Below are 57,217 nucleotides of genomic sequence, written 5' to 3'. Positions count from 1 at the left end.
GCGGTCGTCCACCGGCGCCCGGGCACCAACCCGACGCTGGCCGAGCTCGACACATTCGTACGGCGTGAGATCGCGGGATACAAAGTGCCGCGCAAGGTTTGGTGGGTCGACGAGATTCATCGCACGCCCGCCGGGAAGCCGGATTACCGCTGGGCCAAGGACACCACCGAGGAACGGCCCGCCGACGACGTGCACGCCAACCACGTGGGGTCCGGTGCATGATGCGCACCGAGCTGTGTGACCGCTTCGGCATCGAGTACCCGATCTTCGTCTTCACGCCGTCGGAGAAGGTCGCCGCGGCGGTCAGCAAGGCGGGCGGCCTGGGCATGCTGGGCTGCGTGCGGTTCAACTCGGCCGACGATCTCGAAGACGTCCTGTGCTGGATGGACGAGAACACCGACGGCAAGCCCTACGGCGTCGACGTGGTGATGCCCGCCAAGGTGCCCCAGGAGGGCACGGCGGTCGACATCGACAGGTTGATCCCGCAGAGCCATCGCGACTTCGTCGACAAGACCCTTGCCGATCTCGGCGTTCCACCGCTACCGGAGGACGAGGCGCGCAACGAGGGCGTGCTCGGGTGGCTGCACTCCGTGGCGCGCTCGCATGTCGAGGTCGCACTCAAGCATCCGATCAAGTTGATCGCCAACGCGCTCGGCTCACCACCGAAGGACGTCATCGACCAGGTGCACGCCGCCGGAGTTCCGGTCGCCGCCCTGGCCGGCAGCGCCAAACACGCTCAGCGCCACGTGGACAACGGCGTCGACATCGTGGTCGCGCAGGGACATGAGGCCGGTGGACACACCGGTGAGATCGGCTCGATGGTGCTCTGGCCGGAGATCGTCGACGCGCTGGACGGCAAGGCACCGGTGTTGGCGGCCGGCGGGATCGGCACGGGTCGGCAGGTGGCCGCGGCGTTAGCCCTTGGCGCGCAGGGTGTCTGGATGGGTTCGGCGTTTTTGACGGCCGCCGAGTACGACCTCGGCCACCGCAAACCCGGCGGCATCTCCACCATCCAGGAGGGGCTGCTGCGGGCGACGTCAGCCGACACCGTGCGCCGACGGATCTACACCGGTAAACCCGCCCGTCTGCTCAAGACGAAATGGACGGACGCCTGGGACGCCCCCGACGCACCCGAGCCGTTGCCGATGCCGCTGCAGAACATCCTCGTCAGCGAGGCGCATCAGCGCATGAACGAGTCGGACAACCCCGACACCGTGGCGATGCCGGTCGGCCAGATCGTGGGCCGGATGAACGAGATCCGCCCGGTCGCCGACATCATCGCGGAGCTGGTGGCCGGCTTTGACGAGGCCACGCGCCGGCTCGACGGCATCCGCGGCGATTGACTTCCCGGTCGAGCGTGGGCTCGACGCACGCGAATTCGCGGAATGCGTGACACGGCGCCGCGCTCGGCGCGAAGTATGCGTTATCGCGGCATCGGATACACCGGATCGGCGCACTCTGTGCCCTCGGCCGCCAACTGCCGCTTGATCACCTTGAACGTCTCCGTGCGGGGCAGCGCCGTGCTGATCCGCACATACGACGGCCACTGCTTGGGCCCGAGATCAGGCTGCGCAGTGAGAAATTCGCGGAAGGCCTCGACATCGAAGGTTGCCCCGTCGGCCAGCGTGAGTGCGGCCATCACCTGGTCGCCGACATCCGGCGCCGGTATCCCGTACACCGCCACTTCGACCACGTCCGGGTGCCGCAGCAGCACCCGCTCGATCGGCGCCGAACCGAGGTTCTCGCCATCCACGCGCATCCAGTCGCCGAGGCGGCCCGCGAAGTACGCGAAGCCGTTCTCGTCGCGGTAGGCCAGGTCGCCACTGTGGTACACGTCACCACGCATCCGCTCGGCGTCGGCCTCCGGGTCGTTGTAGTAACCCTCGAAACGCCCTGCGTCCGAGACGTTGACGAGCTCGCCGGTCACGCCGGGCGGACACGGTTCGCCGGTGTCCACATCGACGATCTCGGTGCCGGGCGGGAGCGGGCCCAACGCGCCGGGCGGAGTGTCGGGCGTGCCGGCGATCGCGATACCACCCTCCGTCGAGCCGAATCCATCCATCACCACCGCGCCGAACCGCTCTGCGAACCGCTCGACATCGGCGGGGGCACCCTCGTTGCCGTACACCGCCCGCAACGGATTGTCCGCGTCGTCGGGCCGCTCGGGTGTCGCGAGGATGTACGACAGCGGCTTGCCCACGTAGTTCGCGTACGTCGCCCCGAAGCGCCGGATGTCGGGCAGAAACTGCGACGCGGAGAACTTGCGGCGCAACGCCAACGACGCGCCCGACGCCAGCGCCACCGCCCAGCCCACCAACACCGCGTTGGAGTGGAACAGGGGCATCGACACGTAGCAGACGTCGCTGGGACCGAGGTCGAACCGCTGCCTCATCGTCACACCCGCCACCGCAACCTTGCCGTGGCTGCACTTGACGGCCTTCGGATCACCGCTCGTGCCCGATGTGTAGATCAGCATGAACAGGTCCGCGGGTTCGGCATCGCGCACCGTTACCGGCTCATCGGCGAAGGCCGCCACCTCGTCCGCCCATTCCGGTGAGTCGACGTCGATATGGTCGATGCCGTCGGTCACGTCTCGTGATCCCGAATCTGCAAGCACCAGTTGACAATCGGCATGCGCGATATCGCGCTGCAGCGCCGCACCCCGTCGGACCGGGTTGAGGCCGACCGGCACGATGCCGGTCAGCCCCGCGGCGGCCAGGACCGCGGAGAAGAACGGCGTGTTCTGCAGCAGCACTCCGACGTGAGGGGGCCGGTCGGGATCGAGACGCGCCCGCAACGCGGCGGCGACGGCCGTCGCGTACTGCAGATGGTCGCGCCAGGTGGTGAACGTGTCCTCGAAGAGCACTCCGCGGTCGTCGACGTCGATCAGCGGCGCCAAGAGTTCCGCGACCGTGGGCAGCCTGTTCACCTCACGCGGGCGTATCGGCCAACTCCCGACCGATGCGCAGCAGTTGACCCGTCGCGCCGCCGACCGCGAACTCGGTCTGCTTGGCCGCCAGAAAATACCGGTGCACGGGGTGGTCGATGTCGATCCCGACGCCGCCGTGCACGTGCACCGTCGTGTGCGCGACGCGGTGGCCGGCGTCGGCGGCCCAGAATGCGGCGGTGCTGACGTCGACATCAGCGGGAAGATCCTCGGAAAGCCGCCAGGCGGCCTGGGTCACGGTCAACCGGAGCGCCTTGACGTCGATGTAGCCGTCGGCCAGCCGCGACGACACCGCCTGGAAGCTGCCGATCGGCCGGTCGAACTGCTCGCGTTCGCGCGCGTACGCCGCGGTGAGCTCCAGCGCGCGTTCCAGCACACCTAGTTGAAAAGCACTGCACCCCAGCGCGGCTCGCGTGGTCAACCACGACACGACGTCACCCTCGCCGACGAGGCGGCCGTCGCCGACCGCGGTGCCCTGCAGCTCCAGATGTCCGACGCTGCCGTGACCGGTGGTGCTCAACGACTCGACCGTCACGCCGGGGTCCGCTGCCGCCACCAGAAAGACCCTGACGCCCGAATCCGTTTCGGCCGGGATCAGGAATGCGTCGGCAACCGGCCCGTAGGGCACCTGCGTGCGAGTGCCGGTGAGCCGGTAACCGTCGCCGCTCGATTGGGCCTGCACCGGACCCTGTCCCATTTCGCCGTCGAGTGCGACGGTGAGGATCTTGTCGCCCTTGACGGCGGGCACCGCCCACTGCTGCCGCAGCGCCTCGGGGGCGAACCCGGCCAGCGCTCCGGCGCCCAGCACGACCGACTCCAGATACGGCACCGCGGACAACTGCCTGCCGAGTGCGACCAGGATGGCCACCTGTTCGAGCACCCCGAATCCGCCGCCGCCCACCGACTCCGGAGCGGCGGCCGAGAGCACGTCGGCTTCGATCAGCTTGCCCCACAGCGCACGGTCGAACCTCTGCTCGAGGCCATCCAGTTCGCGCTGGCGTTCGGGCGTCACGACCGAATCGACGATGGTGCGGACCAGTCCGCCGAGGTCTTCGGACGCTTCCGTTGTCTTGAAGTCCATGTCGAGTCCTATCGATTCACTCGGGGCAGGCCGAGCGCGACCATGCCGATGATGTCGCGCTGAATCTCGTTGGTCCCGCCGCCGAACGTCAGGATCAGGCAGCTGCGGTGCATCCGTTCGATCCGTCCGCGCAGCAGGGCTCCCGGCGTGCCCGAACGCAGCGTGGCCGATGTGCCGAGTACCTCCATCAGCAGGCGGTAGGCCTCGGTCGCCAGTTCGGTGCCGAACACCTTGGCCGCCGAGGCGTCCGCCGGAGAGGGCGCGGCCTCGTCCGAGGACGCCAGTTCCCAGTTGATCAGCTTGAGCACCTCGGCCTTGGCGTGCACCCGGGCCAGGTTGAGCTGCACCCACTCGGAGTCGATCAGCCGGCGGCCGTGTACATCCTTGGTGTTCTGCGCCCACTCGCGAACGCCGTTGAGCGCCAGGAAGATCGGCTGTGCCGACACCAGGGCGACACGCTCGTGGTTGAGCTGGTTGGTCACCAGCTTCCAGCCGGCGTTCTCCTCGCCGACCAGATTGCTGACGGGCACCCGCACGTCGGAGTAATAGGTGGCGCTGGTGTCGACCCCCGCCATGGTGTGCACCGGTGTCCAGGAGAAACCTTCCGCGGTGGTGGGAACGATCAGCATCGAGATTCCGCGGTGCTTCTTGGCCTCGGGATTGGTGCGCGCGGCCAGCCACACGTAATCGGCGTAGGCGATCAGGCTCGTCCACATCTTCTGGCCGTTGATCACGTACTCGTCGCCGTCGCGAACGGCGGTGGTGCGCAACGACGCCAGGTCGGTGCCGGCGCCGGGCTCCGAGTAGCCGATCGAGAAGTGCAGGTCGCCGGCGGCGATCTTGGGCAGGAAGAACTTCTTCTGTTCCTCGCTGCCGAAGTGCATGATCGTCGGCGCCACGCTGTTGATCGTCAGGAACGGCACCGGGACGTTGGCGATTGCGGCCTCGTCGTTGAAGATCAACCCGTCGATGGGAGGCCGCTCCTGGCCGCCGAACTCCTTGGGCCACGACAACGTGAGCCAGCCGTCCTTGCCCATCTGCGCGACGGTTTCGCGGTAGACGTTGCCCCGGCCCATCTCGCCGTCGTTGGAGGCCAGCGCCTCGGCCCGCTCGGGCGTCATCAGCTTGGTGAAGTAGGCGCGCAGCTCGCGGCGCAGCTCTTCCTGCTCTGGGGTGTAGCCGATCCGCATCGCCTTGTCCTAACTTCTCTAGAGGCACGAAGTGGCATACCGGGAGCCAGCCCCGATTCACTCCCGGTTGTAACACGTTCTAGTCTTGGGGTCCAGGCCGGTGCCACACTGGGCTCGGAGCAGCTTTGACCGCGAGGAGGTTGTGATGAGGGTGGAAGTGGACCGGGACCGGTGCGAGGGCAACGCGGTTTGCGTGGGAATCGCGCCCGACCTGTTCGATCTCGACGACGACGATTACGCGGTGGTCAAGCTCGACCCGGTGCCCGCCGACCAGGAGGATCTGGCCGAGCAGTCCATCGCGGAGTGCCCGAGAGCGGCGTTGCTTCGCAGAGACTAGAGGTATTCATAAATTGTCGACCCACGCGGGCATCCGTGGGGGTACCACCCATCCGAGGAGTGGCATGAGTACAGACCCCAACGACCTGTCCGGCCGCGTGGCGGTGGTGACCGGCGCGGCGGCAGGGCTGGGACGCGCCGAGGCCATCGGCCTGGCCCGGGCCGGAGCGACCATCGTCGTGAACGACATCGCCGCCGCGCTCGACAAGTCCGACGTGCTGGACGAGATCTCCGCGGCAGGCGCCAAGGGCGTGGCGGTGGCGGGGGACATCAGCGAGCGCTCGACTGCCGACGAACTGGTGGAAACGGCCGACGGACTCGGCGGCCTGGGCATCGTCGTCAACAACGCCGGCATCACCCGCGACCGCATGCTGTTCAACATGTCCGACGAGGACTGGGATGCGGTGATCGCCGTGCACCTGCGCGGGCACTTCCTGCTGACCCGCAACGCCGCCACCTACTGGCGCGCGAAAGCGAAGGAGAACGCGGCAGATGGGGCTGGCCAGGTCTACGGCCGGGTCATCAACACCTCGTCCGAAGCCGGGCTGGTGGGACCGGTCGGGCAGGCCAACTACGGCGCCGCCAAGGCCGGGATCACGGCGTTGACGCTGTCGATGGCCCGGGCGCTGGAGCGCTACGGCGTGCGGGCCAACGCCATCGCGCCCCGGGCCCGCACCGCGATGACCGCCGACGTGTTCGGCGAAGCGCCGGAGTTGGCGGAAGGCCAGATCGACCCGTTGTCGCCCGAGCATGTCGTGAACCTGGTGCGTTTCCTGGCCTCCCCGGCGGCCGAAGGGGTCAACGGTCAGCTCTTCATCGTCTATGGTCCAACGGTGACACTGGTGGCAGCGCCGACGGTCGAGGCGCAATTCAGCGCCGAATCCGATGCCTGGGACCCTTCGAAGCTGTCCGAAACCCTTCAGGAGTACTTTGCTGGACGCGATCCGCAGAAGTGTTTCTCGGCCACCGGACTGATGAACCAGCAAGACTGACCGTCTCGGTCGTTACGGCTGAGCTGTACTAGAACACGTTCTAGAATGAGCTGGGTCACACCGGCTCTGACCAGCGCAAAAATCACAATATGACTCCATTTTTAGAGCTTTGACACTCCGAACGTGTTCTAGTTAGTATGATCCGGCTCACCGAGAGCAACGCTTAGCCGAGGGGTGGGAAGTCCGCGGTGACAATGTATTTCGCCTCTTCGCCACGAAGACTACGCGTCGGACATCCCGCCGCCCGAGAACGGAGCAAAGGTTGATCGAACAGCTCGCGGCACCGGCTCGGGCCGTGGGCGGGTTCGTCGAGATGTCCTTTGACACGTTCGCCAAGACCTTTCGCCGCCCATTCCAGTTTCGGGAATTCCTGGACCAGACCTGGATGATCGCGCGCGTGTCGCTGGTGCCGACCTTGTTGGTCGCCATTCCGTTCACGGTGCTGGTCGCGTTCACCCTCAACATCCTTCTTCGCGAAATCGGGGCCGCCGACCTGTCCGGCGCAGGCACCGCTTTCGGGACCATCACCCAACTCGGACCGGTGGTGACCGTGCTGGTGGTGGCGGGCGCCGGCGCGACCGCCATCTGCGCCGACCTGGGTGCGCGCACCATCCGCGAGGAGATCGACGCAATGCGCGTGCTAGGCATCGACCCGATCCAACGGCTCGTGGTTCCCCGGGTGCTGGCGTCGACGTTCGTCGCATTGCTGCTGAACGGTTTGGTCTGCCTGATCGGGTTGTCAGGTGGCTACGTGTTCTCGGTTTTCCTTCAAGGCGTCAACCCAGGCGCATTCATCAACGGGCTGACGGTGCTGACGGGTCTCGGTGAACTCGTCATGGCCGAGATCAAGGCTCTTCTTTTCGGAGTCGTGGCCGGCTTGGTCGGGTGCTACCGCGGCTTGACGGTTCAAGGTGGCCCCAAGGGTGTCGGTATTGCGGTCAACGAAACGGTCGTATATGCCTTCATCTGCTTGTTCGTGATCAACGTGATCATGACCGCCATCGGCGTGAGAGTGCTCGTCCGATGAGCTACGACGTCACTGTCCGGTTTCGCCGCTTCTTCAGCGGCTTCCCGAAAGCCGTCGACACTATCGGTGAACAAGCTCTGTTCTATGGCGAGACGATTCGCTATCTGCCCAACGCGGTCCGTCGGTACCGCACGGAGACGGTCCGCAACATCGCTGAGATGACCATGGGCACAGGCGCCCTGGTGATGATCGGTGGCACCGTCGGCGTGGCGGCGTTCCTGACCCTCGCGTCGGGCGGGGTCATCGCAGTGCAGGGTTACTCGTCGCTGGGCAATATCGGCATCGAGGCGCTGACCGGCTTCTTGTCGGCCTTCCTCAACGTCCGCATCGTCGCGCCGGTGATCGCGGGCATCGCGCTGGCGGCCACAATCGGCGCAGGCACCACCGCACAACTCGGGGCCATGCGGGTGGCCGAGGAGATCGACGCCGTCGAAGCGATGGCGGTGCACTCGGTGTCCTATCTGGTCTCGACCCGCCTGATGGCCGGCATGGTCGCGATCATCCCGCTGTATTCACTGTCGGTGTTGGCCGCTTTCTTCGCCGCGCGATTCACCACGGTGTTCATCAACAACCAATCGTCCGGGCTGTACGACCACTACTTCAGCACCTTCCTGGTCCCCACCGATCTGCTGTGGTCCTTCCTCCAGGCGATCGTCATGGCGATCGCGGTCATGCTGGTGCACACCTACTACGGGTACAACGCTTCCGGCGGACCGGTCGGCGTCGGCATCGCGGTCGGCCAAGCGGTGCGGACCTCCTTGATCGTCGTCGTCACCATCACCCTGTTCATCTCACTCGCCGTTTACGGTGCGTCCGGCAACTTCAACCTCTCTGGATAGGGGAGAAGATGGCAGACACCGAGGCGAACCGCAGCCACGTGAGGATCGCTGCTGCGATCCTCACGGCCCTGCTCGTGGCTGCCACCGTGTTCACCTACTTGGCGTACACGGCGGCGTTCACCCCGGTGGACTCGGTGACCGTGACCTCTCCGCGCGCCGGTCTGGTGATGGAGCGCGACGCGAAGGTCAAGTACCGGGGCGTGCAGATCGGCGAAGTGAAGTCCATCGAATATGCCGGTGACGAGGCGAAGTTGACGCTGGCCATCGACCGCGGCGAGATGCGCTTCATTCCGGCTAATGCGGTCGTACGCATTGCCAGCACAACGGTTTTCGGTGCCAAGGCGGTGGAGTTCCTTCCGCCCGATGAGCCGGTCGGGCAGCTGAAGCCAGGGGCCACGGTGGCTGCGAAGGACGTCCAACTCGAGGTCAACACGCTGTTCCAGACGTTGACCAACGTGCTGGAGAAGATCGATCCGATCAACCTGAACGCCACGCTGAGTGCAGTCGCCGAGGGCCTGCGCGGCAATGGCGAAGATGTCGGCGCGATGCTGTCCGGCCTCAACTACTACCTGCAGCAGTTGAACCCGAAGCTGCCGACACTGGAACAGGATCTGCAGAAGACCGCGGTTGTGGCCAACATCTACGGTGACGCCGGTCCGGACTTGGCGCGCATCCTCGACAACGCGCCCACCATCAGCGACACGATCGTCGATGAGCAGGGCAACCTCAACGCCACCCTGCTGGCCGCGACAGGCCTTGCCAACAACGGAACCGCGACCCTCGAACCGGCGGAGAACGACTACATTGCGGCCATTCAACGCCTGCGGGCGCCGCTGAAGGTGGCAGCTGATTACTCGCCGGAGTTCGGCTGCCTGTTCAAGGGCACTGCGCTGGCGATAGACCGGTTCGCCCCCGTCATCGGCGGCATCCGGCCGGGCCTGTTCGTCGCATCGAACTTCCTGCCCGGTTCGCCGGCGTACACATATCCGGAGAGCCTGCCGGTCGTCAACGCAACAGGCGGCCCGAATTGCCGTGGCCTACCGGACGTTCCGAGCAAGCAGTTCGGCGGATCCTGGTACCGCTCACCTTTCCTCGTGACCGATAACGCCTATGTGCCCTACCAGCCGAACACCGAGTTGCAGTTCGACGCTCCGTCGACGCTGCAGTGGTTGTTCAACGGGGCATTCGCGGAAAGGGACGACTTCTGATGACGAGCGCTTGCGCGAGGAGCCGAGGATAAATGCGCGGCGACAAGACGTTGCTCTACGTCAGCATCTTCACCGTGGTGATGGTGTTGGTCGCGGCCATGCTCGTCGTGGTCTTCGGCGAGTTCCGGTTCACGTCGGAGAAGGGTTACCACGCGACGTTCACCGATGCATCGCGGCTCAAGGCCGGTCAGGATGTCCGGATCGCGGGTGTTCCCGTCGGCACCGTGAAGGGTCTGAAGCTCAACCCCGACAACACCGTCGATGTCGCCTTCGATCTCGACCGGCGTTACCAGCTATACACGTCGACGCGCGCGGTGGTGCGCTACGAGAACCTGGTCGGCGACCGGTATCTCGAGATCACCTCGGGCCCCGGTGAATTGCGCAAGCTGCCGGCAGGCAGCACCATTCCCCTGCAGAACACGCAACCGGCTCTGGACCTCGACGCCCTGCTCGGTGGGCTGCGCCCGGTACTCAAAGGCCTCGACGGGCAGAAGGTCAACGAGGTCAGCAGTGCGGTGATCGAACTGTTGCAGGGTGAGGGCGGCGCCCTGTCGAATCTGCTCTCGACGACGAGCGCATTCACCCAGAACCTCGCGGCCCGTGACCAGTTGATCGGCGATGTCATCAATAACCTGAACACCGTGCTCGCCACCGTCGACGAAAAGGGCGAACAGTTCAACGCCAGCGTCGATCAACTCCAGAAGCTCATCACCGGCCTTGCGCAAGGCCGAGATCCGATCGCCGGAGCCATCCCTCCGTTGGCTTCGGCCGAGAACAATCTGACCGACATGCTCACTCAGTCACGGCGCCCGATTCAGGGCGTCATCGAGAACGTCCGTCCGCTGGCCCAGCGCCTCGACGAGCGTAAGGCCGACGTCAACAAGGTGATCGAGCCGCTGGCCGAGAATTATCTGCGGCTCAACGCGCTCGGCGCATACGGTTCGTTCTTCAACATCTTCTACTGCTCGACGCGCCTGAAGATCAACGGCCCCGCGGGCAGCGACATTCTGATTCCGCTGGGCGGACCCCCGGACCCGTCGAAGGGCAGGTGTGCACCCAATGTCGACTAGAGCTGACGACTCGAACCCCTTGCGCACCGGGATCTTCGGGATCTTCCTGATTGTCTGCCTCGTGCTGGTGTCGTTCGGATACTCCAGCTTGCCGTTCTTTCCGCAGGGCAAGCCGTACGAAGCGTTCTTCTCAGACGCGGGCGGGATCACGCCGGGCAACGAGGTCAACGTCTCGGGTATCAGTGTGGGGAACGTGACGGGCGTCGAGTTGGCCGGTGACACCGCCAAGGTGACCTTCACCGTCGATCGCGACATCAGGGTCGGTGACCAGACGATGGTGGCCATCAAGACCGACACGGTGCTTGGCGAGAAGTCCCTGGCGGTCACGCCTCAAGGCAGCGGCGAGGCGACGTCGATCCCGTTGAGTCGCACCACCACTCCGTACACGCTCAACACGGCGCTGCAGGATCTGGGACAGAATGTCAGCGAACTGGACAAGCCGCGGTTCGAGCAGGCACTGCAGACGCTCACCGAATCGCTGCGAGAAGCCACCCCTCATCTGCGCGGTGCGCTCGACGGCGTCGCCAACCTGTCACGCAGCCTGAACAAGAGGGACGAGGCGCTCGATCAGCTACTGGCACATGCCAAGCGGGTTTCCGACACCCTGGCACAGCGAGCGGGTCAGGTGAACCAACTGATCGTCGACGGCAACATGTTGTTCGCCGCGCTGGATGAGCGGAGGCAGGCGCTGAGCAACCTGATCGCGGGCATCGACGATGTGTCCGAACAGATCTCCGGATTCGTCGCGGACAACCGGCGCGAGTTCAGGCCCGCGCTCGAAAAGCTGAATCTGGTCCTGGACAACCTGCTCGAGCGCCGCGAGCACATCAACGAGGCGCTCAAGCGACTACCCCCGTATGCCACCGCGCTCGGCGAGGTGGTCGGGTCCGGGCCCGGTTTCCAGATCAACCTCTACGGCCTGCCGCCCGCGCCGCTGGCAGAGGTGTTGCTGGACTTCTACTTCCAGCCAGGCAAGTTGCCCGACAGCCTTGCCGACTATCTTCGCGGATACATCTCGGAGCGCCTGATCATTAGGCCGAAGTCCCCATGACGCAAGCGACCTCGTCTCTGACCCGCCGCCGATGGGTGCGGCCGACACTGGCGGCCCTGTTGGTGATCACGCTGGCGGTGGGGGTGTTCCTGGTGTGGCCTACGCGCGTCGGAAACAAGCTGACGGCGTATTTCAGCTCTGCGGTCGGGCTCTATCCTGGAGACGACGTCCGGATCGTCGGAGTGCCGGTCGGGACGATCGACTCGATCGAACCGCGAGCCACCGACGTAAAGGTCACCATGACGCTGGACCACGGCGTACAGGTGCCCGCCGATGCGAAGGCACTCGTGATCGCGCCTAACCTGGTGTCGGCCCGTTTCGTTCAGCTCACGCCCGCCTACACGGGCGGCACCACGATTGCTGACGGCGCCCAGATCGGCTTGGACCGTACCGCGGTGCCCGTCGAGTGGGACGAAGTGAAGGAGCAGTTGACGCAGCTGAGTGCGCAGCTCGGACCGAAACCCGGTTCCGCGCAGGGTCCGTTGAGTGCACTCGTGAACCAGGCCGCGGACACCTTCGACGGCAACGGAGACACGTTCCGCCAGGCTTTGCGGGAGCTGTCGCAGACCGCGGGCCGGCTCGGCGACTCGCGCACGGACCTGTTCGGGACGATTCGCAACCTGCAGGTTCTCGTCAATGCGCTCTCGAACAGCAACGAGCAGATCGTGCAGTTCTCGGACCATGTCGCCTCGGTCTCGCAAGTACTGGCGGAGAGCACAGTCGATCTCGACAACACGCTCGGCACACTCAATCAGGCGCTCTCCGACGTACGCGGCTTCCTCAACGAGAGCAACAGTGCGCTGATCGAACAAGTCAACAAGCTAACCGACTTCACCAGCATCCTGACCGAACGCAGCGAGGACATCGAACAGGTTCTGCATATAACTCCCAACGGGTTGTCGAACTTCTACAACATCTACAACCCGGCTCAGGGAACCGTGGGCGGCCTCCTGACGTTGCCCAACTTCGCCAACCCCGTGCAGTTCATCTGCGGCGGCGCCTTCGAAGCCGCGCCGACACCCGACAACTACAAGCGCACCGAAATCTGCCGCCAACGGATGGGTCCGGTGTTCAAGCGGATCGCGATGAACTTCCCACCGCTGCTGTTTCATCCGATCAACAGCATCACCGCGTACAAGGGTCAAATCATCTACGACACTCCTGCCACGGAGGCCAAGGCCGAAACTCCGGTTCCGTATCTGCAGTGGCAGAACGCACCGGGTGTGACACCACCGCAGGTGTCGGCTGATATGGACCTCAGCTCCCTGTTCGCGCCGCCCACTGCGGAATCCACGCTCCCCACTTCACAGGGGGGCCCAGGCCAGCCGACGCCTCCGGTCTCGCATGCCGGTGGGCCATCCGGCGATGCGCCGGAACCGGGGCCGGCCGCGGAACCGAACGAACCCGTGGCGCCAGTGCCCATGCCGGCACCGCTGCCTTCGGGAGGTGCACCGTGATACGGAGGACGCTGGCGCTGTCGTCGTTGGCCGCACTGCTGGCCGGATGCTCGTTCGGCGGGCTGAACTCGCTCAACATGCCGGGCACCGCGGGGCACGGCGCAGGGTCTTACAAGATCACCGTCGAATTGCCCGATGTCGCAACGTTGCCGCAGAACTCCCCGGTCATGGTCGACGACGTCACGGTCGGCAGCGTGTCCGGTATCGATGCGGTACAGCGTTCCGACGGCACGTTCTATGCCGCCGTCGAGCTGGCGTTGGACGGCAACGTCGATCTTCCCGAGAACGCAACCGCGAAGGTAGCCCAAACCTCGCTACTGGGTTCGCAACACATCGAGTTGGCCGAACCGCAAGATGTACGCGGCGTCGGCAAGTTGAAGGACGGCTCCCACATTCCGCTGGATCGCACCGGCCGGTATCCGACCACAGAAGAAGTGTTGTCCTCGCTCGGCGTCGTGGTGAACAAGGGAAATCTCGGTGCACTGCAGGACATCACCGAGGAGACCTACAACGCGGTCGTCGGGCGGCAGGGCACCTTCGCGGACCTCATCCCCAGGCTGAGCGAGCTGACGGGTGCGCTCGACCGCCAAACGGGCGAGATCATCGCTGCGGCAGAGGGAATCAACCGGTTCTCGAGCATCCTTGCGAGCAGCAGGGACTCGCTGGGGCGCACGCTCGACAGCCTCCCTGGGGCGTTGAAGGTCCTGAACGACAACCGAGCCAACATCGTCGACGCGTTCGGCGCGCTGCAGCGGTTCGCCACTGTGGCTTCACGCATCCTCGAACAGACCAAGGATGACTTCGCCGCGGACTTCAGAGATCTGTATCCGGTGGTCAAGGCTTTCAATGACAACGCCGACTACATCATCAAGGACCTCGAACTCCTGCCGACGTTCCCGTTCCACTACAAGTATCTGAAGAATGCGGTTCGCGGCGACTACCTCAACGTGTACACGACGTTCGACGTGACACTGCGCCGTACCGGTGAGTCCGTCTTCACGACGTCGTGGGGCCTGGATCCCAACATGAAGCGGATGCACGAGATCATCACCCCGCCTGACTTCATGACCGGCTCCTTGGCCAATCTGTCAGGTCAGGCCGCGGATCCCTTCGAGATCCCGCCGGGGACGGCTACACAGCACGGGGAGGGCCCATAGATGCTGAGTCGCCTGACCCGGATCCAATTGTCGATATTCGCCGTCGTCACCGTGCTCACCGTCGGCGCGATCTCGATCTTCTATCTGAAGGTGCCCGCCGCGCTGGGCATCGGCGCCTACCGAGTGACCGCCAATTTCGTTGCGGCGGGCGGACTCTACGAGAACGCGAACGTCACTTATCGCGGTGTGACAATCGGCCGGGTCGAGTCGGTCGGGCTCACCGACGACAGCGTCGTCGCGAAGATGCGCCTCAACAGCGGCACACCGGTGCCCGACAACGTATCGGCCACGGTCAAGAGCGTTTCGGCCGTCGGCGAGCAATACATCGACCTGGTGCCGCCCGAAAATGCATCCAGCGCCACACTCCGGGACGGATCCAACATCGGGCTGGACCGCACCGCGATCGGCCAGGACATCGCAGGACTGCTGCAAGAGGCCGAAGACCTCGTGAACAGCGTTGGGGACAGCAGAATCCAGGATCTACTGCGCGAGACGTTCAAGGCGTTCAACGGATCGGGACCCGAACTCGCGCGTCTGATCCAGTCGTCCCGGCTGTTGATTGATGAGGCGAACGCGAACTACGGGCAGACGTTACAGCTGATCGACCAGGTGGGTCCATTCCTCGACGCGCAGATCCGCAGTGGCGATGACATCCGCTCTCTCGCGGACGGACTCGCCCGCCTCACCACCGAAGTCGCCAACGCCGATCCACAGCTGCGGACGACATTGCAGACCGTGCCGGGTGCGACCGCCGAAGCCAACGAGTTGTTCGCCGGAATCCGACCGTCCTTCCCCGTGTTGGCGGCCAACCTGGCCAACTTCGGGCGGATAGGCGTCATTTATCGCAAGTCGCTGGAACATTCGCTGGTGGTGTTCCCGGCGCTGATGGCTGCCCTGCTGACGGTCGGCGGCGGGCTGCCAGCCGACGAAGGCGGCAAGCTCGACTTCAAGATTCACCTGCAGGATCCACCGCCGTGCTTGACCGGCTTCGTGCCCGCGACCGAAATGAGATCTCCCGCCGACGAGTCTCTGCGGGAACTGCCCAAGGATCTGTACTGCAAGACACCGCAGAACGATCCCGCCGTGGTACGCGGTGCTCGGAACTACCCGTGCCAGGAGTTTCCGGGCAAGCGGGCACCGACGATCCAGTTGTGCCGTGACCCGCGCGGTTATGTCCCGATCGGCAACAATCCCTGGCGTGGTCCGCCAGTTCCGCTCGGCACGCCCATGGATGTGATGGAGGACGATACGCCCGAAGATGGGCGAAATATCCTTCCGCCGAACAAGTTTCCCTACATTCCACCGCAGGTGGACCCCGACCCCGGCGCACCTGCGGTGCACCTGCCGCCGGGGGTTCCGCCGGGCGCTGGACCCGCACCGCACGCGCCGTTCCCGCTGCCCACGCCACCCAACGAGGTTCAACCGACCCTGCCGCCGGCGTGGCCGTTCTTCACCCCACCCGACCAAGTGGTGCCGCCGTACGGCAGGACGCCACCGCCACCACCGGGTGCGCCCGCACCGCCGCCTGCTGGTGTGGCCCCTGCGCCGCCTGCGCCGGGACCGCCACTGCCGGCCGAAGCGCCGCCGATGGCGTCGGGGCCGGGGACGGGCCCGCGCATCGCCACTTACGACCAGAACGGTACGTTCGTCGACCCCGAGGGTGGAAGTGGCGTACTCGCGGCCGGTACTGACAAACTGGCGCCTGCAGAAAACTGGGTTGATCTGATGTTGGCTCCAAGGCAGGCGTGATGACGGAAGACACGGCTTCGACGGCAACCGCACCGAGGCCGGCGGCACGTCGCCGGGCATCGCGCCCGGCCGGCCCGGCCGGCGGTGAGCGCGCGGCAACTGTGAGCGTCGAGCCGCCAAAGACGGTGCGCGTCCGCCTGGCCAGGCCTGCCGGACCACCGCCGCGTAGGCAGCCGAACCGCAAGCTGGTGGCGACACTTTTCCTGTCGGTGGCCGCGGTGGCCGTCGCCATCTTGGCCGCGGTCAGCGCGGTGATGGTCGTCCAGCAACGCGACGCGCAGGCTGTCCAGGAACGCCAACAGCACTTCGTCGACACCGCATCTCAACTCGTGGTCAACATGTTCAGCTATGACCAGGACAGCATCGACGCCAGCGTGGACCGCTTCGTCAACAGCACGAGCGGTCCGCTACGGGCGATGATGACCGAAGGCAACAACACCGAGAACCTCAAGCTGCTCTTCCAGAGTACAAACGCCAGCGCCGAAGCGGTGATCAACGGTGCGGCGCTCGAGAAGATCGACGAAGTGGCCAACAACGCCGCCGTCCTGGTATCGGCACGGGTCACCGTGACCGATCTGGACGGCAACAACCAACCGTCCCAGCCGTATCGATTGCGAGTCATCGTGCACGAGGACGACAACGGGCACATGACCGCCTACGACCTCAAGTATCCCGACGGAGGCAACTGATGGCGCGTCGTCTCGTCGGCGCACTGTCGGTTCTTTTGGCAACCGGATTCATCGCGCTGGCGGGTGTCGGTGGTTGGCTCTACTGGAACCGCGTCGAGCAGCGCGGCGAGCAGGCCGCTCGTAGTGAACTGGCCCCGTTGGCGGAGCGGCAGATCCCCAAGGTCTTCGGCTACGACTATCAGACCGTCGAGCGCACGCTCAACGAGGTCTACCCGATGCTCACCCCGAGTTACCGCCAGGAGTTCCGCGACCGCGCGGACAGGGACATCATCCCGCAGGCGCGAGAACGCCAGTTGGTCAGCCAAGCCCACGTCGTTGGGGTCGGCGTGCTCGACGCGCACCGCGAATCAGCTTCCGTGATGGTGTATTTGAACCGCACCGTCACCGACAAGTCCAAGAAACCCGTCTACGACGGCAGCCGGTTGCGGGTCGACTACCAGAAGGTCGACGGCAAGTGGCTGATCCAGTACATCACTCCGATCTAGACGGAGCGGGTTCCCGGTCGGCCGACCGCGTCGAAGCCAGCGCATCGAGGAACGCCCGCGCCCAGCGGTCGACGTCGTGTGCGAGCACCTGCCTGCGCAGCGCCCGCATGCGGCGCCTACCCTCTTCGGGTGCTTGGTTCAGCGCGGCCTCGATGGCCTCCTTGACGCCCTCGAGGTGATGCGGATTGGCGAGGTAGGCCTGGCGTAATTCCGCTGCCGCACCGGTGAACTCGCTGAGAACCAACGCGCCGCCCAGATCGCTTCGACACGCGACGTACTCCTTGGCGACGAGGTTCATGCCGTCGCGCAGCGGGGTGACCAGCATGACATCGGCCGCCACGAAATAGGCGATCAACTCCTCGCGTGGCACCGGGCGGTGCAGGTAGTGCACGATCGGATGACCGACCTCACCGTATTCGCCGTTGATGTGGCCGACCTGACGTTCGATGTCCTGCCGCATCTGGATGTAGCTCTCCACCCGCTCCCGACTGGGTGTCGCAAGCTGGACGAGCACGGTGTCTTCGCGGTCGGCCCGGCCCTCGGCGAGCAGTTCAGACAACGCCCTGAGCCGGACGTCGATGCCCTTCGTGTAGTCCAGTCGGTCCACGCCCAGAAGGATCTTGCGGGGGTGGCCCAACTCCTTGCGAATGTCCTTGGCGCGCTGGCGGATCGACCGGGATCGCGCCTGCTGGTCGAGCGCCGCCGAGTCGATCGAGATCGGGAAGGCGCCGACCTTCACGGTGCGGGAGCCGAAATTGACCTCACCGAATCGCGACCGGACGCCGATGGTCGCTCGGGATGTGTTGGCGCCGAGCAACCTTCGGGCCAGGATGAGGAAGTTCTGCGCACCGCCGGGCAGATGGAACCCGACGAGATCGGCACCGAGCAGGCCTTCGATGATCTCGGTGCGCCACGGCATCTGCATGAACAACTCGACCGGCGGGAACGGGATGTGTAGGAAAAATCCGATGGTCAGGTCCGGGCGCAGCGTGCGCAGCATCCGGGGCACCAGCTGCAATTGATAGTCCTGGACCCAGACGGTGGCGCCCTGCGCGGCTTGCTTGGCGGTGGCCTCCGCAAAGCGCCGGTTCACCATCACGTAGGTGTCCCACCACTCGCGGTGGTAGATCGGCTTGACGATCACGTCGTGGTACAGCGGCCACAGGGTCGCGTTCGAGAAACCTTCGTAGTACTTGGCGACGTCGTCGGCGGACAGCTTGACCGGGCACAGGGTCATGTCGTCCTGCTGGATGGGCTCATCGTCGGCGTCGGGTACACCGGGCCAGCCGATCCACGCGCCGCGTCGGCGGCGGAGCAACGGCTCCAGGGCCGTGACCAGTCCGCCCGGACTTCTCTTCCAGGTGGTGCTGCCGTCGGGCAATCGCTCCATGTCGATTGGCAGGCGGTTGGCCACCACCACGAAATCGGCGCTGCCGGAGCCGGCCCATTGACCGTCCCCTGAAAACACTTACGCCTCGAGTTTCGAGGGCCCAATGCCGAGCATCGAGAGGAACATCCGGCATTCTTCGGCGTCTTTTGCGTACGCGGCGACGACGCGGCGCGCCTGGCGGGCGGTGCTGTCGGCGAGCGGTTCGACGTCGCCCAGCTCGGCGGGATCTGATTTCGCAGGCATACGACAACTGTATGCGAAGCAGCGACCGAGCCGGTCGGCTAACCCTCCGGCTAGGGACTGTGGCTGAACACCGGGGCCGGGGGCGCTGTCACGGTCTGCGCCTGGGCCTCTTCGGCCAGACCGATGCAGCCGCCCTGGTTGTGGCCGATGCATGGAACGCCCATGACCTCCGGGACGTCGGGGTTACCCGGTTGCGTGCTGAACACCGGGCCGGCGTTGGGCACCGTGTGGGGCACGCAGTTGCCGGTGAACGGGTCCGGTTCCTCCCCGCCGGCGCAGCTCTGAGCCTGCGGCGCAACGGTGGACGTGGGTGCTGCGAAGACGGAGACCATCGGCGCCGCGGCGATCGCAACCGCAAAGCCACCGGCAAGGATCAGCCGTCGTACAGGGGACTTCAAGATTGCCATCGTCACGCCTTCAGTAGTGATCAACGGTGCCGTCGGCAAGATTCTATGGAAGCTCCCAGCTTTCTGCACAGCTTCGCGAAGTTGCCTGCCTGATTCGGCTACGGGCTGGCGCTGATGCTGGAGCGGGGCTGCGCGGGCGGACCGGTCGCCGCCTGGTCCTCGGCCAACCCCAGGCAGGCGCCTGCGTTGTGCCCGATGCACGGGATGCCCTGGATTTCCGGGACGTCCGGATTAGCCGCGGTGACCTGGAACGGAGGCGGTGAATTCGGGACCACGAACGGCACGCACGTCATGGTGAACTGGTCCGGCTCCTCGCCCCCTTGGCAGCCCTGAGCCAAGGCCTCACTCGAATCCGACACCGAATACACGGCGGCCATGGGACCGGCCGCGGCCGCGACCAGGAAAGCGCCGGTGAGAACCAGTCTCCGGATCGGGACCGAGAATTTCGTCATTCCGCGATTCTAGGAGCCGATCCGTTGATTCGTGCACCGTTGCGTCGTCGTCGGGGCATGACAGCGGCTCGACGCGACGAAGGTGTGGCGGCAACGGACGCTTTGCGGCTATGGCCCGCCATACGAATCCCCGTCTGGCTTAGGTCATTTCATCGAAGTGGCGAAGTCCGGCGGTGCCTGCGATCGCATCGGTGGTCGTATCGGTGAGTCGGCTGTCAGGTTGCTGCGGCACCGCTGAGTGAGCGATGCGGGGCGCACCGTAATGTGCAGGTGATCCAACAACTCAAGTGAGGTGAACCGCGATGGCGAGCCCTGATCTGACCAGCGCCGATGCCGGAGGCGGTGCGGCGCAACAGGTGACGTACGAGACGCTCGACGACGGCCGGATCGCCCGCATCTGGCTGAACCGTCCGGATGCGCAGAACGCCCAGTCCCGCACGCTGTTGGTGCAGTTGGACGAGGCATTCGGCCGCGCCGAAGCCGATGACCGCGTGAGGGTGGTGATCCTGGCCGCGCGGGGCAAGAACTTTTCGGCCGGGCATGACCTGGGGTCGGAAGAGGCCATGCTGGAGCGACAGCCGGGCCCCGCTCAGCATCCGACGTTCCGATCGCACGGCGCCACCGTGCCGGCGATCGCCGAGCGCACCTATCTGCAGGAGTGGCACTTCTTCTTCGAGAACACCCGCCGGTGGCGGGATCTGCGGAAGATCACCATAGCCCAGGTGCACGGCAATGCGATCTCGGCGGGCCTCATGCTCATCTGGGCGTGTGATCTAATCGTCGCGGCCGACGATGCCAAGTTCAGCGACGTGGTGGCCGTGCGGATGGGAATGCCCGGTGTCGAGTATTACGCGCACCCATGGGAATTCGGCGCCCGAAAGGCCAAAGAGCTTCTGTTGACCGGTGATTCGATCGACGCCGAGGAGGCGTACCGCCTCGGCATGGTGTCGAAGATCTTCGCGCGCGGCGAACTCGAGGACAAGACACTCGAATTCGCCCGCCGGATCGCCGAGCGCCCCACGATGGCGGCGCTGCTCGTCAAGGACTCGGTCAACGCCGCCGCCGACGCGATGGGGTTCACCGAGGCGTTGCGCCATGCGTTCCACATCCACGAGCTCGGGCATGCGCATTGGGCGGCGCACAACGAGAATCGCTACCCGGTCGGACTCCCGCCCAACGTGCCGGATTGGCGCACGCTCGGCGCCCCCAAGCCCGCCCGCCGTGACGAGCCGTGACGTATAACGAGAACCTGTTCTAGATGACGAAGGGGTTTGCGGTGGAGTTGTCCTTGACGGGTCGGACGGTAATGGTCACGGGCGGTGGCAGCGGCATAGGCAAGGGCGTGGCGGCCGCGGTGGTGGCGGCGGGCGGCAACGCGATGCTCGTGGGCCGCAACGCCGACAAGCTGTCCGGTGCGGCCGACGAGATCAAGGCGCAGGGCGGTCCTGGTTCGGTGCTCTACGAGCCGGCCGACGTGACGAACGAGGACGAGGTGGCGCGCGTCGTCGAGGCCACCACGGCATGGACCGGCCGACTGTACGGCGTCGTGCACTGTGCCGGTGGCAGCGAGACGATCGGGCCCATCACGCAGATCGATTCCGAACTGTGGCGACGCACCGTCGATCTGAACATCAACGGCACCATGTATGTGCTCAAGCACTCGGCGCGCGAGATGGTGCGCGGTGGCGGCGGATCCTTCATCGGCATCTCGTCGATCGCGGCCAGCAACACCCACCGCTGGTTCGGTGCATACGGGGTTTCGAAGGCGGGCATCGACCACATGATGCAGCTCGCCGCCGACGAACTCGGCGCCTCCTGGGTGCGCGTGAATTGCATCCGCCCCGGCTTGATCCGCACCGAACTCGTCGCACCCGTACTCGAATCCCCCGAACTCAGTGGCGACTACGCGGCGTGTACGCCGCTACCGCGGCCGGGCGAGGTCGAAGACATCGCCAACGCGTCGCTCTTCCTGCTCAGCGATGCCGCCAGTTTCATCACGGGCCAAGTCATCAATGTCGACGGCGGTCAGCTGGTGCGGCGTGGCCCCGACTACTCGTCCATGCTGGAGCCGCTTTTCGGGGCGGAGGGACTGCGGGGAGTCGTCTCCAACCAGTGAGCACGCCCCCGACAGCGCGGTAACGTCGGCCCGTGGTCACCTTGGACCGGCTGGTCAACGTGCTGGGCAGCTACGGCGTGCGCCTGCGCTTCTGCCCGATCCCGCGCTCGACGGAGTTGGGCAGCGTGGTCATGCACGAGGTCACCGACGGCCGCACGATCACCGGCGACGTGCTGCTGGCGATCGGCGCACGAACGGTGAACGAGGCGCTGCGGTGGGCGGTTTCGGCGCGCGCGATGGTGGTCCTACTTCGTGACGGCGACGACGACACCACGTTCGCGGGGATGGTCGAGGGCGTCGCGGTGATGGTCGTCGATCAGGCGGTGCCCTGGAGCGAGCTCTCCGCCATCGTCTACGGCCTGGTGTTGGAGGGCCGGGAAACGGAATCGGGCCGTGGCCCAACGGATTTGTTCGCACTCGCCGACAGCTTGGCCGAATCGGCCGGTGGCGCGGTGACCATCGAGGACCCGCTGTCCCGCGTGCTCGCGTACTCGACTATGCAGGAGAACGCCGACCCCGCCCGCGTCGCGACGATCATGAACCGGCAAGCGCCGGAGTCGTTGCGTGAATACTTCGCGTCCCAAGGCGTGTTCACGCATCTGGCGTCCTCGGACGAACCGATGTTCATCGCGCCGAACGCCGACCAGGGTCTGTCCGGCCGCACGGTTGTCCCCGTGCGGTCGGGTCGAGAGCTCATGGGCGCGGTGTGGGTGTCCTCCCCCGAGCCGTTGGTGGAACCCGAACGCACGGCGCTGACCGACAACGCCAGGACCGTCGCTCTGCACTTGTTGCGGTCGCGCGCCAGTGCGGATCTGGAACGTCAGGTCGAATCCGATCTGGTGCTGCGGTTACTTGACGGCAGTGCCGAAGCCGCGGCGTCGGCCAGCCGGCTGGGGTTGTCGCAGGGGCCGATGCGGGTCATCGCGGTGCAGGCGTCGATCGGTGGCGAACGGGATGCGGCGCTTCTGTTGACCTTCGAACGCGCGACCGCCGGCTTCGGTTGGTCACGCCCGGGTCGCAGCGCACTGGCCGGCAACACGATCTACACCTTGATGCCCGGCGATCGCGTCGCCGGCGCTCGCAAGTGGGTCGACGCCTTGAAGGCGGCGTTGCCGGACCGGGTCACGGTGGTGGCCGGCATCAGCAAGGGCGCGGTGGCCGTCGATCTGCCCGCGGCGCGCCTTGAGGCCGACGAGTGCCTGGCGCTGCACGAGATGGGGCCGCCTGACGCCGCGCCGCCCGCCTACGACGAGTCGTGGGACGAGATCCTGCTGCAGCGCCTCCGGACCGCCGCACGCTCGGGGCGCACGCCGGACAGGGGACCGGTCGCCGAGTTACGCCGCCACGACCAGAACCACGCCACCGAGTACATCCCGACGTTGCGGGCGTATCTGGAGGCACTGGGCGATCCCACTCAGGCGGGGCACCGGTTGGGCGTCCACGAGAACACCGTGCGATACCGCCTGCGCAAGATGGGTGAGGTCACCGAACTCCCCTTGGAGGACGCCCGCAAGCGCCTCGCCATGATGATCGAACTCGCCGCGATCGACACCGACTGAGCCGACCGAGCGGACCGGGCTCGACCAGGTCGTTGTCGGATCACCACAACGGCGCCCGGGTCGATTGTCGGGCACCGGCAAGTCGGAACACGGTCGCCCGGCCCACCATGGAATAACGAATAACCGTTCACGGTGATGGAGGGATTGCAATGGTCGGCGGCGAGCGCATCGACGGTGGGCCGCGGTCTGCGATCGTGGTCGGCGCCGGCATCGTCGGCTTGTCCACGGCGTGGTTTCTGCAGGAGCGCGGGGTCGACGTCACCGTCGTCGACCGCAGCGGGGTGGCCGCAGGCGCCTCCTGGGGCAACGCGGGTTGGGTCGCACCCGCGCTGACGGTGCCGTTGAACTCGCCGAAGACGTTGCGCTACGGGCTTCGCTCGTTGAGCGACCGCAACGCACCGCTGCACATCCCGCTGAGCGTCGACGGTGCGTTGTGGCTGTTCCTGATCCAGTTCGCCCTGAACTCCCGCTCATCGGTGTGGAACCAGGCGGTGGCGGCCAACGTGCCGCTCAACGAGGAATGCATCGAGGCGTTCGACGTCCTGATCGCGAACGGGGTGGACGCCCCGGTGACCGACGCCCCGATCACCGCGATCTTCCGCAGCACCGAGGATGCCGAGAACATGATGCGCGAACTACGTGCCCTCGAACGCGCAGGACAGGGTCTGTTCGTGACCGGCCTGTCCGGCGAGGCGTTGCGCGAGCAGGTGCCGTTGGCGTCCCCGGCGGTCACCGCCGGAATAAACATCAACGGTCAGCGCTTCGTCGACCCCGGCCGTTTCGTGCAAGCCCTGGGCCGGGCGGTCGAGGAGCGCGGGGCAGAGATCCTGACCCATGACGTGCGCGGTGTGTTCAGTTCCGGCAACCGGGTGGTGGTCCAGCCGTACAGCGGCAAGCATCTGACCGCCGAAAGCGCGGTGATCGCCACCGGCGCGTGGATGTCCCGGTTGACGGGCCACCGGCTTCGCGTCCCGGTGGAGTCGGGCCGCGGTTACTCGTTCACCGTGCCGGTGGATCGGCCCATCCCCGGCCCGATCTATCTGCCGGACGCGCGGATTGCGTGTACGCCGTACAAGGGTGCGCTGCGAGTGGCGGGCACGATGGAGTTTCGCGACCCGCACGAGCCGGCGATCGCCGAGCGGGTCGGCGCGATCGTCGACTCGGCAAGCCCCCTGCTGGAGGGAGTCCGGTGGGCCGAGCGCAGCGACATCTGGGTGGGTCCGCGGCCGATCACCCCCGACGGGCGTCCGCTCATCGGTGAGATGTCGCGAAACGTGTACGTCGCCGGCGGGCACGGCATGTGGGGACTGGCCCACGGTCCGGTCACCGGCCGGCTCTTGGCCGAACAGATCACGACCGGCAAGCAACCCGAAGCGCTGCGGCCCTTCGATCCGCTCCGGCGCGCAGTCGCATAGATCGCTCACCGACTTCGCCGGGACTTCTGCCCTTCACGGGCACTGCGAGTCGTCAGGGGCGGCGTTCTCACAGCCCGTAACCCGCCCCTGACGGCAACCCTTTCGAGAAAGGACCGAAAATGACCGAAGCGCAACGGATCTGGATCTCACAAGCTGCCTACGAGCGACTGCAGCAGGAGCTCGCCACGCTGCGTGAACTGAGCGCGAACACGGTCGGCGACGAAGACGCCGACGAGAATGCGAGCGCCGTCAAACGCGCCCGGCAAGCCCGCATTCAGCAGATCCACGAGATGCTCATCAACGCCGTCGTCGGCGAGGACCCGCCGGACGACGGCATCGCCGAGCCGGGCATGGTCGTCACCGCCCGGTATGACGACACCGGTGAGATCGAGACGTTCCTCCTCGGCGTGCGCAGCGCTGAACACGGCGACATCGAGGTGTACTCGACCCAGTCGCCGTTGGGCGCGGCGATCCTCGGCGCCCGCCCGGGTGAACGGCGCAGCTTCCGGACACCGAGCGGAACCGAACTCTCGGTCACGATGCTGACCGCGGTGCCGTACGGCATGCACAGCGACGACGGGGCGGCGGTGAACGCGGCCGGTTGATGCGGTCGGCCGCGTCACTTCGCGGAATGGCTTTCGGCTCGCAACCGGGCTACCTAGAATCGAGCAGACGATGACCCCTCGTCCCCGCGCCGAAGGGAGGGTCCTTTGACTGCCGAAGCGACCTCAGTACCGCAACTCGAGGTCCGTCGACCCTTCCCGGCCAGGTTGGGTCCGCGGGGCAACCTGATCTACAAGCTCGTCACCACCACCGATCACAAGCTGATCGGCATCATGTACGTCGTCACCTGCTTCATCTTCTTCTTCATCGGCGGGTTGATGGCGCTGTTTATCCGGGGCGAGCTCGCGATGCCGGGACTGCAGTTCCTGTCCAACGAGCAGTACAACCAGCTGTTCACCATGCACGGCACGATCATGTTGCTGTTCTATGCGACGCCGATCGTGTTCGGGTTCGCCAACCTGGTGCTGCCGCTGCAGATCGGCGCGCCCGACGTGGCGTTCCCGCGGCTCAACGCGTTCTCATACTGGTTGTTCCTGTTCGGCGGGCTCATCGCCATCTCCGGCTTCATCACCCCGGGCGGTGCCGCGGACTTCGGCTGGACGGCCTACGCCCCGCTGAGCAACGCGATCCACTCACCGGGCCCCGGTGGGGATCTGTGGATCCTGGGCCTGGCCGTCGCCGGCCTGGGCACCATTCTCGGTGGCGTCAACATGATCACCACCGTGGTGTGCATGCGCGCACCCGGTATGACGATGTTCCGGATGCCGATCTTCACCTGGAACATCCTGGTGACGTCGGTTCTGGTGTTGATGGTGTTCCCGCTGCTGACCGCGGCGCTGCTGGGCCTGGCCGCCGACCGCCACCTCGGTGCACACATCTACGACCCGGCCAACGGCGGCCCGATCCTGTACCAGCACTTGTTCTGGTTCTTCGGCCATCCCGAGGTGTACATCATCGCGCTGCCGTTCTTCGGCATCGTCACCGAAGTCATCCCGGTGTTCTCCCGCAAACCGATATTCGGCTACACCACGCTGGTGTACGCCACCTTGGGTATTGCGGCGCTGTCGGTCGTGGTGTGGGCGCACCACATGTACGCCACCGGCGCGGTGATGCTGCCGTTCTTCGCATTCACCACCTACCTGATCGCGGTGCCGACGGGTATCAAGTTCTTCAACTGGATAGGCACGATGTGGAAGGGCCAGTTGACGTTCGAGACACCGATGCTGTTCTCGTTCGGGTTCCTGGTCACCTTCCTGCTGGGCGGCCTCACCGGTGTGATGCTGGCCAGCCCGCCGCTGGACTTCCACGTCACCGACTCCTACTTCGTGGTCGCGCACTTCCACTACGTGCTGTTCGGGACGATCGTGTTCGCCACCTACGCCGGCATCTACTTCTGGTTCCCGAAGATGACGGGCCGGTTGCTCGACGAGCGGCTGGGCAAGCTCAACTTCTGGCTCACCTTGATCGGGTTCCACACCACGTTCCTGGTGCAGCACTGGCTCGGCAACGAGGGTATGCCGCGGCGCTACGCGGACTACCTGCCCAGTGACGGCTTCACGGTGCTCAACGTCGTGTCGACGATCGGCGCGTTCATCCTCGGCCTGTCGGTGCTGCCGTTCGCGTGGAACGTGTTCAAGAGCTGGCGCTACGGCGAGCCGGTCACCGTCGACGATCCGTGGGGTTACGGCAACTCGCTGGAGTGGGCGACGTCGTGCCCGCCGCCGCGGCACAACTTCACCGAGCTGCCCCGAATCCGTTCGGAGCGGCCCGCTTTCGAGCTGCACTACCCGCACATGGTGGACCGCATGCGCGCCGAGGCGCATATCGGCAGACACGCCACAGCCGGTGAATCGCAGTCCGGCTTCGGTCCGCGCACAGAGCCCGACCGCAGCTGACTCGCGCGTTTCAGAAGGACGCGATGATGGCGTCGACCGGCGACCGCCACGTCACGCCGAGGTCGCGGGTGGTCGCCGAGTCGTCGGTCGGCGTCGCAGCGGTGAGCAGCAGCGCGGCTTCATAGGTGAGACCGTCGCCCAGGTCGACAACGCCGGACAGCGCCTCTCCGACGATGCTCAGCCCGCGAAACATGCCCTGGCTGATCGGGATTCGCTTGAATCGACGGTTCGTGCCCCGCTCGAGGGCCGAAATCATGTCGTCGAACGCGATCAATTCGCCGCCGCATACATAGCGGCGTGGTCCGCGGCCCGGGACGAACAGCGCGGCATGCACGTCGGCGACATCGCGAACGTCGATCATCTGCATCCCGCCGCGCAGTCGCGGCGCGACGCCCCATCGCACCAGGGGCGCCCACCCGCGCTCGGTGACGCCCGCGGCGGTGTGGAACGCGGGTCCCACCACGCTCGACGGGTAGGTGATGACGACCGGCGCTCCCTGCTCCTGCAGTCGCCGCGCCACGCGGTCGGCGTAGGCCTTGGTCTGCGCGTACGGGCTGCGACCGGGCGCGGTGGGCGTATCGGGGCCGATCACCCCGTTCGGTGGTGGAAACAGCGCGCTGTAGCTGCTGACCAACACGACGGGGTCCAACCCGCCGGCCACCGCGCGAGTCAGCACCGCCTCGGTGGCATGGGCGTTCACCTCCCACATCAGCGAGGTGCGGCGCTTGTCGGTGCCGACCACTCCGGCGCCGTGCAGCACCGCGTCGCAGCCTTCGAGCAGCGCATCCACTGTGCCGGTCTGCCTGATGTCGCCGCTCAGCGTCTCGACGTCCCCGATCTCGGCGAGTTTGGCCAGTACCGGGGCGCCCTCCGCGTCGGGCGCGATGAGCAGGCGCACGCGGTGGCCGGCAAGCAGCAGGGCACGTACGCAGTGGGCGCCGACGTAGCCGGTGCCCCCCGTGGCGGCGATGAGCATGTGCCTCAGGTCATCTCGGCGGCACGGTGTACCGCGTTGATGATTCCCTGATAGCCGGTGCACCGACAGAAGTTGCCCGACAAACCCTCGCGGATCTCCTCGTCGCTCGGCTTGGGGTTGTCGCGCAGCAGCGCGGTGATGGAGGTGACGAAGCCCGGTGTGCAGAAACCGCACTGCAGCCCATGGCATTCGCGCAAGGCGGCCTGCACCGGCGACAGTTCACCGTCCGCGCCGCCGATGCCCTCGACGGTGGTGACCTCCATACCCTCGGCCTGGACGGCGAAGATCAGGCAGGCGCGCACCGCGTCCCCGTTGAGCAGCACCGTGCAGGCGCCACAGGCGCCGTGCTCACAACCGAGGTGGGTACCGGTCAGGCCACACTTCTCCCGAAGGAAGTCCGCAAGTGTGAGACGCGGTTCCACGGTCGCCGAGAATGTGCGTCCGTTGACCGTCACTTCGACCGGCATCTCATGCATCGCTTGCCTCCGTGATGGCGCGGGACCAGGCGCGAGCGACCATCGTCGCCCCGACCTTGGCCCGGTAGGCGGCCGACCCCTGCAGGTCGGACGGAATGTCTTCGAGGCCGGTCAGTGCGAGCCTGCCGACCTCCTGTGCGCTGATCTCGTGGACCGGTCGACCGGTGACGGCGTCCTCGGCGGCGCTACCCCGTAGCGGTGTCGAACCCAGACCCAACAACCCTATGCCGCAACGACTCACCCGGTCATCGTCGTCGAGCTGGACCGCCACCGCGGCCCCCGCGATCGCGAAGTCGCCGTGGCGGCGGGCGAATTCCTCCAGTGCGAAACCGGACCGCCCACCCCAGACGGGGAAGTGCACCGCGGTCAGCATCTCCCCCGGCTGCAGCGACGTCTCCCAGAGACCGGTGAAGAAATCTCGCGCCGCGATCTGCCGGGAGCCCGTTGAGGAGACGACATCCATCTGCGCGTCGAGCGCGAGCGCGACCGCCGCGTACTCCGCCGCGGGATCGGCGTGTGCGATGGCCCCGCCGAGCGTGCCCCTGGTGCGGATCTGGAAGTGCCCGATGTGCGGGGTGGCCAGCGTCAGCAACGGAACCGATTCCGCGACTTCGTCGTCCATTCCGACGAACGAGTGCGGGGTGCCTGCCGCGATGCGTACCGCGCCGTCCACCAGGTCGATGCTGCGCAGCTCGTCGATCCGGGAGATGTCGATGAGGTTGTCGAAGTGCGTCAGTCGCATCGCGAGCATCGGCACCAGACTCTGGCCGCCGGCAAGGATTTTCGCGTCCTCACCGTATTCGGCGAGCATGTCCACCGCCTCCTTCACCGAATCGGGGCGGTGGTAGGTGAACGGAGCGGCTTTCACGGCCGCAGCCGCTCGGTCGGCGCGTCGAGCAGTCGCACCAACGCGGCCTGCAGCTCGTCGGCCAGCGCCGCGGGCGCCTTCCTGCGGCGCCGGCCGATCAGGAAGCCGACCGCCAGGCCACCGGCGACCGCGGCCGCGACCGGTGCCGCGCGCTTGGCCATCGGCAGCGCAACGACTTTGAGCATGTCGATGGAATCACCCGCGTCGGGCTGAGCCGCAACCGCCGCCGTCTCCGTGGTCGGTGCGGTGGTCGCGGCGCCGCCGAGAAGATCCGATTCGAGATTCTTGGCGAACTGTCCGATCAGGTTCGTCGACACGTCGGCCAGTACGCCGCGGCCGAACTGAGCGGCCTTCCCCGAGATGGTCAAGTCCGTGTTGATCGCAACGACGGTCGCGTCACCCTCGTCCTTGAGTTGCGCGGTCACGACCGCGGCCGCGTTACCACTGCCGCGGGTCTCCTTGCCCTGGGCCTTGATGACGACACGGCGAGCGGCCTTGTCACGCTCCTGGAACGATGCCTCGCCCTGGTAGGACACCGTGATCGGGCCGACCTTGACCTTCACCGCGCCGGTGAAGGCGTCGCCGTCGACGGACAACAGCTGAGCACCCGGGATACACGGTGCGACGCGTTGGACGTCGTTGAGTGCCTCCCATGCCGTGTCCACCGGCACGGCGACCCGGAATTCGTTGTTGAGTTCCACTGTGGCTGTGTTCCTTACTTCTTGGCGTTCTCGATCGCCTCGACGATCGCGGCGGGGCTGGCGGGTAGGCGGGTCAGGGTGACGCCGAGAGGTGCCAGGGCATCGTTGATCGCGTTGATGACGGCGGGGGTCGAACCGATCGCGCCGCCCTCGCCGACACCCTTGTACCCGCCGACGCCGGGTCCGGGGATCTCAACGTGGCCGTACTCGATCGCGGGCACCTCGGTGGCCGTCGGCAGCAGGTAGTCGACGAAGGTGCTCGACAGCGGGTTGCCGTCGTCGTCGTAGGCCATGTCTTCGAGCAGCGCACCACCGATGCCCTGCACGGTGCCGCCGGCGATCTGACCCTCGACGACGTTGGGGTTGATCATCGGGCCGACGTCCTCGCTGACGATGTAGCGGGTGAGGGTGACCCGCCCGGTCTCGATGTCGACCTCACACGTGCAGGCGTGGGTGGCGTTGGCCCAGTGGATCATCGCCTCGGGTGGTGAGGCGAACCGCGCGGTCGCCTCCAGTGACGACGAGACACCGGCCGGCAACTGCTGGGGTTCGTAGTAGGCGCGGTAGGCCAGATCGGCGAAACTCACGCTCTTGTCCGGGTTTCCGCTCACCACGGCCCGCGAGCCGGTCAGCTCCACCTCGGCTTCGTCGACCTCCAGGCGCGGCGCGGCCATCGCGATGATCTGCTTGCGCAACAACGCGCCCGCCTCGGCGACCGCGCCCGCGGTCATCGGACCGCTTCGGCTGCCCTGCGTGCCCGCGCCGTACGGGGTGACCGCGGTGTCGCCCTGGATCGTCGACACGTCGGCGATGTCGGCGCCCAGCGCGTCGGCGGTCAACTGCACGACCGTGGTCTCGAGGCTGTTGCCGGTCGACCCGCCGTTGACGTAGACGTTGATCTTCCCGGTGGGCTCCATCCGGATGGTGCAGCCCTCGGTGCCGAGGTGTCCGGTCGCGGCGCCGGTCGGTTCGATGTAGGCCGAAAAGCCCAGCCCGATGTAGCGGCCCTCGGCCAGCGCATCGGCCTGTTCCTTGCGGAAGCCCTCGTGGTCGAGGATCTTGACGGCCTGCTCGAAGGTGTCGGCGGGAGCGACGTGGTCGTAGGGCATGCCGTTGGGATTGAAGTAGGGCATCTCGTCGCCGCGCAGGATGTTGCGCCGCCGCAGTTCGACGGGATCCATGTCCAGCTTGCGGGCGGCGATGTCGAAAAGCACTTCGCGGGCCAGCGTTTCGTACTGCCAGGGACCGCGATACGCGTGCAGGCCCGCGGTGTTGGAGAACACGGTCTTGTAGTTGAAGCTGGCCTTCGGCACCCGGTACGGGCCGGGGAAGAACATGCCGACGGCGGCGGTGGTCAGCACCGGGTACGGGGTGGGGTAGGCGCCGACGTCGTAAGCGAAGTCGATGTCGACGGCGAGTATGGTGCCGTCCTCGTCGAGCGCCATCCGTGCGGTGCCGTCGACGTGGCGAGCCTGACCCGCCGACATCAGGTTCTCGCGGCGGTCCTCGATCCACTTCAGAGCCGCCGGCACCTTGCGCGCGGCCAGCATGATGCACATGTCCTCGCGCATCGGCACAACCTTCTGTCCGAAGCCACCGCCGGTGTCGCGCATGATGACTCGGACGTTGTGCGCGGGAATCCCGAGTAGGCGGGCGCAGAACGCCCGCAACTCGTGGGGTGTCTGCGTCGACGCCCATATGGTCAGTTCCTCGGTCGCGGGCGTCCACTCGACGACCATGCCGCGGCACTCGATCGGCACCGGCGCGTAGATCTGCTGATAGACGGTCGCCGACGCGACGCAGGCCGCGTTGGCGAAGGTCTCCTCGTCGGGTGGTGCGCCACCCATACCGCCTGCGACGTTGTCGGGATAGGCCTCGTGCACGACGGGAGCGCCGGCCTCCGTACCGCCGATCGCCTTGGTGAAGTCGGCGACCGCGGGCAGTGGTTCGTAGTCGACGTCGACCGCGTCGACGGCGTCCTCGGCGAGGTAGCGGCTGTCGGCCACGACGAGCGCGACGGGATCGCCGACGAACTTCACCTCACCCTCGGCCAATGGTGGTCGCGGCGTGTCCGGGATGTCCTTGCCGGCGACCGCGTGCCAGGCTTCCTTGACGTCGGGATTGAGATCGTCGGCGGTGAAGACCGCGTGCACACCGGGCATGGCCAGCGCGACCGACGCGTCGATGCCTTTGATCGTCGCCCTGGCGAACGGGCTTCGCACGAAGCAGGCGTGCAGCATCCCGGGCCGCACGACGTCGTCGACGAAAGTGCCGCGCCCGGTGAGAAGCCGGTTGTCCTCGACGCGCGCGACCCGGGTTCCCGCATAACGGGTCGCGACCTTCTCCGCTGAAGCAGAAGTCACCGGTTCACCCTTCTCCTCGCCATGTAAAGAGTGACGTTATCGCATCCGAGAACGACATTTCCATACGCGTTGTCTCATCCCTCGTGGTGGATGCGACCGTCCGTGTCGCTCAGCGGTCTGCCGCCGCCTCCCCACTTGCGGGCGATGATCTCCGCCGCGATCGAAACCGCGGTCTCCTCGGGTGTCCGAGCGCCCAGATCGAGGCCGATCGGGCTGGCCAGCCGGGTCAGTTCGGCGTCCGTGAGGCCGCACTCGCGCAACCGCCGCATCCGGTCCTCGTGGGTCCGGCGCGATCCCATCACCCCGATGTAACCGACCTCGGGCAGGCGCACCGCGACCCGGAGAACGGGAACGTCGAACTTCGGATCGTGCGTGAGCACGCAGATCGCGGTGCGGGCGTCGATCGCGCCCTGCTGGGCCTGTTCGGTGAGGTAGCGGTCCGGCCACATCGCCACGACCTCGTCGGCACCGGGGAAGCGGGCCGGGGTGGCGAAGACGGGGCGGGCGTCGCAGACGGTGACCTGATATCCGAGTAGGGCGCCCTGCTGTGCGAGGGCGGCGGCGAAGTCGATCGCCCCGAAGATCAGCATCCGCGGCGGCGGTGCGTGGCTGGCGACGAACACCTCCATGCCCGTCTCCTGGCGTTGCCCGTCGGGGCCGTACGACAGCACACCTGTGCGGCCGACGGCGAGTAACCCGCGCGCGTCGTCGGTCACGGCGGCGTCAACACGCGCCGAGCCGAGTGATCCGTCCACCGAATCCGTGCCGATGACCAGGCGGCGCCCGATCCGGTCGGCGACGGGGTGTGCGATGACGGTGGCTACGGCGGTGGGCCGGTGCGCGGCGATGCCGTCCGCGATCGCCTGCAACTGCGGGAAGGTGCCGCGGGACACCGGCTCGGCGAAAATGTCGATGATGCCGCCGCATGTCAGTCCCACGGCGAATGCGTCGTCGTCGCTGATGCCGTAGCGCTGCACCTCGGGGCGTCCCGAGGAGACGACCTCGTTGACCAGTTCGTAGACGGCGGCCTCGACGCAGCCACCCGACACCGAACCGGCTACCGAGCCGTCGGGAGAGACCACCATGGTGGCGCCCGGCTGGCGTGGCGCCGAGCGGATCGTGCGCACGACGGTGGCCACACCGGCGGTGCCGCCGGACCGCCACACGGTCAGCAACTCCTCGAGCACCTCGCGCACGCTGGCAGTCTAAGCCCGTAACGCTGTGCGAGTGCTCAGCGGTCAGCGGCGCGATCCGTCGGACGGCGCGCGGTGCTGGGCTCTATCGTGGAGATATCGCCTGGAATCTGCTGAGACCTCTCTCCGTTCCGCGGGTGCCTCCGCTACCCGCGGTGGCCTCGGTCGCCAACATCCCGGACGGCCGGATGGTCGAACTTCCCGGCCGGGGCACCACCTACGTCGTCGACTCGGGCCCCCGGGACGGACCGACGTTCGTGCTGCTGCATTCGCTGGCGTGCACAGGCGTGATGACGTGGTACCCCGCGCTGGACGCGCTGCAAGACTTCGGTCGCGTCGTCGTCTTCGACCAACGCGGTCACGGCCAGGGCATCGAAACCCCTCGGTTCCTGCTCGAGGACTGCGCCGACGACGTCGCGGCACTGGCCGACGTGTTGGCCGTCGACACCTTCATCCCCGTCGGATATTCGCTGGGATCGCTTGTCGCGCAATTGGTCTGGAAGCGGCACCGGGAGCGCGTCGACGGCCTGGTGCTGTGTGCGGCGACGGCGGCGGTGAACCGAGCGAGCTACGAGCGGGTCGCGACCGGGTTGTTCGCGGCGATGCTCGATTCGCTAAGCCCGCCGGCCCGGCGACTCGACCCGGCCAAGGCCGTGACGCCGGGGTGGCTGCGCGACCATCAGTGGCTACTGGGCCAGGTGCGCAGCACCTCACCCGGTGCCATCACCCGGGCGGTCGCCGAGGTGATCCGATTCGACTCGTCGACCTGGATCCACGAGGTTGACGTCCCGACGGCGGTGATGGTGACGACGCGGGACCGCGCGTTCGGCGTGCGGCGGCAGCGCTGGCTGGCAAGTCGGATACCCGGCGCCGAGACCGTCGAGGTGGAAGCCGGACACGCCGGATGCACGTTCGCCTCCGACAAGTTCGTCGCGGGACTCGTCCTTGCCGTCGAGTCGGTGTGTGCGCGCCTGCCTTCGACCCGGCGGTACCGAGCCGCCGAAGGTTAGCGATGTGAAGCGCCTCAGTGGTTGGGACTCGCTGCTCCTGTCCAGCGAAACACCGAACGTGCACCAGCACACAATCAAGATCGCCGTGATCGACACCTCGCGCTTCGAGGGCGAGCCGACGTTCGACGCGTTCCTCGAGACGTTCCGCAAACGCCTGCCTGCGCTCGATCCGTTTCGGTACGAACTCGTCGACGTTCCACTGAACCTGCATCGGCCGGTGTGGCGGGAAGGCGCCGACATCGACTTCGGATACCACGTCCGAAGAGTCACCGTGCCGGACCCACGCGGGCGTGCGGGACTGGACGCGCTGATCGGGGAGATCGCGAGCACACCCTTGGATCGCAGCCGACCGCTGTGGGAGCTGTACTACGCCGAAGGAGTCGCCGAAAACCGCGTCGCGGTGATCGGCAAGGTGCACCACGCGTTGGCCGACGGCGTCGCCTCGGCGAACCTGATGGCTCGTGCGATGGAATGGCCCGGCGCGGGCGAATCGCTGTCCGGAGGCGACGTCGACTCACCGTCGGCCGCCGGTCTGCTGGTGTTCGCGGTTCGTGATCACCTGCGCCAGCTCGCGGGCCTGCCTGGCGTCGTCAAAGAGGTTGTCGTGGGCGCATACCGACTTCAGCAGCGAGCACGTCAGCGCCGTCGCCATCCAGATCTCGCCGAACGGTTCAAACCGCCCCCTACCTTTCTCAATCGCAAGATCTCGGCGGGACGCTCGTTCGCGACCGCCAGCCTGTCGCTCGACGAGGTGAAAGCGACCAGCAGACATCTCGAATCGACCATCAACGACGTGGTCCTCGCAATCGCCGCCGGCGGATTACGCACGTTGCTCCTCGAGCGCGACGGAGGCGCCGACCACGCGCTGATCGCCTCAGTTCCCGCCGCGACCGACACCTCCCCTTACCGGATCACCGGCAACGAGTTGAGCACCATGCTGGTGTCCCTGCCGGTACAGATCGCCGATCCGCTGGAAAGGCTGCGGTTGATCCGGACGGCCGCGCTGATCGCCAAAGAGGACAACGAGTTACTCGGCCCCGCCACCGTGGGCAAAGGTCTACGGTACGTACCGCCCGCGGCGGCCCGTGCCACCTTCGGCTTGATGTCACGACGTGAGGCGCCGAACCGGTTGTTCAACCTGATCGTGTCGAACGTGCCGGGGCCCCGCGAGCGCGGCCGGATCGCGGGTGCGGTGGTCACCGAGATCTACTCGATCGGCCCCCTGGCCGCCGGTTCGGCGATGAACGTGACGGTGTGGAGCTACGTCGATCAGCTCAACATCTCGGTGCTGTGTGACGACCTGGCGTTCGACGATGTCCACACCGCCACGGACGCGTTCATCGCCGCTTTCGCCGAACTGCGCGGGGCCGCGGGCCTGGGAGATACGACCACCGACATGCCGGGCGCTCTGCCGCGGGTCAGCGCGGATCGAATTCGATGGGAAGCCTCGCGGGGCCCGTGATTTCAACCAGTCCGGAAGCGAGGCGATATGCGCAGAGCCTGGGCAGTGGCGGCTGTCGCCCTCGCGTGGCCGACGGGAGTTGCCACCGCGACACCGGACGCACCCGTGCCGCCCCTGACAGATGCGGCCCGGGCGGCCGGACTCGTCGATGTGCGCACCGTCGTGCCCGACGCGGTGATCGACCTGCGCTATGCGACGACCGACAACTTCGTCGGCGAGCAGCTGTACCCCGCCGATGCGCGGTGCCTGGTCCACCAGTCGATGGCACCCGGCTTGGCGGCGGCCGCCGACGCGTTACGCCCCGGTGGGGAGGTGCTGGTGTTCTGGGATTGCTACCGCCCACACGACGTACAGGTGCGGATGTTCGAGGCCGTCTCCGATCCCGGGTGGGTGGCCCTGCCCGGCCCCTACGCCACCAGCCATGAAGCGGCGTTGTCGGTCGACGTGACCCTGTCCCGTGACGGCGCCCTCGTCGACATGGGTACCGGCTTCGACGAGTTCACTTCGCGCGCCAACGCTTATGCCATCGACGGGGTCAGCCCCGCAGCTCAGACCAACCGCAGACGGTTGCGCGACGCGATGGGCGCAGGCGGGCTCACGGTTTATGCCGGCGAGTGGTGGCATTTCGACGCGCCGGGTGCGAACCGGCGGCACCCGATACTCGACGTTCCCGTGAACTAACTGTCTGCCACGCCCGTCAGGCGGCGGCCGGATCGGCGGTCATGGCTTGGCAGTAGGAGCACAGGTTCGGCCCGAGTGTCGGGTAACCACATCCGCCGCAGATCGCGACCGCGGTGACTTCTTCGGCTTCGGGCATGACGGTTATTTACCCCCTTGAAACCCAATTAATCCCGGGTACGCGACGAAGTTCTGGAAAGCTGCCCACGACATGGCTACTGCACAGCTCGCTCCGGTCAGCGGCACCCACAGCGCGCAGCGAGCCTGGGTTGCGGTCGCACTGCTTGCGATCGTCGGGACGCTGAACTACGCGGACCGGTTCCTGCCCGCGGTCCTCGCCGAACCGATCAGGGCCGAACTGGACCTGTCCGATACCGCGCTCGGCGTGATCAACGGGTTCGGCTTTCTGGCCGTCTACGCCGTGCTCGGCCTGCTGATCGCCCGGATCGCCGACCGTGGTGCGTTCGGGCTGGTGGTGTCGACGTGCCTGACGCTGTGGGGCGCGATGACGATGCTGGGCGGCGCGGTGCAGTCGGGTCTGCAACTGGCGCTCACCCGCGTGGGCGTGGCGATCGGTGAGGCCGGCAGCACACCGGCCGCGCACGCGTATGTCGCGCGCAACTTCGCACCACAACGGCGTGCGGCCCCGCTGGCGGTGATCACGCTCGCCATCCCACTGGCCAGCGCGGCCAGCCTGATCGGCGGCGGCCTGCTGGCGCAAACCCTGGGCTGGCGGATGGCGTTCGTGGTGATGGGGGCGATCAGCGTGGCGTTCGCGCCGCTGGTCCTTCTCACGCTCGGGCGCGGGCAGTCGATGCCGGCCACCACCGAAGACGAGGTCGATGTGCCCGCCAAGGCCTGGGATCTGCTGCGCAAAGGCAGCTTCGTGGGTGTCGTCGTCGGAGCGTCGTGCATCTCGGTGGCCGGCTACTCGTTGACGGCCTTCGCCCCCGCTTATCTGGTCCGGACCCGCGGTATGGAGTTGGGCGAGGTCGGGGTGCAGTACGGCATCGCCAGCGGGTTGACGGGCATCCTCGGCCTTCTGGTCGTCGGCCGGGTCGCAGACCGGTTGTCGGCTTCCGATCCTCGGTGGCTGCTGTGGCTGGTGGTCGCAATGACCGCTGCGATGCTCCCGTTCTCGGCACTGGCGTTCACGGTGGGCGACCGGACGCTGTGCATATGGTTCATCTCGCTGAGCTACCTCGTCGGCACGGCGTACATGGCGCCGTCCATCGCGGCCATCCAGCGACTGGCCCGACCCGAACAGCGTGCGACGGCTTCGGCGATCTTCCTGTTCTTCGGCGCCATCGTCGGGTCGGCGGGCCCGTTCCTCACCGGTGTCATCAGCGATGCGCTCAAGGACGACCTCGGTGCGATGTCGCTGGGGCGGGCGCTGCTGATCGTGCCGGTGTTCCAGGTGGTCGCGATCGCCTATTACCTGCTGGCCAGTCGAAGGTTCGTCCGTGAAATCGTCGAATCAGATGATCGGCGGGTCGTCGGGGCGCAATAGCCGCAACCACCGGTAGCCGTACGGTTCCACGCCGACCTCGATGCGGCCCTTGTCGTCGAGTTGGTGTTCAGTGAGGTCGTCGAGCAGGTCGATGAGCTTGCAGCCCGGCGCCTCGTCGAGTTGGATCGGCACGAGGCAGCCCTCGGCACCGAAGTTGTGCAGGGCGACCATTGCCCACCCGGACTTCTCGCGGCAGACGTGTGCCAGCACAGCGGAATTCGGCTGCTTCAGAATCTCAAGCGTCGACCATCCGATCTCGGGTTGGGACCGGTAGGTGTAGATGAGATTGCGCATGAACCACCAGAAGGACTGATGGTCGTGGCGCTGGCCGGCGGCGTTGACCCGGTCGGGACCGTACATTCCGTCGGGCTGGGGTCTCGGCAGCTTGCGCGTGGCCGCCCTGGAGAAGCCACCGTTGACACCGCTGGTCCACTGCATCGGGGTGCGCACCGCGAAGCGTCCTTCAACGTGGAGGTTCTCGGCCATGCCGATCTCCTCTCCGTAGAACAGGACCGGGGTGCCGGGCAGCGAGAACATCAGCGAATAGGCCATCCGCATGCGCCGCTCATCGCCGCCGAGCATGGCCGGCAGCCGCCTGCGCAGACCGCGCCCGTAGAGCTGCATGTCAGAGTCGGGGCCGAAGGCGTCGAAGACCTCCTGGCGCTCGTCGTCGCTCAGTTTGTCGAGGGTGAGCTCATCGTGATTGCGCACGAAGTTGGCCCACTGGCTCGTGACGTCGAGCGGCGGCCGCTGCATCAGCGCCTCGGCGATCGGTCGGGCGTCACCCCGCGCCATGGACAGGTAGACGTTCTGCATGCCGATGAAGTCGAACTGCATGTTGAGCCCGTCGCCGTCGGGGCCGCCGAAGAACGACTTCTGATCGGGATACGGGACGTTCACCTCGCCGAGCAGCACTGCATCGCCGACCCGTCGGGTGACGAAGTTGCGGACGTCGCCGAGGTACTCGTACGGGTCGAACACACCGGGATCGCCGGGCGCTCCGTCGCGGGCGAAGAGGAACGGGACGGCATCGACCCGGAAACCGGATACCCCCAGCTCGAGCCAGAAGCCGAGCACGCGCGAGATCTCCTCCTGCACAACCGGGTTGGCGATGTTCAGGTCCGGTTGGTGCTTGAGGAAGTGATGCAGGTACCACTCGTCGGTCTTCGGATCGCGCTCCCAGAGGCTGTCCTCCTTGTCCGGGAACACGACGTCTTTCCTTCTCGACTTCGGTTTGGTCGCACTCCACACGTAGTAGTCACGATACGGATCGTCGGTGCTGCGGCAGGCGGACTTGAACCACGGGTGGCGGTCCGAGGTGTGGTTCATGACGAAGTCGACGATCACCCGGATCCCGGAGGCCTTGGCGGTGCGCACGAGTTCGACGAAGTCGCCGTGCGTTCCCAGGCGCGGGTCGACACCGAAGAAGTCGACGATGTCGTAGCCGTCGTCCACCCGCCCGGTGGGGTAGAACGGCATGAGCCACAGACACGTCACGCCGAGGTCGGCGAGGTACTCGATGCGCTCGGTCATGCCGCGGATGTCGCCACAACCGTCGCCGTTCCAGTCGTAGTAGGTTTCGATGTCGACGCAGTAGAAAACTGCGTTCTTCCACCACAGGTCGCCGGTCTCGATCTTCCTCACGCGGAAACCGCCGTCGGATTGAGCCGGGGCAGCACGTGTTCGCCGAACGCGTCGATGAAACCCGTCTGCTGTTGTCCGACGAAGTGCAGGTACAACTCGTCCCAGCCTTGTTCAAGATCCTGCTGCAGCCACGCGACGTGCTTGCCCAAATCGCTTGAGATCCGGACCGATTGACGCATCTGCTCGGGGGCGACCTTCTCGCCCATGACGTCGAATGCCTCGACCGTCTCGGTGTCCCAGCAGACTGGGGGATCGAACACGTTACTGCGCCACTGATCGTGGGCGATCGCGAGCGCCTCATCCTCCGACGGCGCCCAACTGAGGTGAATCTGCAGTCGCGCGGGCCCGCGGCCGCCGGCGTCGCGGTAGGCCCGAAGGACCTTCTCCAGCGCTTCTCTCGACTGGTTCACGGTGACGAGCCCGTCGGCCCAGGTGGCGTGTCGGGCGGCGGTTTCCGGCGTTACGGCTGGTCCGACGAGATCCGGAATCTTCTCGGGTCGGGTCCACAGTCGCGCGCGATTGACCTGGACCAGACCTTGGTGGCTGACCTCATCACCGCGGAGCAACCTTCTGATGACATCGACGCACTCGACGAGGCGCTGGTCGCGCACTTCTTTGCGCGGCCATTCGTCGCCGGTGATCCGCTCGTTGGACGCCTCACCCGAACCGAGCGCCGCCCATATCCGGCCCGGAAACATCTGTGCGAGCGTCGCGATCGCCTGGGCGATGATCGCCGGGTGGTACCGCTGCCCCGGCGCATTGACGACCCCGAACGGCAATTGCGTCGTAGCCAGTGCCGCACCGAGGAAGGCCCACGCGAAACCGGACTCGCCTTGTCGCTCACTCCAGGGGCTGAAGTGGTCCGATGACATGGCTGCGGTGAAACCCGCCCGTTCGGCGTGCTGGACGTCGCGCAGCAGTTGCGCCGGATTGATCTGCTCATGAGAACAGTGGAAACCGATGACCGTCATAAGTCACCGCGTACCCGTTCTTCACCGCTCTTACGTGAACGTCAGCCGCCGGCGGTAGGTTCGCCTCGTGGCCGAGCTGATGAATCGCCAGATTGTGCTGCGCCGCAGACCCGTCGGTCTGGTCCAGCCCGCCGACACCGAGTTGATCACCGCCCCCGCCCCGGAGCCCGCCGACGGTGAGGCGTTGGTGCGCACGACCTACATCGGCATCGATGCCGCAGCCCGCACCTGGTTGAACGACCAGCCGGGTTATCTGCCTCCTGTGCAGCTGGGGGAGGTCATTCGCGCGGCCGGCATCGGTGAGGTCGTGGCATCGCGATGCGACGCGTATTCCGTCGGCGACGTCGTGACGACGTTGACCGGGTTCCAGGAGTACGTGATCAGCCGCGACGACATCTTCACCACGCCGGTGCCCGGTCCCGACGTTGACCAGCTCGCGGTGATGTCGGTGTACGGCCCGACCGGCGCGACCGCCTATTTCGGAATGGTCGGGATCGGCAAGCCGCAGCCGAGGGAGACCGTGGTGGTCTCGGCGGCGGCGGGCGCCACGGGTTCGGTCGCCGGTCAGATCGCCAAGATCGCCGGGGCCCGGGTGGTCGGCATCGCGGGCGGACCGGAGAAGTGCCGCGCGGTCGTGGAGGATTTCGGGTTCGACGCGTGCATCGACTATCGGCAAGGCAACCTGCCCGCGGCGCTGAAGGAGCACTGCCCGAAGGGTGTCGACGTGTATTTCGACAATGTCGGCGGGCCGATCCTCGACGCGGTGCTCGGCCGTCTGGCTCATAAGGCGCGGGTGGTGTTGTGCGGTGTCATCTCGAGCTACCTGACCGGTGAACATCCCGGTCCGGCCAATTATGTCAACCTGCTGTCGAAGACCGCGCTGATGCAGGGATTCAACGCGCTCGACGAGTGGGGCCGGTTCGAAGAGGCATTCGGGCCACTGCGCCGGTGGGCGGACGAGGGGCGTCTGGTGCATCGCCAGACGATCTTCGAGGGCATCGAATCGTGCGTCGACGCCATGAACGGCCTGTTCACCGGCGCCAACATCGGCAAGATGTTGGTCAAGATCAGTGATCCAGGTGGCGGGAAAATTCCGTCGTGAAGCGTGGGTTGGCCGGGAATCAAAGCGGGTATGACGCGAACGTCAGAATCGGCAGACACACATAGGAGTGGTGGTATGGGCGCTCGTCGAATCGCTCGGATGCTGGGTCTTGTAGCGCCGGTGGCTGCGTTGCTCGCCGGACCGATTCCCCTGGCAGCGGCGCAACCGCTGCCGCCTCCACCCCCGCCACCCGGATGTCCGGACGTGCAGGTGGTGTTCGCACGCGGGACCGGCGAGCCGGTCGGTGTCGGCGGAGTCGGGCAGGCATTCGTCGACCAGCTGCGCGCGCAGGCCGGCCCACGATCGATCGACGTCTATCCGGTCAACTACCTGGCCAGCGGCGACTTCGGCGACCGCATCCAGTTCGCGCGCACCGTCGTCGACGGGATCCGCGATGCGGGACAGAAAGTCCAGTCGACGGCAGCGACGTGCCCCGATACGGACATCGTGCTGGGCGGGTTCTCGCAGGGCGCCGCGGTGGCCGGGTATGTGACCTCCGCGGAGATCCCCGAGGAGATCCCCGCTGAATACCGCGGGTTCATCCCCGAGCCGATGTCGGAGGAGATCGGCGACCACGTCGCCGCTGTCGTGCTGTTCGGCCGGCCCTCGGATCAGTTCCTGACCGATGCAGGCGCACCCGCGATCGTCGTCGGACCGTCCTATCAAGACAAGACGTTGAGCCTGTGCGCCGAGGGCGACACGATTTGCAACGGCGCTCCCATCGGTCTTCCGAGCTTCGCGCACAACTCGTACATGGTGAACGGGATGCCCGCCGAGGGTGCGGCCTACGCGGTGGCGCGTCTCGAGCCTGCACCGGCGCCCCCGCCCGCGCCCGCACCGGCGCCGGCCCCGTTGGTGGCGCCCGCGCCCGCTCCGCTGGGGTGACGCGGTAGCGCCGACTGTAGAGTTCCACGGGTGAACACGCCGAAGTCGCGCGCGCGATGGGTGCGCGGGTGTCTGGTCGGTGCGTGTTCTGCCGTCTTGACCGCGACCGCGCACACGTTCGCAGGCGGTCGGCTCCCCGGGGGATCGGCGCTGATCGTCGCGATGCTCGTGTGCGCGACCGTGGGAGCCGTGGTCGCGCGGCCGGCGCTGGAGGGTCGTCACGCGCGGGTGCTCGGCGCTGTCGGCGCCCTGAGCCTCGCGCAACTCCTCGGTCACCTGTCGTTCGTCGTCGCCGGCGGGCATGTCCACTCGGCGGCTGCGCTGGGGCTGACGCCCGCGATGACCGCGGCCCACGTCGGCGCCGCGGTCGTACTGGGAGCGGCGATCGCAGCCGTCGAATACCTCTATGTGGTCTGTGTATCCGTGCTGCAGTGGCTGCGGATCTTCGCCACGTCCGGTCTGCGTCCCCGCGTGCGGCGGGTACACCGCGCGGTCAAAACCGTTGTCGCCGAGTCTGTCCTGATCAGTTACGGGCTCGGCATGCGCGCTCCGCCGCTGAGGCTGGCAACGGCGGCTTAGCCACCGCCGCGCATCCATAGCGGCCGCGATGATTGTCGCGGCTTTGCGACGTACCCCGTCACCTCAACATCCGGCTCGTCGAGTGTGCTCGCCGGGCCGCCGGCTGAAGGCTTGCCATTCATGACAGCGACCCCAACCCTCGGCATGCCCGCGCGTCAGCGTGCGCGCGGCATGCGTCCACTACTCCTTCGATTGCATTTCTATGCCGGCGTTTTCGTCGGCCCCTTCATCCTGATCGCCGCCGTCACCGGTTTGTTGTATGCGGTCATTCCCCAGATCGACGATGCGGTCTACCGCGAGAAGGTCACCGTCGACCACGTGGGGGAGCACCGACTACCGATCGCCGAACAGTTGCGCGCAGTGCGTGCCGCGTACCCCGAAGGGGTGGTGGAGCGCATCGGCCCCCCCGCCGCCCTCGATGAGACCACGCGCGTCACGCTCGCCGTCGACGACGTGCCGCCCGACTATGCGAGGACGGTGTTCGTCGACCCGTACAGCGGTGAGATCCGTGGCGCGCTGACCACGTACGGGCAGTGGCTGCCGGTCCGCGCGTGGTTCGACGAGCTGCACCGCAACCTGCATCTCGGTGCGGTGGGCCGAAACTACAGCGAGCTCGCGGCGAGTTGGTTGTGGGTGATCGCGCTGGCCGGTCTCGCGCTGTGGTACCTGCACCGCCGTGACACCAGGAAACTGCGTCGCATCGCGCTTCCCGATCGTGACAAGACGGATAGGCGCCGCACCCTGTCCTGGCATGGCGCGGTGGGCGTTTGGATCATCGTTGCGCTACTCGGGCTGGCGGTCACCGGCATCACCTGGTCGCGGTACGGCGGTGAGACGGTCGATCTGCTGCAGGAAAGACTGAACACCGCAGAACCGTCGGTGGACACCGCAGTGGTTCGGACGTCGCAAGCCGACGCCTCGGGCGGACACCAGCACGGTGGGCCGTCCGCTGTGGGTGGTGACGGGTTGCTGTGGGGTGCGGATACGGCGCTCAGCGCGGCCCTCGCAGCGGGCCTGTCCGGCCCGATGTGGATGTACCCACCCGGTGGCGACGGCCGAGGCTGGAAAGTCGCGGAGAACAAACGCGACTGGCCCACTCGATACGATGCGGTCTCGGTGGACCCCGATTCCGGAACGATCACCGACCGGGTGGATCAGGCCGACTGGCCGTTCCTGGCCAAACTCACCAACTGGGCGATCGACGCGCACATGGGTGTGCTGTTCGGAGTTGCGAACCAGATTGTGTTGGCGCTCACCGCAATCGGGCTGATCACGATCATCGCCCGCGGCTACCTCATGTGGTGGCAACGGCGGCCGACGAAGGGGTCGGCATGGGCGACCGGCCGCCCCCCGTTGCGAGGCGCCCTGCGCGGGCTGCACCCAGGGGTGATCGCGTTGCTGGTCGCCGGCGCGGTGGCGCTGGGCTGGGCGTTGCCGTTGTTCGGACTCAGCCTGGCCGCATTCGTCGTCGTCGATCTCATCGTCGCCGCGGTCAAGAATCGGAGTGCGGCGAAGGAGGCGAAAACTCGTGTCTGACAGGATTTCTCGCGCGATTGTGCTCCTCGTCGCTGTGCTCACCAACGCTGGACACCACGACGCCCGCATCGTCGCGGCACGCTCGGACGTGGCCGGACGGGTCGAGGTGCACGAGGTCGCGGCCGACGCGGGCACCAGGACGATGCGTCCCAAGGAGGGGGGTTTGGTGATCCCTGCCGGCGGTTCACATGCCTTGGCGCCCGGCGGTGATCACCTGATGCTGATGGATCTCAAAGAGCCCCTGCTGACCGGTTCCGAGGTGACACTCACCGTCGAGTTCGACGACGGGTCGACGCTGCCGGTCACCGCCCAGGTGCGCGACTTCGCCGGTGCTAACGAGGATTACGAGCCGTCCGCAGGCGGTCCGGCGCCGCACCATGACCATGGGTGAGGGAGTGCCGGACGGTCGGATTGGGCTCAACCGGCGACGGCTTCTCGCGGGAGCGCAGTCGCCGTGGCAGCGGGGGCGACGCTGACCCACAGCGGGATCGCCCGGTCTGCCGTCAGCGCCGACGCCGTCGACCGTGCCGTCGAACCGTTCCACGGCAAGCATCAGGCGGGTGTCGCGACCCCGCCACAGGCCCACGCGTTGTTCGTCGCACTCGACCTTTTACCGCAGCCTCATCGCAATCTTCGGGAGACGTTGGCGGCCGTACTCAAGCTGTGGACGTCGGACGCCGAGCGATTGACTCAAGGCACACCCGCGCTGGCCGACACCGAACCCGAACTGGCGCAACGGCCGGCCAGGCTCACCGTCACCGTCGGTGTCGGACCGGGCGTGTTCGAGCGGATCGGCCTCGGGCATCGGCGCCCACGGGCGGTGGCCGAGCCGCCGACCTTTGCACCGACCGGCTCGAGCCGCAGTGGTGCGGCGGTGACCTACTGCTGCAGATCTGCGCCGACGACCCGGTCACCGTCGCGCACACCAGCCGGGTGTTGCTGAAGAATGTGCTTGCGATGACGCGGCAGCGTTGGCGGCAGAGGGGGTTTCGGAACGCAGCTGGCACGGGCAGAGGCGGTGGCATGCGAAATCTGATGGGCCAGATCGACGGGACCGCCAACATCGTCGACGAGGCCGGCTTCGATCGACACGTTTGGGACCACGGTGCCGATCAGCCGTGGTTCGCCGGCGGTACCACGCTGGTGCTGCGCCGTATCCGCGCCGAGATGGACACCTGGGACGAACTCGACCGGACCAGCAAGGAACTCAGCGTGGGCCGTCGTCTCGACAGCGGCGCCCCGTTGACCGGGAGGCGGGAAGACGACGCGCCCGACTTCGATGCGGCCGAAGACGGCATACCGGTGATCCCGCCGAACGCACACATCGCGCTGGCCCGGCCGCACCGCGACGACGAACGATTCCTTCGCAGGCCCTACAACTACGACGATCCGCCACTCCCCGGGCGCACCACCGAGAGTGGGCTCATTTTCGCTGCCTACCAACGTGATCCGGCTGTGCAGTTCACGCCGGTGCAGCGGCGGCTCGCTACGGCGGATGCGCTGAACGAGTGGATCACGACGATCGGGTCGGCGACGTTCGCGATCCTGCCGGGAGTCGAATCGGATGGCTACCTGGGCCAGACGCTGTTGTCGTAGGTGGGTGGGAGCGGCTAGAAGGGGCTGCTGTTCTGCTGCCAGCGCGCCTCTTCGGGTCGGGGACCGAAGCGGCGGATGTAGTCCTCGTGCATCCGCGCGTCCTTCTTGCGCTTGATCTCGTCGACCAGGTTCTGGTCGAGCCCGTGCTGGGTGAGACGGTGCCGACGCCAGATCTTGTTGAGCGCCAGTGCCATGAGGATCGCCCAAATGTAGACCGGCGCAGTCATTTCCAGGTGTACGTAGAGCGATGCCGGAAGCAACCAGAACGGCGCCAACACGAAAAGAGGGGGGATCGCCATCCGAATCATGTGGCGGCGAAGCGCACCCGGGCCGGCCAGGTCACGTGCCACCCACTCACGCATGGAGTCCGGAAGCCGGCGTCCATACGAATAGGTGATGTATTGAACGATGTTGGGACGGGCGGCAGCCACGAATCCTCCTTGCGTTGTCAGTTGTCGAGCGCGCCCGCGGCGAGGGCGGCGGTGTTGACGCGGTTGCACACGTTGCGAAGGGCTTCGAGTTCGGCGAGGTCGACGCCGAGACGCTCGACGACGGCAGGCGGTATCTCCAGCGCCCGGCGCCGTAGCTGCACACCTTCCCCGGTGAGCCGCACGTCGGTGGCCCGCTCGTCGACGGCGCTGCGTGTCCTGGTTATGAAGCCGAGTGACTCGAGGCGTTTGAGCATCGGCGACAGCGTCGCAGAGTCGAGTTGCAGAGCGCCCGCGATGTCCTTGACCGACAGCGGCTTGGCGGGTGGCTCGCCCGACCCCGCTGTCTTGTAGTGATCCCAGAGTGCCAGCATGACGAGGTACTGAGGGTGGGTGAGGCCGAGCGGTTCGAGCAGCGGGCGATATATCGCCAGGACGGCCCTGTTGGTGACCGCCAGCGCGAAGCACACCTGCTGTTCGAGCGCGAGCGGGTCGACCCGGGCGGGCATTGAGGTGGGCACGACTCCATCGTGTGCTAATAGTTTGCGCCCTAGCAATGTACTTCTGGTCACACCGGGTGCGCCGGCACGCCGAGCGCGAGCACCGCCGCGTCGTCTTTGACCCCGGGCCCGAAGCTGGTGAGGAGCCCCTTGAGGGCGTTGACAATGTCCTCGGCGGTCGCGGGCGCGCGGGCGTCGAGGAAAGCGAGCAAGGCGCCTTCGTCGTCGTAGCGCTGATGGCCCACTCCCGTGCTCGCCTCGGTCAAACCGTCGGTGTAGAGCACCATGGTGTCCCCAGGCGCCAGATGGAATCTGTGGGCGACGAACCGTGCGTCATTGGTGATCCCGGCGGCATGACCACCGACAGTGTCGGCGTAGTAGGCCGATCCGTCGGCGCTGAGAAGCAGCGGTGGTGGATGCCCCCCGCTGGCCAGTTCCACGTCGAAACCGTCGCCGCTCATGCTGAGGTTTCCGTCGATCACCGTGCACAGGCGATTGCGGTTGACGTCGACGTCCTGCATCAGCACCGAATTGAGCACGTGTAGCGCTTTGACCGGATCGTGGTCGGCGACGGCGGCCGACCGAAGAACGTATCGTGTCAGGCCCGCCACCACCGCGGCGTCGACGCCCTTTCCGGCGACGTCGCCGAGGAAGAATCCCCACGTGGAGCGCGACAGCGGAAAGAGGTCGTAGAAGTCGCCGCCGACATCGTCGTCGGATGCGGTGTGGTAGTAGGCGGCGGCGTCCAATCCCGGTGGTGGCGCAAGAAGCGGCGGAAGCAGTGAGCGGCGCAGGGTTTCGGCGAATGCCTGCACCCGCCTGCGCTCGGTCTCTGCCCGTTCGCGCTGTGCGAGCAGTTCCCTTTCGTACGATCGGCGGTCGCTGGCGTCGACCGCCGTGACGCGCAACAGCTCGGGGTTTCCGTCGGCGTCGAACTTCACGTTGGCGGTGAGGAATATCGGTAGCCGCGTGCCGTCGGCGGTCAAGAAATCCACCGTGACGCCGTCGAGTTTTCCGCTCATCCGCAGGATCGCCCGAAAATGGGTATCGAAGTGCAGGCGTCCTCCGACGGTCAGAAGGTCGGTGATCGGCTTGCCGTGCAGGCTGTTTGGCTCGTAGCCCAGCCAGCTCATCAATGTCGCGTTGGCGCGAATGATACGGCCGTTCGGGTGGGCGATCACATGGCCGCAGGGCGCGTTCTCCCAGTGATCGTCGAGGTCCACCTCGGTCATGTCGCGAAAGCGAACTCGGCGATCGCTTGAGCCGTGGCATCCGGATCGCTGACATGGGGACAGTGCCCCGTCGCATCGAGCGTCACCAGTTGGCTGCCGGGAATATGTTGGTGCACATACGATCCGACGGATGGTGGCGCAATCGCGTCCTCGGAGCACTCCACGATGAGCGTGGGCACCGAGACCCGCGGGAGGTCGGCGCGGTTGTCGGACAGGAACGTGGCGCGGGCGAACACCCGCGCGCACTCGGGATCGGTTCGGCAAAACGACGACTCGAGTTCCTCGGTCAACTCCGGCCGGTCCGCATTACCCATGATCACCGGGGCCATGGCATGCGACCAGCCCAGGTAGTTGAGTTCCAGGGATCCCAGAAGCTCCTCAATATCCTCCCTGGAGAACCCTCCGTGGTAGCCGTCGTCGTCGATGTAGCGAGGCGACGGAGTGATCATGACGAGTTTGGCGATGCGTTCGGGCTCTTTGATGGCTGCGAGGACACCGAGCATCGCCGCCACCGAGTGCCCGACGAAGATGACGTCGCGCAGGTCGAGATCGCGCAGGATTTCGACGATGTCGTCGGCGTAGCCGTCCAGCGACGAGTACTTGGTGTTGTCCCACGCCTTCGGGTCCGAGGCCCCCGAGCCGACGTGGTCCATCAGCACGATGCGAAAGTCCGACTGCAGCCTGTCGACGATGAGCCGCCACAGGTTCTGGTCACAGCCGAATCCGTGGGCCAGGAGAAGCGTCGGACCGCTGTGGCGGCCGATCATCTTGATGTTGTTCCTGGTCCAGACGTCCATGCCAGCAGCTTAAGAGCCGCCGATCCCAAGCTGTGCCGCACTGTCGCCATTCGTTGGCGTCTCGGCGAGTTTCACCTGGTCACAACAGGGGTATAAGAGCCCGACCAGGTTCAGATTCACGAGCCCGTTGTTGAAATTCCGAGGGACGGACGTATCCGTGGCTGAACCCGATTCCGATTACTCAGACGTGACAGAGATGTTCCGTCATCTCAAGAAGCTGGACGAGGGCTCGGCTGCCCACCGCCGGCAACGCGAACTGATCTGCGCGCGGTGTCTGCCGCTGGCCGATAACATCGCGCGTCGTTACCGCAACCGTGGCGAATCGCATGAAGACCTCGTGCAGGCCGCCCGCGTCGGCCTGGTGAATGCGTTGAATCGGTTCGATGTCGACAACGGATCGGAGTTCCTGTCCTTCGCCGTCCCGACGATGATGGGCGAGGTTCGTCGGCACTTCCGCGATCACGCGTGGGCGGTGAAGGTTCCGCGCACCGTCAAGGACCTCCAGATGCGGGTCAACAAGGCGACCGCCAAGCTGGCGCAGGGCCTGGGGCGCGCACCGACCGCGACCGAGATCGCCGAGCATCTCGGGGTCGACCGCGAACAGGTGGTGCATGCGGCGATTGCCGGGTCCAACTATTCGACGCTGTCGACCGATAGACCTGCGATGCCCGATGACGACTCGGCGTCCATAGGCGACAGTTTCGGGGGCGACGACGCCGGCTTCGACAAGGTGCTCGACGTCGAGACCGTGCGGCCGTTGATCGCGGCCCTTCCGGCCCGGGAGCGCGACGTGCTGACGTTGCGCTTCTTCGAGGACATGACGCAGAGTCAGATCGCCGCGCAGATCGGTTGTTCGCAGATGCATGTGTCGCGCCTGCTCGCAAAGGCGTTGGAAACGTTGCGAAGTCAGGTCAAGGAATCTTTCCTCGCTGCTGCCAGCTGACCCGTCGCGGTAGGACGACCCTGGCGCACCGAGCCGGACGGGGGAACCTGATGGGGCGCTCTGTTGCGGATGACGCGCCCGAGTGCGCGAATGTCGGATTCGATCTGTCGCGACAGCCAATACGCGAGCACGAACCCGGCGATTCCCCCGATGCACAGCGCGCGGATCGGGACGATGACTTGCGCGATCTCGGCTGGAGTCAGGAAGGTCACGGCGACGACGCCGAGCAACGGCACGGAGGCCGCGACCGCCAGATAGCGTGGTAGTCGGCGGCTGAGTGCTCGTAGCTGTTGGGTTTCCCGAGGGCTTGTCTGGCCGTATGCCACCAGTTCCGGATAGACGCTGCGCACGACGTAGAAAGTCAACAGGAAGAACGGATACGCGATCGCAATTGCGCCACAGATCGTGATTGACCCGAAGAAGTGGATCGCAGACCTACCAGGGATTCCACCGGCGGCGAACTGCATGGTGAGCGGAAATGTCAGCCCTGAAAGCAACCACAAGCCGAACACAACGAACACCGCCCGATCGCCTGCGACAAGACAGTCGTGGCGCGACCTGGCCAAGGTCTCTGCGGGTGGCGCCTGTCCACGTCGCAGGCGGCGTGGAACCAGAATGATGTAGCGATACCAGTAGAGCAGCACCGCAGCGCCGAGCGGGAAGAACACCACGTTGACCAATGTGGTGACGAGCATGAACCGGCTCTGCGCATGATCGGAGAGCTGACTGACGATAAGCAGTTGATTGTGCTGGATGTTGTACGCGCTGGCCAACAAGTTGGGAATCATGATGGCCAGGAAGGCAATTGGCACGAAGAACGGCCTTAGCCGCAGCCGCCAGCTTCGAGGTGGCGGGTCAACCAGATCACGCGCCTTCGGATCGAGACACAGCTGAAGTTGCTCGGCAAGTTCAGCGCCTGAGGCCCAGCGCTTTTCACGATCGGCGCTCAGCGCTCTGAGCAGAACTCTGCGCAGTGCCGGCGGGCAGGTCTCCGGTAGCGCGGCGACTGCTGCCGGCGAAACTCCTTGTGCGCGGGCCGTCAGCATCAACTCGAGCGCTGTGGTGTCGCCGATTGCTCCGGCCGCGTTCGCCCGCGCGGCTTGCGCGGCGGTGTCATCGAACGGCTTGTTCCCGGTCAGAAGCTCCCACAGCACGACGGCAAGGGAGTAGATGTCGCTACGGGCATCGAGGGTCGCCATGTCGAGGGTGTGCCCCGGCTGACAAGCCGTGAGTTGTTCGGGGGACATGTATGAGAGTGAGCCGCCGAAGTATTCGAAGGGACTTGCGCCCGTTACGTTGCGGGCGAAGCTGATGTTGAAATCCGCGAGTTTCGGGGTCCCGTCGGGGCCGAGGAGGACATTCGCCAGCTTGATGTCGCGGTGCAACACGCCCTGTGAATTCGCATAGTCCAAGGCCTGAGCGAGCCGCTTCCCGACCCACGCGACGGTGTCGGGCCAAGGGAGGGCGGCGAGCTCAGCGCGCGTCGATGATTCGGTGGGACGGATTCCCCCTCGCGCCTCCAGTGCGTTGTCCACCGCGTCGAGCAGCGTCTGACCGGTTTCTGGTGGCCTCTGCGCGCGATGAATCGCCTCGACAACGTCCAGCAGCGTCCCGCCGGGGAGATACTGCATGTACAGGAGCCGCCAATTCTGTTCGCGCAGGATCCGCTGGTCGAAAACCCGGACGATGTAATCGTGATCAAGCTGGGCCAGAGTTTGCGGTTCGTGGCCCTCATTCGCGGAAATCTTGACCGCAACCAGCCGTTGCATAGACCGTTGCCGGGCGAGGAAGACCTTCGCGAATGCGCCGGTGCCCAATTCGAGCAGCAGATCGAAGTCGTCGAGCTGTTGACCGACGTCAATGTGCGTGAGTCGGGTCGACGGACTGAGCACGGCGAACGATGGTTCGTACGTTCCGGTACGGGTTCCGCTTTCTCGCACGGCGCCCGTGGGCGCTTGAGTTTGAGTCAACTCGAACGGATAGTCGGCGGTCGAATCAGTCATGACAACCTCGTTCCAGGTTGTCTTATCGTATCGATCTACGGCTGGCCTGGCAGTTCTTAGGCCAACCCCGGCAGCGGTTCGCAAGACCAAGTGATTGCCTCATCTCCCAGCTGCACTGCACAGCTCCCGAAGGACACGCCGTCGTAGAATGAGCGAGGTTTCACCCAGTCTGCCGCGTTAGCTCAGTTGGTAGAGCGTCGCCCTTGTAAGGCGAATGTCGAGAGTTCGAGTCTCTCACGCGGCTCCACGGTAGGCCGTCGACAGAAAGTCTTCTGCTTCAGTGCATGTCAGCAGTCAGATCGGCGGCGGTCACTTCTGCCGACCTACAAAGCAAGAACGGGGCTGGCGTTTATCTCGTCGCCGGTTCGGGGAATTCCGCTGCCCGTGACTGTCAAGGACGATCTACTCGCCGACTTCCCGCAGGTGTACCCGAGCCTGCAGCGGTCCGAGGTCGAGCGACTCCTGATGCTGCTCGACAAGAACACGAGCATCGAGGGTGGTCGAGGCCTCAGTATCGCCACCGCCATCAAACCGCTGGTGCCCGACATCGCTCAGCGCATCGAGTCCTACAAGCAATCCGATGTCGACGACTATGTGCGGATGCTGCGCGGCGCGGCCGTGCTGTTGCTCCAGCGCTGGCAGCCCGAAGACCAACCCCCGCCTCCGGACAGCGTGGCGGCGGCGATCGAGGCCATCGAGGCCGACGCCTGAGCTACTCCTCGACGTCGATGATGCGTTGAGAGGTCACCGTCCTCGACGTCGACCGTGCGCGCGGCCGACGACCGGGCAGCGGAATCCGGTCGGCGATGTTGCTCAGCGGGTTGACGACCTGGCTCAACGTCACGACGGCGTCGTGCAGCGCATCGATCGTCGGCGCCAGCGCCTCGAGGCCGGGAGCCAGCCGGTTGAGCGTGTCCGCGACGTCGGCCAGCTTGAGCAGCGGGCCGTCCGGATCGGTGAGCGTGTCCAGCAGGCCGCCCTCGGCCAGTAAGCGGTCCGCCACACCGTCCTCACGCAACACCCGTTCGACGAGACCATCGTTGGCCAGGAGTTGGTCGGCCAGCCCTCCCGGTGCGATCACCCGCGACAGTGCGCCGTCGTCGGTGGTCATCCGGTCCACCAAACCGCCCTCGGCCATCAGCTGGTCCACCAGGCCGCCGGGAGCCACGGCCCGGGCGACCGCGCCGTTCTCCGCGGTCATCCGGTCCAGCAGGCCACCCTCGGTGGTCAGCTGGTCGACCAGTCCGCCCGGTCGCAGCAGCCGGTCGAGTGGTCCATTGGTTGCGAGCGCCCGACCGAGCGGGGCGTCGTCGTCCATCAGACGTGCCAGCCGATTCGCCCGCTCGACCGCGTCGTTGAGGCCGAGCATGGTGGCGAAGGACGCCGATCCGGGGCCACCCTCGACGGCTTCGCCGAGGGTCCGCTGCGCCATACTCACAGCCCCGGTTGCCATGGCCAGACCCGCGTCGGCGACAGCCAGGGCCGCTCGAGCGGGTGCGGTCGCGATATCGGTCAGCACTTTGCCGAAGTTCATCACCACAGTCTATGGACGGCGCAAAATCAAGAACTCACAGGAAGTACACAGCCTGCTGGCAGGAACATCACCGGCGAGAGATGAACAGTGAACAGGTGGCCATGCCTGCACTACCTGAGAAGACACCGGAGGCCAAGGTCCTCGTCGTCGACGACGAGGCCAATATCGTCGAGCTGTTGTCCGTCAGCCTGAAGTTTCAAGGGTTCGAGGTCCACACCGCCTCCAATGGAGCGGCCGCGCTGGACAAGGCTCGTGAGGTACGCCCGGACGCCGTCATCCTCGACGTGATGATGCCCGGGATGGACGGTTTCGGGCTGCTGCGCCGACTGCGCGCCGACGGTATCGACGCCCCCGCGCTGTTTCTCACCGCGCGCGACTCGCTGCAAGACAAGATCGCCGGCCTCACCCTCGGCGGTGACGACTACGTGACCAAGCCGTTCAGCCTAGAAGAGGTGGTGGCCCGACTGCGGGTGATCCTGCGCCGCTCCGGCCGCGGCGTCGAGGAGCCCCGCAACTCCCGGCTGTCCTTCGCCGACATCGAACTGGACGAGGACACCCATGAAGTGTGGAAGGCGGGGGAGCCGGTCTCGTTGTCGCCGACGGAGTTCACGCTGCTGCGGTACTTCATCATCAACGCGGGAACGGTGCTGTCCAAGCCCAAGATCCTCGACCACGTCTGGCGCTACGACTTCGGCGGCGACGTCAACGTCGTCGAGTCCTATGTGTCCTACCTGCGCCGAAAGATCGACACGGGCGAAAAGCGCCTGTTGCACACGCTGCGGGGCGTCGGGTACGTGCTCCGCGAGCCGCGGTGATGAGCGCTTGCGCGAAGAACAGACAAGCGGTGATGAGCGCTTGCGCTTGCCACAGCCGGTGACGCAGAACCGCCGGGACGCCGACAATGAGTAGATGACCAGACGCGTGCCGCTGAGGGTGGCGCTGGTGGCGGCCACCCTGTTGCTGGTGGCGTGCGGTCTGCTCGCGTCCGGGGTGGCGGTCACCACGATCCTGCGCCACACCCTGAGCAACCGGGTCGACCAAGAACTGCTCGACGCTTCGCGAGGGTGGGCCCAGGCGCCACGCCAGGGGTCCGACGATGCGCTGGAAAGCCCCAATCCCGCGCGGCCACCGACGAACTTCTATGTCCGCGGTGTCGGCGCCGACGGACACATCTGGATCGCCGTCAACGACCGGGATGCCGAACCGGCGCTGCCGCCGGACAACGACGTCGGCCCGGAGCCGGTCACCGTCGGCTCGCTCGACGGCTCCGATGTGCAGTGGCGCGCGATGACGGTGCGTGGCCCCGACGGGGTGGTGACCGTCGCCGTCGACTTCTCCGATGTGCAGACCACAGTGCGCGAGTTGGTCTACGCACAGGTGGGGATCGGGCTGGCGGTGCTGCTGGTGCTCGGGGTGGCCGGCTACGCGGTGGTGCACCGCAGCCTGCGTCCACTGGTCGAAGTCGAGCAGACCGCGGCGGCGATTGCGGCAGGCGATCTGGATCGTCGTGTCCCCCAACGTGATCCGCGGACAGAGGTAGGCCGGTTGTCGTTGGCGCTCAACGGCATGCTCGCCCAGATCCAGACAGCCATGGCTGCCTCGGAGGCCTCCGCCGAGCAGGCCCGCAATTCTGAGGAGCGGATGCGACGGTTCATCACCGACGCCAGCCACGAGTTGCGCACACCGCTGACCACCATCCGTGGATTCGCCGAGCTGTACCGGCAGGGGGCGGCACGAGACATCGAGATGCTGATGAGCCGCATCGAGAGCGAGTCCGGCCGGATGGGCCTGCTCGTCGAGGACCTTCTGCTGCTTGCCCGCCTCGACGCGCAGCGCCCGCTCGAGCGCCGGCGCGTCGACCTCCTGACGTTGGCCACCGACGCCGTCCACGACGCGCAATCCATCGCGCCCAATCGATCTATCAGGTTGGAGGTGCTCGACGGGCCGGGCACCCCGGAGGTCATCGGCGACGAAGCCCGCTTGCGCCAGGTGCTGGGCAATCTGATGGCGAACGCGCTCGAGCACACTCCTGAAACCGCTGGTGTCGCGGTGCGGGTGGGCACCGTGGGCGACCGCGCGGTGCTGGAGGTATGCGACGAGGGCCCGGGTATGACGGAAGACGACGCGCAGCGGGTGTTCGAACGGTTCTATCGCGCGGATGCGTCACGCACCCGGGCGAGCGGCGGCACCGGGCTGGGACTGTCGATCGTCGACTCGCTGGTTCTCGCCCACGGCGGAACGGTCGACGTCACCACCGCGCCGGGCCAGGGGTGCGCGTTCAGGGTCAGCCTGCCGCGCATCGCCGATGTGGCGGCTCAGGTCAGCTGAGCCAGCGCGGCCTTGATCTTTGACTGGGCCTCGTCGAGGGATTGCGGTGACGGGTTCTGGTCGGCGTTGGCAAACCCGAAATCGGCAAGGTCACTGGTGGGGAAGACGTGGACGTGTAGATGTGGCACCTCGAGGCCGGCGATGATCACCCCGGCCCGCTCGGCAGGGAACGCTTTGACCACGGCCTTACCGATCAGCTGAGACACCTCCATCACCCGGCCGAAGACCGCGGGATCGACGTCCTGCCAGTTGTCGATCTCGGCTCGGGGCACAACGAGCGTGTGGCCCTGGGTGATTGGGGCGATCGTCAGGAAAGCGACGATCTCGTCGTCTTCGTAGACGAACCGGCCGGGTAGCTCCCCATTGATGATCTTCGTGAACACGCTCGCCATGGCGTCGAGCATAGTGAGCGACTCGCGCGCGCGGCCGCTCGGTTCAAGCGGCGCCATACGCCATGCGGGTGTCTATCGAGCGATGACTGATTCCCACGGACGAGTCCGAGTTGACGCGTTGTCAGAATGGTGCGGGGTCGGGGTCGGCGCCTTCGGTGTCGATGGTGGTGTTCCAGGGGTCGGGGTCAGGT

55 protein-coding genes, 1 tRNA gene and 1 pseudogene (1 of these 57 cut by a window edge) are annotated in these 57,217 nt (G+C 66.4%); 35 read left to right on the top strand and 22 right to left on the bottom strand.

Going from position 1 to position 57,217, the window contains the following annotated elements; genetic code table 11:
- Together AU193_RS13155 and AU193_RS13150 are read left to right on the top strand one after the other, a co-directional pair.
- On the top strand, positions 1 to 222 hold the 3' end of the coding sequence (locus tag AU193_RS13155) for an acyl-CoA synthetase (RefSeq protein ID WP_064422818.1). Its footprint begins 1,431 nt before the window's first position; only the last 222 of its 1,653 coding nucleotides appear in the window; its start codon lies off the left edge, out of view; its stop codon occupies positions 220 to 222.
- A complete protein-coding gene (locus AU193_RS13150) occupies positions 222 to 1,343 on the top strand; it encodes a nitronate monooxygenase family protein (protein ID WP_064422828.1) in 1,122 nt (373 codons plus the stop codon). The genes AU193_RS13155 and AU193_RS13150 overlap by 1 nt, the downstream gene beginning before the upstream one ends.
- Positions 1,344 to 1,423: 80 nt before the next feature.
- Here AU193_RS13150 and fadD17 read toward each other — a convergent pair whose 3' ends face one another.
- The 3 genes from fadD17 to AU193_RS13135 are packed head-to-tail and all read right to left on the bottom strand — an operon-like array spanning position 1,424 to position 5,218.
- Positions 1,424 to 2,929 (bottom strand): long-chain-fatty-acid--CoA ligase FadD17, encoded by a 1,506-nt coding sequence (gene fadD17, locus AU193_RS13145; RefSeq protein ID WP_064422817.1) that lies wholly within the window; start codon positions 2,927 to 2,929, stop codon positions 1,424 to 1,426.
- A 1-nt stretch (position 2,930) separates the two neighbouring features.
- Positions 2,931 to 4,028 carry an acyl-CoA dehydrogenase family protein gene (locus tag AU193_RS13140; RefSeq protein ID WP_064422816.1) on the bottom strand — a complete coding sequence of 366 codons (1,098 nt, stop codon included), beginning with the start codon at positions 4,026 to 4,028 and terminating at the stop codon, positions 2,931 to 2,933.
- An 8-nt stretch (positions 4,029 to 4,036) separates the two neighbouring features.
- Complete coding sequence (locus AU193_RS13135; protein WP_064422815.1) at positions 4,037 to 5,218, bottom strand: acyl-CoA dehydrogenase family protein; 1,182 nt, start codon at positions 5,216 to 5,218, stop codon at positions 4,037 to 4,039.
- A 145-nt stretch (positions 5,219 to 5,363) separates the two neighbouring features.
- On the opposite strand from AU193_RS13135, the gene AU193_RS13130 reads away from it, so the two are divergent.
- From AU193_RS13130 to AU193_RS13075, 12 genes are all read left to right on the top strand, one after another.
- Complete coding sequence (locus tag AU193_RS13130) at positions 5,364 to 5,555, top strand: ferredoxin (RefSeq protein WP_064347982.1); 192 nt, start codon at positions 5,364 to 5,366, stop codon at positions 5,553 to 5,555.
- A 64-nt stretch (positions 5,556 to 5,619) separates the two neighbouring features.
- Positions 5,620 to 6,546, top strand: coding sequence for a 3-oxoacyl-ACP reductase (locus tag AU193_RS13125; RefSeq protein WP_064422814.1), 927 nt, complete (start codon positions 5,620 to 5,622; stop codon positions 6,544 to 6,546).
- A 262-nt stretch (positions 6,547 to 6,808) separates the two neighbouring features.
- Positions 6,809 to 7,573, top strand: coding sequence for an ABC transporter permease (locus AU193_RS13120; protein WP_064422813.1), 765 nt, complete (start codon positions 6,809 to 6,811; stop codon positions 7,571 to 7,573).
- Positions 7,570 to 8,412 (top strand): ABC transporter permease, encoded by an 843-nt coding sequence (locus tag AU193_RS13115; protein WP_064422812.1) that lies wholly within the window; start codon positions 7,570 to 7,572, stop codon positions 8,410 to 8,412. Before AU193_RS13120 ends, AU193_RS13115 begins: the two co-directional genes overlap by 4 nt.
- Positions 8,413 to 8,420: 8 nt before the next feature.
- Positions 8,421 to 9,620, top strand: a complete 1,200-nt coding sequence (locus AU193_RS13110; RefSeq protein WP_064422811.1) for an MCE family protein — start codon at positions 8,421 to 8,423, stop codon at positions 9,618 to 9,620.
- A 32-nt stretch (positions 9,621 to 9,652) separates the two neighbouring features.
- A complete protein-coding gene (locus AU193_RS13105; RefSeq protein WP_064422810.1) occupies positions 9,653 to 10,690 on the top strand; it encodes an MCE family protein in 1,038 nt (345 codons plus the stop codon).
- Entirely contained in the window at positions 10,680 to 11,741 is a 1,062-nt protein-coding gene (locus AU193_RS13100; protein WP_064422809.1) for an MCE family protein, read from the top strand. Before AU193_RS13105 ends, AU193_RS13100 begins: the two co-directional genes overlap by 11 nt.
- Entirely contained in the window at positions 11,738 to 13,198 is a 1,461-nt protein-coding gene (locus tag AU193_RS13095; protein WP_064422808.1) for an MCE family protein, read from the top strand. The genes AU193_RS13100 and AU193_RS13095 overlap by 4 nt, the downstream gene beginning before the upstream one ends.
- Positions 13,195 to 14,355: an MCE family protein gene (locus AU193_RS13090; protein ID WP_064422807.1), complete on the top strand. Its 1,161-nt coding sequence runs from the start codon at positions 13,195 to 13,197 to the stop codon at positions 14,353 to 14,355. Before AU193_RS13095 ends, AU193_RS13090 begins: the two co-directional genes overlap by 4 nt.
- Positions 14,356 to 16,104: a virulence factor Mce family protein gene (locus AU193_RS13085; protein WP_064422806.1), complete on the top strand. Its 1,749-nt coding sequence runs from the start codon at positions 14,356 to 14,358 to the stop codon at positions 16,102 to 16,104.
- Positions 16,104 to 16,793, top strand: a complete 690-nt coding sequence (locus AU193_RS13080) for a hypothetical protein (RefSeq protein WP_064422805.1) — start codon at positions 16,104 to 16,106, stop codon at positions 16,791 to 16,793. The genes AU193_RS13085 and AU193_RS13080 overlap by 1 nt, the downstream gene beginning before the upstream one ends.
- Positions 16,793 to 17,278, top strand: coding sequence for a hypothetical protein (locus AU193_RS13075; protein ID WP_064422804.1), 486 nt, complete (start codon positions 16,793 to 16,795; stop codon positions 17,276 to 17,278). The genes AU193_RS13080 and AU193_RS13075 overlap by 1 nt, the downstream gene beginning before the upstream one ends.
- Here AU193_RS13075 and AU193_RS13070 read toward each other — a convergent pair.
- The 4 genes from AU193_RS13070 to AU193_RS13060 form a co-directional block, all read right to left on the bottom strand.
- Positions 17,265 to 18,746: a trehalose-6-phosphate synthase gene (locus AU193_RS13070; RefSeq protein ID WP_064422803.1), complete on the bottom strand. Its 1,482-nt coding sequence runs from the start codon at positions 18,744 to 18,746 to the stop codon at positions 17,265 to 17,267. The genes AU193_RS13075 and AU193_RS13070 overlap by 14 nt on opposite strands.
- Positions 18,747 to 18,911 carry a hypothetical protein gene (locus tag AU193_RS23135; RefSeq protein ID WP_156425197.1) on the bottom strand — a complete coding sequence of 55 codons (165 nt, stop codon included), beginning with the start codon at positions 18,909 to 18,911 and terminating at the stop codon, positions 18,747 to 18,749.
- Positions 18,912 to 18,961: 50 nt separating this feature from the next.
- Positions 18,962 to 19,318 (bottom strand): hypothetical protein, encoded by a 357-nt coding sequence (locus AU193_RS13065; protein ID WP_064422827.1) that lies wholly within the window; start codon positions 19,316 to 19,318, stop codon positions 18,962 to 18,964.
- Between the two features lie 98 nt (positions 19,319 to 19,416).
- On the bottom strand, positions 19,417 to 19,770 hold the full coding sequence (locus tag AU193_RS13060) for a hypothetical protein (protein WP_064422802.1): 354 nt from the start codon (positions 19,768 to 19,770) through the stop codon (positions 19,417 to 19,419).
- 302 nt (positions 19,771 to 20,072) lie between these two features.
- Here AU193_RS13060 and AU193_RS13055 point away from each other — a divergent pair, with 302 nt between their 5' ends.
- From AU193_RS13055 to ctaD, 6 genes are all read left to right on the top strand, one after another.
- Positions 20,073 to 21,005, top strand: a complete 933-nt coding sequence (locus AU193_RS13055; RefSeq protein ID WP_064422801.1) for an enoyl-CoA hydratase — start codon at positions 20,073 to 20,075, stop codon at positions 21,003 to 21,005.
- A 23-nt stretch (positions 21,006 to 21,028) separates the two neighbouring features.
- The gene (locus AU193_RS13050; RefSeq protein ID WP_371259196.1) at positions 21,029 to 21,886 is read left to right on the top strand and encodes an SDR family oxidoreductase; all 858 of its coding nucleotides are present in this window, start codon (positions 21,029 to 21,031) and stop codon (positions 21,884 to 21,886) included.
- A 32-nt stretch (positions 21,887 to 21,918) separates the two neighbouring features.
- Complete coding sequence (locus AU193_RS13045; RefSeq protein WP_064422800.1) at positions 21,919 to 23,445, top strand: CdaR family transcriptional regulator; 1,527 nt, start codon at positions 21,919 to 21,921, stop codon at positions 23,443 to 23,445.
- A 149-nt stretch (positions 23,446 to 23,594) separates the two neighbouring features.
- Positions 23,595 to 24,860 (top strand): FAD-binding oxidoreductase, encoded by a 1,266-nt coding sequence (locus AU193_RS13040; protein WP_064422799.1) that lies wholly within the window; start codon positions 23,595 to 23,597, stop codon positions 24,858 to 24,860.
- Positions 24,861 to 24,979: 119 nt separating this feature from the next.
- Complete coding sequence (locus AU193_RS13035) at positions 24,980 to 25,465, top strand: GreA/GreB family elongation factor (protein ID WP_064422798.1); 486 nt, start codon at positions 24,980 to 24,982, stop codon at positions 25,463 to 25,465.
- 105 nt (positions 25,466 to 25,570) lie between these two features.
- The gene (gene ctaD / locus AU193_RS13030; protein ID WP_064422797.1) at positions 25,571 to 27,319 is read left to right on the top strand and encodes a cytochrome c oxidase subunit I; all 1,749 of its coding nucleotides are present in this window, start codon (positions 25,571 to 25,573) and stop codon (positions 27,317 to 27,319) included.
- 10 nt (positions 27,320 to 27,329) lie between these two features.
- On the opposite strand, the gene AU193_RS13025 is transcribed toward ctaD, so the two are convergent.
- The 6 genes from AU193_RS13025 to AU193_RS13000 form a co-directional block, all read right to left on the bottom strand.
- Positions 27,330 to 28,295, bottom strand: a complete 966-nt coding sequence (locus AU193_RS13025; protein ID WP_064422796.1) for an NAD-dependent epimerase/dehydratase family protein — start codon at positions 28,293 to 28,295, stop codon at positions 27,330 to 27,332.
- A gap of 5 nt (positions 28,296 to 28,300) precedes the next feature.
- Positions 28,301 to 28,771 (bottom strand): (2Fe-2S)-binding protein, encoded by a 471-nt coding sequence (locus AU193_RS13020; protein WP_064422795.1) that lies wholly within the window; start codon positions 28,769 to 28,771, stop codon positions 28,301 to 28,303.
- Entirely contained in the window at positions 28,764 to 29,639 is an 876-nt protein-coding gene (locus AU193_RS13015) for a xanthine dehydrogenase family protein subunit M (RefSeq protein WP_064422794.1), read from the bottom strand. Before AU193_RS13015 ends, AU193_RS13020 begins: the two co-directional genes overlap by 8 nt.
- Positions 29,636 to 30,340 carry an SRPBCC family protein gene (locus tag AU193_RS13010; protein ID WP_064422793.1) on the bottom strand — a complete coding sequence of 235 codons (705 nt, stop codon included), beginning with the start codon at positions 30,338 to 30,340 and terminating at the stop codon, positions 29,636 to 29,638. Before AU193_RS13010 ends, AU193_RS13015 begins: the two co-directional genes overlap by 4 nt.
- Before the next feature lie 14 nt (positions 30,341 to 30,354).
- On the bottom strand, positions 30,355 to 32,703 hold the full coding sequence (locus AU193_RS13005) for a xanthine dehydrogenase family protein molybdopterin-binding subunit (protein WP_064422792.1): 2,349 nt from the start codon (positions 32,701 to 32,703) through the stop codon (positions 30,355 to 30,357).
- A gap of 74 nt (positions 32,704 to 32,777) precedes the next feature.
- Positions 32,778 to 33,899, bottom strand: a complete 1,122-nt coding sequence (locus tag AU193_RS13000) for an XdhC family protein (RefSeq protein ID WP_064422791.1) — start codon at positions 33,897 to 33,899, stop codon at positions 32,778 to 32,780.
- A 134-nt stretch (positions 33,900 to 34,033) separates the two neighbouring features.
- Here AU193_RS13000 and AU193_RS12995 point away from each other — a divergent pair, with 134 nt between their 5' ends.
- The 4 genes from AU193_RS12995 (at position 34,034) to AU193_RS12980 (ending at position 38,556) form a co-directional block, all read left to right on the top strand.
- Entirely contained in the window at positions 34,034 to 34,906 is an 873-nt protein-coding gene (locus tag AU193_RS12995; protein ID WP_253867801.1) for an alpha/beta fold hydrolase, read from the top strand.
- Positions 34,907 to 34,910: 4 nt separating this feature from the next.
- Positions 34,911 to 36,368, top strand: a complete 1,458-nt coding sequence (locus AU193_RS12990; protein ID WP_064422790.1) for a wax ester/triacylglycerol synthase family O-acyltransferase — start codon at positions 34,911 to 34,913, stop codon at positions 36,366 to 36,368.
- A gap of 27 nt (positions 36,369 to 36,395) precedes the next feature.
- Positions 36,396 to 37,049, top strand: a complete 654-nt coding sequence (locus tag AU193_RS12985; protein WP_064422789.1) for a M15 family metallopeptidase — start codon at positions 36,396 to 36,398, stop codon at positions 37,047 to 37,049.
- Positions 37,050 to 37,257: 208 nt separating this feature from the next.
- Positions 37,258 to 38,556, top strand: coding sequence for an MFS transporter (locus AU193_RS12980; protein ID WP_064422788.1), 1,299 nt, complete (start codon positions 37,258 to 37,260; stop codon positions 38,554 to 38,556).
- On the opposite strand, the gene AU193_RS12975 is transcribed toward AU193_RS12980, so the two are convergent.
- Positions 38,524 to 40,200, bottom strand: a complete 1,677-nt coding sequence (locus AU193_RS12975; RefSeq protein WP_064422787.1) for an alpha-amylase family protein — start codon at positions 40,198 to 40,200, stop codon at positions 38,524 to 38,526. The genes AU193_RS12980 and AU193_RS12975 overlap by 33 nt on opposite strands.
- Positions 40,197 to 41,171: a TIGR03885 family FMN-dependent LLM class oxidoreductase gene (locus tag AU193_RS12970; RefSeq protein WP_064422786.1), complete on the bottom strand. Its 975-nt coding sequence runs from the start codon at positions 41,169 to 41,171 to the stop codon at positions 40,197 to 40,199. Before AU193_RS12970 ends, AU193_RS12975 begins: the two co-directional genes overlap by 4 nt.
- A 67-nt stretch (positions 41,172 to 41,238) precedes the next feature.
- Between AU193_RS12970 and AU193_RS12965 the strand changes: the two genes are divergently transcribed.
- From AU193_RS12965 to AU193_RS12940, 6 genes and pseudogenes are all read left to right on the top strand, one after another.
- Positions 41,239 to 42,273, top strand: a complete 1,035-nt coding sequence (locus tag AU193_RS12965) for an NADP-dependent oxidoreductase (RefSeq protein WP_156425196.1) — start codon at positions 41,239 to 41,241, stop codon at positions 42,271 to 42,273.
- 99 nt (positions 42,274 to 42,372) lie between these two features.
- The gene (locus tag AU193_RS12960; RefSeq protein WP_216637281.1) at positions 42,373 to 43,158 is read left to right on the top strand and encodes a cutinase family protein; all 786 of its coding nucleotides are present in this window, start codon (positions 42,373 to 42,375) and stop codon (positions 43,156 to 43,158) included.
- Between the two features lie 30 nt (positions 43,159 to 43,188).
- Positions 43,189 to 43,737 (top strand): hypothetical protein, encoded by a 549-nt coding sequence (locus AU193_RS12955; RefSeq protein WP_064422785.1) that lies wholly within the window; start codon positions 43,189 to 43,191, stop codon positions 43,735 to 43,737.
- 120 nt (positions 43,738 to 43,857) lie between these two features.
- A complete protein-coding gene (locus AU193_RS12950; protein ID WP_082682960.1) occupies positions 43,858 to 45,273 on the top strand; it encodes a PepSY domain-containing protein in 1,416 nt (471 codons plus the stop codon).
- Positions 45,266 to 45,664: a copper chaperone PCu(A)C gene (locus AU193_RS12945; protein ID WP_253867799.1), complete on the top strand. Its 399-nt coding sequence runs from the start codon at positions 45,266 to 45,268 to the stop codon at positions 45,662 to 45,664. Before AU193_RS12950 ends, AU193_RS12945 begins: the two co-directional genes overlap by 8 nt.
- Positions 45,657 to 46,869: pseudogene (locus AU193_RS12940) on the top strand (Dyp-type peroxidase). The gene AU193_RS12945 and the pseudogene AU193_RS12940 overlap by 8 nt, the downstream one beginning before the upstream one ends.
- Positions 46,870 to 46,883: 14 nt before the next feature.
- On the opposite strand, the gene AU193_RS12935 reads toward AU193_RS12940, so the two are convergent.
- The 4 genes from AU193_RS12935 to AU193_RS12920 are packed head-to-tail and all read right to left on the bottom strand — an operon-like array spanning position 46,884 to position 49,826.
- Entirely contained in the window at positions 46,884 to 47,300 is a 417-nt protein-coding gene (locus AU193_RS12935; protein WP_064422783.1) for a DUF5313 domain-containing protein, read from the bottom strand.
- 17 nt (positions 47,301 to 47,317) lie between these two features.
- Positions 47,318 to 47,806, bottom strand: a complete 489-nt coding sequence (locus tag AU193_RS12930) for a MarR family winged helix-turn-helix transcriptional regulator (protein ID WP_064422782.1) — start codon at positions 47,804 to 47,806, stop codon at positions 47,318 to 47,320.
- Positions 47,807 to 47,865: 59 nt separating this feature from the next.
- Positions 47,866 to 49,029, bottom strand: coding sequence for a SpoIIE family protein phosphatase (locus AU193_RS12925; protein WP_064422781.1), 1,164 nt, complete (start codon positions 49,027 to 49,029; stop codon positions 47,866 to 47,868).
- On the bottom strand, positions 49,026 to 49,826 hold the full coding sequence (locus tag AU193_RS12920) for an alpha/beta fold hydrolase (RefSeq protein ID WP_064422780.1): 801 nt from the start codon (positions 49,824 to 49,826) through the stop codon (positions 49,026 to 49,028). Before AU193_RS12920 ends, AU193_RS12925 begins: the two co-directional genes overlap by 4 nt.
- A 196-nt stretch (positions 49,827 to 50,022) precedes the next feature.
- Here AU193_RS12920 and AU193_RS12915 point away from each other — a divergent pair, with 196 nt between their 5' ends.
- Positions 50,023 to 50,769 (top strand): SigB/SigF/SigG family RNA polymerase sigma factor, encoded by a 747-nt coding sequence (locus AU193_RS12915; RefSeq protein ID WP_064422822.1) that lies wholly within the window; start codon positions 50,023 to 50,025, stop codon positions 50,767 to 50,769.
- On the opposite strand, the gene AU193_RS12910 is transcribed toward AU193_RS12915, so the two are convergent.
- Positions 50,733 to 52,856 carry a serine/threonine-protein kinase gene (locus AU193_RS12910; RefSeq protein ID WP_371259195.1) on the bottom strand — a complete coding sequence of 708 codons (2,124 nt, stop codon included), beginning with the start codon at positions 52,854 to 52,856 and terminating at the stop codon, positions 50,733 to 50,735. The genes AU193_RS12915 and AU193_RS12910 overlap by 37 nt on opposite strands.
- Positions 52,857 to 52,943: 87 nt before the next feature.
- Between AU193_RS12910 and AU193_RS12905 the strand changes: the two genes are divergently transcribed.
- Positions 52,944 to 53,019 (top strand) — tRNA-Thr (locus AU193_RS12905).
- Positions 53,020 to 53,156: 137 nt separating this feature from the next.
- Positions 53,157 to 53,483: a hypothetical protein gene (locus AU193_RS12900; RefSeq protein WP_064422779.1), complete on the top strand. Its 327-nt coding sequence runs from the start codon at positions 53,157 to 53,159 to the stop codon at positions 53,481 to 53,483.
- A 1-nt stretch (position 53,484) separates the two neighbouring features.
- Here AU193_RS12900 and AU193_RS12895 read toward each other — a convergent pair whose 3' ends face one another.
- Positions 53,485 to 54,306: a hypothetical protein gene (locus AU193_RS12895; RefSeq protein ID WP_064422778.1), complete on the bottom strand. Its 822-nt coding sequence runs from the start codon at positions 54,304 to 54,306 to the stop codon at positions 53,485 to 53,487.
- An 80-nt stretch (positions 54,307 to 54,386) separates the two neighbouring features.
- Here AU193_RS12895 and AU193_RS12890 point away from each other — a divergent pair, with 80 nt between their 5' ends.
- Together AU193_RS12890 and AU193_RS12885 are read left to right on the top strand one after the other, a co-directional pair.
- The gene (locus AU193_RS12890) at positions 54,387 to 55,121 is read left to right on the top strand and encodes a response regulator transcription factor (RefSeq protein ID WP_172798296.1); all 735 of its coding nucleotides are present in this window, start codon (positions 54,387 to 54,389) and stop codon (positions 55,119 to 55,121) included.
- Between the two features lie 94 nt (positions 55,122 to 55,215).
- Positions 55,216 to 56,634, top strand: coding sequence for a cell wall metabolism sensor histidine kinase WalK (locus AU193_RS12885; protein ID WP_064422777.1), 1,419 nt, complete (start codon positions 55,216 to 55,218; stop codon positions 56,632 to 56,634).
- On the opposite strand, the gene AU193_RS12880 is transcribed toward AU193_RS12885, so the two are convergent.
- A complete protein-coding gene (locus tag AU193_RS12880) occupies positions 56,622 to 57,026 on the bottom strand; it encodes an HIT family protein (RefSeq protein ID WP_064422820.1) in 405 nt (134 codons plus the stop codon). The genes AU193_RS12885 and AU193_RS12880 overlap by 13 nt on opposite strands.
- Positions 57,027 to 57,217 lie beyond the last annotated feature (191 nt).

It is taken from the genome of Mycobacterium sp. GA-1285 (assembly GCF_001499905.1).
Lineage (GTDB): Bacteria > Actinomycetota > Actinomycetes > Mycobacteriales > Mycobacteriaceae > Mycobacterium.
This window is presented reverse-complemented; position numbering and strand designations above follow the sequence as displayed.

Bases quoted from the DNA above. Each gene is read 5' to 3' on its own strand.
- AU193_RS13150 (WP_064422828.1), top strand. From the start codon at position 222: ATGCGCACCGAGCTGTGTGACCGCTTCGGCATCGAGTACCCGATCTTC.
- AU193_RS13140 (WP_064422816.1), bottom strand. From the start codon at position 4,028: ATGGACTTCAAGACAACGGAAGCGTCCGAAGACCTCGGCGGACTGGTC.
- AU193_RS13135 (WP_064422815.1), bottom strand. From the start codon at position 5,218: ATGCGGATCGGCTACACCCCAGAGCAGGAAGAGCTGCGCCGCGAGCTG.
- AU193_RS13130 (WP_064347982.1), top strand. From the start codon at position 5,364: ATGAGGGTGGAAGTGGACCGGGACCGGTGCGAGGGCAACGCGGTTTGC.
- AU193_RS13125 (WP_064422814.1), top strand. From the start codon at position 5,620: ATGAGTACAGACCCCAACGACCTGTCCGGCCGCGTGGCGGTGGTGACC.
- AU193_RS13115 (WP_064422812.1), top strand. From the start codon at position 7,570: ATGAGCTACGACGTCACTGTCCGGTTTCGCCGCTTCTTCAGCGGCTTC.
- AU193_RS13110 (WP_064422811.1), top strand. From the start codon at position 8,421: ATGGCAGACACCGAGGCGAACCGCAGCCACGTGAGGATCGCTGCTGCG.
- AU193_RS13105 (WP_064422810.1), top strand. From the start codon at position 9,653: ATGCGCGGCGACAAGACGTTGCTCTACGTCAGCATCTTCACCGTGGTG.
- AU193_RS13100 (WP_064422809.1), top strand. From the start codon at position 10,680: ATGTCGACTAGAGCTGACGACTCGAACCCCTTGCGCACCGGGATCTTC.
- AU193_RS13095 (WP_064422808.1), top strand. From the start codon at position 11,738: ATGACGCAAGCGACCTCGTCTCTGACCCGCCGCCGATGGGTGCGGCCG.
- AU193_RS13085 (WP_064422806.1), top strand. From the start codon at position 14,356: ATGCTGAGTCGCCTGACCCGGATCCAATTGTCGATATTCGCCGTCGTC.
- AU193_RS13080 (WP_064422805.1), top strand. From the start codon at position 16,104: ATGACGGAAGACACGGCTTCGACGGCAACCGCACCGAGGCCGGCGGCA.
- AU193_RS13075 (WP_064422804.1), top strand. From the start codon at position 16,793: ATGGCGCGTCGTCTCGTCGGCGCACTGTCGGTTCTTTTGGCAACCGGA.
- AU193_RS23135 (WP_156425197.1), bottom strand. From the start codon at position 18,911: ATGCCTGCGAAATCAGATCCCGCCGAGCTGGGCGACGTCGAACCGCTC.
- AU193_RS13065 (WP_064422827.1), bottom strand. From the start codon at position 19,318: ATGGCAATCTTGAAGTCCCCTGTACGACGGCTGATCCTTGCCGGTGGC.
- AU193_RS13060 (WP_064422802.1), bottom strand. From the start codon at position 19,770: ATGACGAAATTCTCGGTCCCGATCCGGAGACTGGTTCTCACCGGCGCT.
- AU193_RS13055 (WP_064422801.1), top strand. From the start codon at position 20,073: ATGGCGAGCCCTGATCTGACCAGCGCCGATGCCGGAGGCGGTGCGGCG.
- AU193_RS13050 (WP_371259196.1), top strand. From the start codon at position 21,029: ATGACGAAGGGGTTTGCGGTGGAGTTGTCCTTGACGGGTCGGACGGTA.
- AU193_RS13040 (WP_064422799.1), top strand. From the start codon at position 23,595: ATGGTCGGCGGCGAGCGCATCGACGGTGGGCCGCGGTCTGCGATCGTG.
- AU193_RS13035 (WP_064422798.1), top strand. From the start codon at position 24,980: ATGACCGAAGCGCAACGGATCTGGATCTCACAAGCTGCCTACGAGCGA.
- AU193_RS13025 (WP_064422796.1), bottom strand. From the start codon at position 28,295: ATGCTCATCGCCGCCACGGGGGGCACCGGCTACGTCGGCGCCCACTGC.
- AU193_RS13020 (WP_064422795.1), bottom strand. From the start codon at position 28,771: ATGCATGAGATGCCGGTCGAAGTGACGGTCAACGGACGCACATTCTCG.
- AU193_RS12985 (WP_064422789.1), top strand. From the start codon at position 36,396: ATGCGCAGAGCCTGGGCAGTGGCGGCTGTCGCCCTCGCGTGGCCGACG.
- AU193_RS12980 (WP_064422788.1), top strand. From the start codon at position 37,258: ATGGCTACTGCACAGCTCGCTCCGGTCAGCGGCACCCACAGCGCGCAG.
- AU193_RS12970 (WP_064422786.1), bottom strand. From the start codon at position 41,171: ATGACGGTCATCGGTTTCCACTGTTCTCATGAGCAGATCAATCCGGCG.
- AU193_RS12960 (WP_216637281.1), top strand. From the start codon at position 42,373: ATGCTGGGTCTTGTAGCGCCGGTGGCTGCGTTGCTCGCCGGACCGATT.
- AU193_RS12950 (WP_082682960.1), top strand. From the start codon at position 43,858: ATGACAGCGACCCCAACCCTCGGCATGCCCGCGCGTCAGCGTGCGCGC.
- AU193_RS12930 (WP_064422782.1), bottom strand. From the start codon at position 47,806: ATGCCCGCCCGGGTCGACCCGCTCGCGCTCGAACAGCAGGTGTGCTTC.
- AU193_RS12925 (WP_064422781.1), bottom strand. From the start codon at position 49,029: ATGACCGAGGTGGACCTCGACGATCACTGGGAGAACGCGCCCTGCGGC.
- AU193_RS12920 (WP_064422780.1), bottom strand. From the start codon at position 49,826: ATGGACGTCTGGACCAGGAACAACATCAAGATGATCGGCCGCCACAGC.
- AU193_RS12915 (WP_064422822.1), top strand. From the start codon at position 50,023: ATGTTCCGTCATCTCAAGAAGCTGGACGAGGGCTCGGCTGCCCACCGC.
- AU193_RS12895 (WP_064422778.1), bottom strand. From the start codon at position 54,306: ATGAACTTCGGCAAAGTGCTGACCGATATCGCGACCGCACCCGCTCGA.
- AU193_RS12890 (WP_172798296.1), top strand. From the start codon at position 54,387: ATGAACAGTGAACAGGTGGCCATGCCTGCACTACCTGAGAAGACACCG.
- AU193_RS12885 (WP_064422777.1), top strand. From the start codon at position 55,216: ATGACCAGACGCGTGCCGCTGAGGGTGGCGCTGGTGGCGGCCACCCTG.
- AU193_RS12880 (WP_064422820.1), bottom strand. From the start codon at position 57,026: ATGGCGAGCGTGTTCACGAAGATCATCAATGGGGAGCTACCCGGCCGG.